Source organism: Klebsiella sp. PK01 (genome assembly GCF_057624675.1).
In genome coordinates this window covers 230,687-287,283 of the sequence record NZ_JBYEZM010000001.1, presented here as the reverse complement: position 1 = coordinate 287,283, position 56,597 = coordinate 230,687, and the positions used below count along the sequence as shown (strand labels likewise).

The 56,597-nt window shown below is 54.2% G+C and carries 55 protein-coding genes and 1 pseudogene (2 of these 56 running past the window's edge); 21 read left to right on the top strand and 35 right to left on the bottom strand.

Annotated elements, in window-relative coordinates:
* The 7 genes and pseudogenes from AC22LX_RS01345 to AC22LX_RS01315 form a co-directional block, all read right to left on the bottom strand.
* Positions 1–373, bottom strand: partial view of an amino acid ABC transporter ATP-binding protein gene (locus AC22LX_RS01345; protein ID WP_045394065.1) — the 5' portion only. It extends 404 nt beyond the left edge of the window; the window shows 373 of its 777 coding nt (coding positions 1–373); it begins with the start codon at positions 371–373; its stop codon lies beyond the left edge, outside the window.
* A complete protein-coding gene (locus AC22LX_RS01340; protein WP_045394062.1) occupies positions 357–1,277 on the bottom strand; it encodes an amino acid ABC transporter permease in 921 nt (306 codons plus the stop codon). The genes AC22LX_RS01345 and AC22LX_RS01340 overlap by 17 nt, the downstream gene beginning before the upstream one ends.
* Before the next feature lie 9 nt (positions 1,278–1,286).
* Complete coding sequence (locus AC22LX_RS01335; RefSeq protein ID WP_045394059.1) at positions 1,287–1,796, bottom strand: GNAT family N-acetyltransferase; 510 nt, start codon at positions 1,794–1,796, stop codon at positions 1,287–1,289.
* Between the two features lie 11 nt (positions 1,797–1,807).
* Positions 1,808–4,071 (bottom strand): annotated as a pseudogene (locus AC22LX_RS01330) (NtaA/DmoA family FMN-dependent monooxygenase).
* Between the two features lie 24 nt (positions 4,072–4,095).
* Positions 4,096–5,217, bottom strand: coding sequence for an amidohydrolase (locus tag AC22LX_RS01325; RefSeq protein ID WP_045394055.1), 1,122 nt, complete (start codon positions 5,215–5,217; stop codon positions 4,096–4,098).
* Entirely contained in the window at positions 5,214–6,215 is a 1,002-nt protein-coding gene (locus AC22LX_RS01320; protein ID WP_045394052.1) for an MsnO8 family LLM class oxidoreductase, read from the bottom strand. Before AC22LX_RS01320 ends, AC22LX_RS01325 begins: the two co-directional genes overlap by 4 nt.
* Before the next feature lie 91 nt (positions 6,216–6,306).
* Positions 6,307–6,867, bottom strand: a complete 561-nt coding sequence (locus AC22LX_RS01315) for a P-loop NTPase family protein (protein WP_015366428.1) — start codon at positions 6,865–6,867, stop codon at positions 6,307–6,309.
* 138 nt (positions 6,868–7,005) lie between these two features.
* Here AC22LX_RS01315 and AC22LX_RS01310 point away from each other — a divergent pair, with 138 nt between their 5' ends.
* Both AC22LX_RS01310 and ansP read left to right on the top strand, forming a co-directional pair.
* Positions 7,006–7,893 (top strand): LysR family transcriptional regulator, encoded by an 888-nt coding sequence (locus AC22LX_RS01310; protein WP_015366427.1) that lies wholly within the window; start codon positions 7,006–7,008, stop codon positions 7,891–7,893.
* Between the two features lie 187 nt (positions 7,894–8,080).
* A complete protein-coding gene (ansP, locus tag AC22LX_RS01305; RefSeq protein ID WP_045382500.1) occupies positions 8,081–9,538 on the top strand; it encodes an L-asparagine permease in 1,458 nt (485 codons plus the stop codon).
* A gap of 51 nt (positions 9,539–9,589) precedes the next feature.
* On the opposite strand, the gene AC22LX_RS01300 is transcribed toward ansP, so the two are convergent.
* Complete coding sequence (locus AC22LX_RS01300; protein WP_015366425.1) at positions 9,590–9,811, bottom strand: YgdI/YgdR family lipoprotein; 222 nt, start codon at positions 9,809–9,811, stop codon at positions 9,590–9,592.
* Positions 9,812–9,950: 139 nt separating this feature from the next.
* Entirely contained in the window at positions 9,951–11,012 is a 1,062-nt protein-coding gene (yncE, locus tag AC22LX_RS01295) for a 7-bladed beta-propeller protein YncE (protein ID WP_213292515.1), read from the bottom strand.
* Positions 11,013–11,275: 263 nt separating this feature from the next.
* On the opposite strand from yncE, the gene pqqU reads away from it, so the two are divergent.
* Complete coding sequence (gene pqqU / locus AC22LX_RS01290; protein ID WP_487333681.1) at positions 11,276–13,387, top strand: TonB-dependent receptor PqqU; 2,112 nt, start codon at positions 11,276–11,278, stop codon at positions 13,385–13,387.
* A gap of 72 nt (positions 13,388–13,459) precedes the next feature.
* Here pqqU and AC22LX_RS01285 read toward each other — a convergent pair whose 3' ends face one another.
* From AC22LX_RS01285 to AC22LX_RS01275, 3 genes are all read right to left on the bottom strand, one after another.
* Entirely contained in the window at positions 13,460–13,753 is a 294-nt protein-coding gene (locus tag AC22LX_RS01285) for a DUF406 domain-containing protein (RefSeq protein WP_015705548.1), read from the bottom strand.
* Between the two features lie 150 nt (positions 13,754–13,903).
* Positions 13,904–14,941, bottom strand: a complete 1,038-nt coding sequence (locus AC22LX_RS01280; RefSeq protein WP_045394047.1) for an NADP-dependent oxidoreductase — start codon at positions 14,939–14,941, stop codon at positions 13,904–13,906.
* 65 nt (positions 14,942–15,006) lie between these two features.
* Positions 15,007–15,582 (bottom strand): helix-turn-helix domain-containing protein, encoded by a 576-nt coding sequence (locus AC22LX_RS01275; protein ID WP_015366420.1) that lies wholly within the window; start codon positions 15,580–15,582, stop codon positions 15,007–15,009.
* A gap of 159 nt (positions 15,583–15,741) precedes the next feature.
* On the opposite strand from AC22LX_RS01275, the gene AC22LX_RS01270 reads away from it, so the two are divergent.
* Both AC22LX_RS01270 and AC22LX_RS01265 read left to right on the top strand, forming a co-directional pair.
* Entirely contained in the window at positions 15,742–16,260 is a 519-nt protein-coding gene (locus AC22LX_RS01270; RefSeq protein WP_063416018.1) for a GNAT family N-acetyltransferase, read from the top strand.
* Positions 16,257–16,706: a DMT family transporter gene (locus AC22LX_RS01265; protein WP_063416020.1), complete on the top strand. Its 450-nt coding sequence runs from the start codon at positions 16,257–16,259 to the stop codon at positions 16,704–16,706. Before AC22LX_RS01270 ends, AC22LX_RS01265 begins: the two co-directional genes overlap by 4 nt.
* 8 nt (positions 16,707–16,714) lie before the next feature.
* On the opposite strand, the gene AC22LX_RS01260 is transcribed toward AC22LX_RS01265, so the two are convergent.
* Together AC22LX_RS01260 and AC22LX_RS01255 are read right to left on the bottom strand one after the other, a co-directional pair.
* Positions 16,715–16,948 (bottom strand): YdcY family protein, encoded by a 234-nt coding sequence (locus AC22LX_RS01260; protein WP_047048747.1) that lies wholly within the window; start codon positions 16,946–16,948, stop codon positions 16,715–16,717.
* 17 nt (positions 16,949–16,965) lie between these two features.
* Positions 16,966–18,564 carry an ABC transporter substrate-binding protein gene (locus AC22LX_RS01255; protein ID WP_045394035.1) on the bottom strand — a complete coding sequence of 533 codons (1,599 nt, stop codon included), beginning with the start codon at positions 18,562–18,564 and terminating at the stop codon, positions 16,966–16,968.
* Between the two features lie 233 nt (positions 18,565–18,797).
* Here AC22LX_RS01255 and AC22LX_RS01250 point away from each other — a divergent pair, with 233 nt between their 5' ends.
* Together AC22LX_RS01250 and AC22LX_RS01245 are read left to right on the top strand one after the other, a co-directional pair.
* Positions 18,798–19,466, top strand: a complete 669-nt coding sequence (locus AC22LX_RS01250; protein ID WP_049060330.1) for a hypothetical protein — start codon at positions 18,798–18,800, stop codon at positions 19,464–19,466.
* 188 nt (positions 19,467–19,654) lie between these two features.
* A complete protein-coding gene (locus AC22LX_RS01245) occupies positions 19,655–21,088 on the top strand; it encodes an aldehyde dehydrogenase (RefSeq protein WP_045394030.1) in 1,434 nt (477 codons plus the stop codon).
* 15 nt (positions 21,089–21,103) lie between these two features.
* Here AC22LX_RS01245 and AC22LX_RS01240 read toward each other — a convergent pair whose 3' ends face one another.
* The gene (locus tag AC22LX_RS01240) at positions 21,104–21,853 is read right to left on the bottom strand and encodes an alpha/beta fold hydrolase (RefSeq protein ID WP_045394028.1); all 750 of its coding nucleotides are present in this window, start codon (positions 21,851–21,853) and stop codon (positions 21,104–21,106) included.
* A gap of 75 nt (positions 21,854–21,928) precedes the next feature.
* Complete coding sequence (locus AC22LX_RS01235) at positions 21,929–22,102, bottom strand: GhoT/OrtT family toxin (protein ID WP_015366412.1); 174 nt, start codon at positions 22,100–22,102, stop codon at positions 21,929–21,931.
* A 192-nt stretch (positions 22,103–22,294) separates the two neighbouring features.
* On the opposite strand from AC22LX_RS01235, the gene yncL reads away from it, so the two are divergent.
* Together yncL and AC22LX_RS01225 are read left to right on the top strand one after the other, a co-directional pair.
* A complete protein-coding gene (gene yncL, locus AC22LX_RS01230; protein ID WP_064571558.1) occupies positions 22,295–22,387 on the top strand; it encodes a stress response membrane protein YncL in 93 nt (30 codons plus the stop codon).
* Between the two features lie 789 nt (positions 22,388–23,176).
* Positions 23,177–23,299, top strand: a complete 123-nt coding sequence (locus AC22LX_RS01225) for a small membrane protein (protein ID WP_072251384.1) — start codon at positions 23,177–23,179, stop codon at positions 23,297–23,299.
* A gap of 235 nt (positions 23,300–23,534) precedes the next feature.
* Here AC22LX_RS01225 and patD read toward each other — a convergent pair whose 3' ends face one another.
* From patD to AC22LX_RS01195, 6 genes are all read right to left on the bottom strand, one after another.
* The gene (gene patD, locus AC22LX_RS01220; RefSeq protein ID WP_045394023.1) at positions 23,535–24,959 is read right to left on the bottom strand and encodes an aminobutyraldehyde dehydrogenase; all 1,425 of its coding nucleotides are present in this window, start codon (positions 24,957–24,959) and stop codon (positions 23,535–23,537) included.
* 21 nt (positions 24,960–24,980) lie between these two features.
* Positions 24,981–25,787 (bottom strand): ABC transporter permease, encoded by an 807-nt coding sequence (locus tag AC22LX_RS01215; protein WP_045394020.1) that lies wholly within the window; start codon positions 25,785–25,787, stop codon positions 24,981–24,983.
* Positions 25,777–26,706 (bottom strand): ABC transporter permease, encoded by a 930-nt coding sequence (locus AC22LX_RS01210; RefSeq protein ID WP_045394017.1) that lies wholly within the window; start codon positions 26,704–26,706, stop codon positions 25,777–25,779. The genes AC22LX_RS01215 and AC22LX_RS01210 overlap by 11 nt, the downstream gene beginning before the upstream one ends.
* Position 26,707: 1 nt before the next feature.
* Positions 26,708–27,721: an ABC transporter ATP-binding protein gene (locus AC22LX_RS01205; protein WP_045394015.1), complete on the bottom strand. Its 1,014-nt coding sequence runs from the start codon at positions 27,719–27,721 to the stop codon at positions 26,708–26,710.
* A gap of 17 nt (positions 27,722–27,738) precedes the next feature.
* On the bottom strand, positions 27,739–28,884 hold the full coding sequence (ydcS, locus tag AC22LX_RS01200; RefSeq protein ID WP_045394012.1) for a putative ABC transporter substrate-binding protein YdcS: 1,146 nt from the start codon (positions 28,882–28,884) through the stop codon (positions 27,739–27,741).
* Between the two features lie 318 nt (positions 28,885–29,202).
* Positions 29,203–30,615, bottom strand: a complete 1,413-nt coding sequence (locus tag AC22LX_RS01195) for an aminotransferase-like domain-containing protein (protein ID WP_045394010.1) — start codon at positions 30,613–30,615, stop codon at positions 29,203–29,205.
* A gap of 853 nt (positions 30,616–31,468) precedes the next feature.
* Between AC22LX_RS01195 and AC22LX_RS01190 the strand changes: the two genes are divergently transcribed.
* From AC22LX_RS01190 to AC22LX_RS01175, 4 genes are all read left to right on the top strand, one after another.
* Positions 31,469–32,866, top strand: coding sequence for a cytochrome ubiquinol oxidase subunit I (locus AC22LX_RS01190; protein ID WP_045394007.1), 1,398 nt, complete (start codon positions 31,469–31,471; stop codon positions 32,864–32,866).
* Complete coding sequence (gene cydB, locus AC22LX_RS01185) at positions 32,866–33,876, top strand: cytochrome d ubiquinol oxidase subunit II (RefSeq protein WP_047079084.1); 1,011 nt, start codon at positions 32,866–32,868, stop codon at positions 33,874–33,876. Before AC22LX_RS01190 ends, cydB begins: the two co-directional genes overlap by 1 nt.
* Positions 33,876–34,001, top strand: coding sequence for a DUF2474 domain-containing protein (locus AC22LX_RS01180; protein ID WP_064571560.1), 126 nt, complete (start codon positions 33,876–33,878; stop codon positions 33,999–34,001). Before cydB ends, AC22LX_RS01180 begins: the two co-directional genes overlap by 1 nt.
* 165 nt (positions 34,002–34,166) lie before the next feature.
* Positions 34,167–34,403, top strand: a complete 237-nt coding sequence (locus AC22LX_RS01175) for a DUF2554 family protein (protein WP_045394002.1) — start codon at positions 34,167–34,169, stop codon at positions 34,401–34,403.
* 9 nt (positions 34,404–34,412) lie between these two features.
* Here the strand turns inward: AC22LX_RS01175 and AC22LX_RS01170 are convergent, their stop codons facing one another.
* Positions 34,413–36,374, bottom strand: a complete 1,962-nt coding sequence (locus AC22LX_RS01170; RefSeq protein WP_032708173.1) for a peptidase U32 family protein — start codon at positions 36,372–36,374, stop codon at positions 34,413–34,415.
* A 32-nt stretch (positions 36,375–36,406) separates the two neighbouring features.
* On the opposite strand from AC22LX_RS01170, the gene AC22LX_RS01165 reads away from it, so the two are divergent.
* Positions 36,407–36,574 carry a hypothetical protein gene (locus AC22LX_RS01165; RefSeq protein ID WP_162838214.1) on the top strand — a complete coding sequence of 56 codons (168 nt, stop codon included), beginning with the start codon at positions 36,407–36,409 and terminating at the stop codon, positions 36,572–36,574.
* A gap of 33 nt (positions 36,575–36,607) precedes the next feature.
* Here the strand turns inward: AC22LX_RS01165 and AC22LX_RS01160 are convergent, their stop codons facing one another.
* Positions 36,608–37,153, bottom strand: a complete 546-nt coding sequence (locus AC22LX_RS01160; RefSeq protein ID WP_045394000.1) for a helix-turn-helix domain-containing protein — start codon at positions 37,151–37,153, stop codon at positions 36,608–36,610.
* Positions 37,154–37,240: 87 nt separating this feature from the next.
* Between AC22LX_RS01160 and AC22LX_RS01155 the strand changes: the two genes are divergently transcribed.
* Positions 37,241–38,413: a benzoate/H(+) symporter BenE family transporter gene (locus AC22LX_RS01155; protein ID WP_264673710.1), complete on the top strand. Its 1,173-nt coding sequence runs from the start codon at positions 37,241–37,243 to the stop codon at positions 38,411–38,413.
* Here the strand turns inward: AC22LX_RS01155 and AC22LX_RS01150 are convergent.
* The gene (locus tag AC22LX_RS01150) at positions 38,390–39,259 is read right to left on the bottom strand and encodes a helix-turn-helix domain-containing protein (protein ID WP_047038408.1); all 870 of its coding nucleotides are present in this window, start codon (positions 39,257–39,259) and stop codon (positions 38,390–38,392) included. The genes AC22LX_RS01155 and AC22LX_RS01150 overlap by 24 nt on opposite strands.
* 184 nt (positions 39,260–39,443) lie before the next feature.
* Here AC22LX_RS01150 and AC22LX_RS01145 point away from each other — a divergent pair, with 184 nt between their 5' ends.
* Entirely contained in the window at positions 39,444–40,340 is an 897-nt protein-coding gene (locus AC22LX_RS01145; protein WP_047048775.1) for a DMT family transporter, read from the top strand.
* A 45-nt stretch (positions 40,341–40,385) separates the two neighbouring features.
* On the opposite strand, the gene AC22LX_RS01140 is transcribed toward AC22LX_RS01145, so the two are convergent.
* Both AC22LX_RS01140 and AC22LX_RS01135 read right to left on the bottom strand, forming a co-directional pair.
* Positions 40,386–41,054, bottom strand: coding sequence for a DUF3313 domain-containing protein (locus tag AC22LX_RS01140; RefSeq protein WP_045393989.1), 669 nt, complete (start codon positions 41,052–41,054; stop codon positions 40,386–40,388).
* 135 nt (positions 41,055–41,189) lie between these two features.
* Entirely contained in the window at positions 41,190–42,782 is a 1,593-nt protein-coding gene (locus AC22LX_RS01135) for an ABC transporter substrate-binding protein (protein WP_487333680.1), read from the bottom strand.
* A 112-nt stretch (positions 42,783–42,894) separates the two neighbouring features.
* On the opposite strand from AC22LX_RS01135, the gene pepT reads away from it, so the two are divergent.
* A complete protein-coding gene (pepT, locus tag AC22LX_RS01130) occupies positions 42,895–44,124 on the top strand; it encodes a peptidase T (protein WP_487333679.1) in 1,230 nt (409 codons plus the stop codon).
* On the opposite strand, the gene tehB is transcribed toward pepT, so the two are convergent.
* Together tehB and tehA are read right to left on the bottom strand one after the other, a co-directional pair.
* On the bottom strand, positions 44,121–44,717 hold the full coding sequence (gene tehB, locus AC22LX_RS01125; protein WP_045393980.1) for a tellurite resistance methyltransferase TehB: 597 nt from the start codon (positions 44,715–44,717) through the stop codon (positions 44,121–44,123). The two genes, pepT and tehB, sit on opposite strands and share 4 nt — an antisense overlap.
* A gap of 2 nt (positions 44,718–44,719) precedes the next feature.
* Positions 44,720–45,718, bottom strand: coding sequence for a dicarboxylate transporter/tellurite-resistance protein TehA (gene tehA, locus AC22LX_RS01120; protein ID WP_487333678.1), 999 nt, complete (start codon positions 45,716–45,718; stop codon positions 44,720–44,722).
* Positions 45,719–45,829: 111 nt separating this feature from the next.
* Between tehA and ydcK the strand changes: the two genes are divergently transcribed.
* The gene (gene ydcK, locus AC22LX_RS01115) at positions 45,830–46,810 is read left to right on the top strand and encodes a YdcK family protein (protein WP_487333677.1); all 981 of its coding nucleotides are present in this window, start codon (positions 45,830–45,832) and stop codon (positions 46,808–46,810) included.
* A 4-nt stretch (positions 46,811–46,814) separates the two neighbouring features.
* Here ydcK and rimL read toward each other — a convergent pair whose 3' ends face one another.
* The gene (gene rimL, locus AC22LX_RS01110; RefSeq protein ID WP_045393973.1) at positions 46,815–47,375 is read right to left on the bottom strand and encodes a 50S ribosomal protein L7/L12-serine acetyltransferase; all 561 of its coding nucleotides are present in this window, start codon (positions 47,373–47,375) and stop codon (positions 46,815–46,817) included.
* 68 nt (positions 47,376–47,443) lie between these two features.
* Positions 47,444–49,099 carry a glucan biosynthesis protein gene (locus AC22LX_RS01105; protein WP_487333676.1) on the bottom strand — a complete coding sequence of 552 codons (1,656 nt, stop codon included), beginning with the start codon at positions 49,097–49,099 and terminating at the stop codon, positions 47,444–47,446.
* Positions 49,100–49,421: 322 nt separating this feature from the next.
* Between AC22LX_RS01105 and AC22LX_RS01100 the strand changes: the two genes are divergently transcribed.
* Positions 49,422–50,510 (top strand): NAD(P)-dependent alcohol dehydrogenase, encoded by a 1,089-nt coding sequence (locus tag AC22LX_RS01100; protein WP_045393968.1) that lies wholly within the window; start codon positions 49,422–49,424, stop codon positions 50,508–50,510.
* Positions 50,511–50,551: 41 nt separating this feature from the next.
* Here AC22LX_RS01100 and AC22LX_RS01095 read toward each other — a convergent pair whose 3' ends face one another.
* Positions 50,552–51,325, bottom strand: coding sequence for an ABC transporter substrate-binding protein (locus AC22LX_RS01095; protein ID WP_015366384.1), 774 nt, complete (start codon positions 51,323–51,325; stop codon positions 50,552–50,554).
* Between the two features lie 11 nt (positions 51,326–51,336).
* Positions 51,337–52,506 (bottom strand): pyridoxal phosphate-dependent aminotransferase, encoded by a 1,170-nt coding sequence (locus AC22LX_RS01090; protein ID WP_045393965.1) that lies wholly within the window; start codon positions 52,504–52,506, stop codon positions 51,337–51,339.
* 286 nt (positions 52,507–52,792) lie between these two features.
* On the opposite strand from AC22LX_RS01090, the gene AC22LX_RS01085 reads away from it, so the two are divergent.
* Positions 52,793–54,139 (top strand): L-cystine transporter, encoded by a 1,347-nt coding sequence (locus AC22LX_RS01085; protein WP_045393963.1) that lies wholly within the window; start codon positions 52,793–52,795, stop codon positions 54,137–54,139.
* Positions 54,140–54,189: 50 nt separating this feature from the next.
* On the opposite strand, the gene ycaC is transcribed toward AC22LX_RS01085, so the two are convergent.
* On the bottom strand, positions 54,190–54,813 hold the full coding sequence (ycaC, locus tag AC22LX_RS01080; RefSeq protein ID WP_015366381.1) for an isochorismate family cysteine hydrolase YcaC: 624 nt from the start codon (positions 54,811–54,813) through the stop codon (positions 54,190–54,192).
* 172 nt (positions 54,814–54,985) lie between these two features.
* Between ycaC and AC22LX_RS01075 the strand changes: the two genes are divergently transcribed.
* Positions 54,986–55,882, top strand: coding sequence for a LysR family transcriptional regulator (locus AC22LX_RS01075; protein WP_049061249.1), 897 nt, complete (start codon positions 54,986–54,988; stop codon positions 55,880–55,882).
* Here the strand turns inward: AC22LX_RS01075 and AC22LX_RS01070 are convergent.
* Positions 55,821–56,597, bottom strand: the 3' portion of a protein-coding gene (locus tag AC22LX_RS01070; protein WP_487333675.1) for a carboxylesterase/lipase family protein. 732 nt of this gene lie beyond the right edge of the window; only the last 777 of its 1,509 coding nucleotides appear in the window; the start codon falls outside the window, past its right edge; the stop codon is at positions 55,821–55,823. The two genes, AC22LX_RS01075 and AC22LX_RS01070, sit on opposite strands and share 62 nt — an antisense overlap.

Sequence of the window (56,597 nt, the reverse complement as noted above, 5' to 3'; positions counted from 1 at the left end):
CCCGTTTGTGGGCAATCGGCGCTTCAATTAAATTCTCCAGCACCGTCAGATGCGGAAACAAATTGAAGTTCTGAAATACGTATCCCACGTTGACCCGCTGGCGAAGGATCTCTTTTTCTTTCAGTTCGTACAGCTTGTCGCCTTTACGGCGATAGCCGATATAGTCGCCATCAATCTGGATAAACCCTTCATCGACCCGTTCAAGATGGTTAATTGTGCGCAGCAGCGTCGATTTTCCCGAACCGGACGGCCCGAGGATCACCGTCACCGTTCCCGGCGCTATCTCCAGCGAAACATCATCCAGCGCTTTATGACGGCCAAAGTATTTACTGACCCCGGTTATCGAAATATGACCATTACGAGAGTTGAGCATGGACGGCCTCCTGCGGCTGACGAACCGGTTGGGTCACGCGATTATTACGCACGCTGTTCACCGCCGAGCGGCGTTCGCTGCGCGCCAGCGCGCGTTCGACAAGGTACTGAATTGCGGAGAGCACGCTGGTAATCACCAGGTACCACGCGGCGCCCACCATCAGCAGCGGGATCACTTCCTGGGTGCGGTTATAAATCATCTGAATGGTGTAGAACAATTCCGGCATCGCCAGTACGTAAACCATCGCCGTCCCTTTTGCCAGGCTGATGATTTCATTGAACCCTGCCGGCAGAATGGTGCGCAGCGCTTGCGGCAAGATGATCCGCAGCGTGCGTCGCCAGGCGGGGAGTCCCAGCGCGGCGGCGGCCTCATACTGCCCGTGATCCACGCCCAAAAAGCCTCCGCGGATAATTTCAGCGGTATAGGCGCTCTGCACCAGCGTCAGGCCAACTACTGCCGTGGAGAACTGCCCCAGTACATTGATAGTCTGATAGCTCGCCCAGGTTACGCCGGTGAAAGGGATCCCCAGCGATAAGCTGTCGTACAGATAAGAGAAGTTATACAGAATGATCAACACCACAATAAGCGGCAGCGAACGGAACAGCCAGATATAACCCCATGCCAGGCTGCTGAGCAGCCATGACGACGACAGGCGGGCCAGCGCCAACAGGCCGCCGAAGATAACGCTTAAAAAGGTACCAAGTAGCGTGAGCAGCAGCGTTTGCCCCAACCCCTCGAGGATCACCGGGTCGAAGAACCAGTGGGCGAATACCCCCCACTCCCAGCGCGGGTTGAACGCGACCGACTGCACGACGACCGCCAGCACCAGCAGCGCCAATACCGCCCCGGCGACGCGCAGCGGGTAGCGCGCCGGAACCACTTTGATCGTTTCAGATGATTGCATAATGCCTCCTTAAGCGCTGTGGCTGAGGGCGCTAACCGCCAGCGCTTTACTGAACCGCAACCGGCCATCATAGGGCGGCCGGCTGTACTCTTCCGGGTCGCGAGCGAGGTCAAACTGCGCCTCATACCCCTGGCTTAAATAGAGCTTTACCGCTTCCGGCTGACGAAAACCGGTGGTGAGAAAAATATGGCTATAACCTGCCAGCACCGCCCGACGCTCCAGTTCTTGTACAACCCTGGCGGCCAGCCCCTGTTGACGCAGCCGACGATGCGTCCAGATCCGCTTAATTTCCGCGGTGTGCGTGTCTTTCGGCTTGTAGGCGCCGGTGGCGATGATTTCGCCGTCACGCTCCAGCACAATAAACAGCCCCTGCGGCGGCAGATACCATTCGGTTAACTCTACTTCCGCATCACGAGAAAAATAGTCGCCGTAACGAGCGGCGTACTCGGCAAACAGGCCGCTAATAATCGGCTGTAATTCCGGCGCGTCCGGAGAAATATCACGAAATGCTTCGCTCATAGCGCCCCCTGTTAATCGCCCAGCCCGGCGGGGTTGATTTCCGATTGTGGGATACTCTCCACTCCCTCGCCCCAGCGGTTGAGCACTTTGGCATAGTCACCGCTGGCGATAGCGCCGTTGAGCGCCGCCTGTACGGCATTAACCAGCCCGCTGCCTTTCTTCAGCGTCACCGCGATATGCGCCGCCTTCGGCCACCCGCCGTCCACGCTGCCCACCAGCTTGGTTTTGCCAGTAAGGGCCGCTTTCCAGGCGCCTATGACGTTAGGGCCGAAGAATGCGTCGGCGCGGCCCGTTTGCAAAGCCAGCGTCTGCGCGGCGTCGTCTTTGGTATAGACCGGTATAAACGGTTTAAGCCCGCGCTTAACGTTTTCCGCATTCCATGCGAGTAAGATAGCCTCCTGATTGGTGCCGGAGCCGACGATAATCTTCAGCCCGGCAATATCTTCCGCTTTGTCGATCTTGTTCAGTGGGCTGGTGCTTTTAACGTAAAAACCCAGCGAATCTTTACGATAAGTGGCGAAATCGAACTTCTCTTTGCGCTCTTTGGTGACGGTAATATTGCTGATCGCGGCATCATATTTGCCGGAGGCGACGCCGAGCGGCCAGTCTTCCCACGAGGTCGGAACAACGTTGACTTCGAGGCCGAGACTGTCAGCCACCAGACGCGCAATATCCGCCTCGCTGCCGAGCAACGTTTTGTTATCATCAGAAAACACCGTCAGCGGCGGCGAGTTCAGCGCCGCAACCGCGACGGTAAATTTCCCCGGTACCGCCAGGTGCAGATCTTTCGGCAACAGCGCAATTGCCTGCGGATTTTTTGCCGTATGAATCGGGGTTTTATTGGCTTCCAGGCTAACCCCGGTGCCATTGATATTGACGTCCTGCGCCCACGACGGGGCGCTAATTGCCAACGCGAAGGCCAGCAATAGCGTTGATTTCTGCATAGTGCGGTTCTCTTTTATTATTTTTCGAATTGGTTAATGGGCAAATCCAGCCCCAGGCTTTCCCGCAGCGTGGTGCCTGGATAGTCGCGGCGGAACAATCCGCGCGCCTGCAGCAATGGCACCACTTCATCAACAAAACGCGGGAAGGTTTCCGGCGTGCCGCCCTGAATAATGAAGCCATCGGCGGCGCGTTGTTCAAACCACAGCTGCAGGCCGTCGGCGACATCGCTGGCCGTGCCGGAGAAGCGTGGGCGCGGGCTGGCGGCCTCCAGCGCCACCTGGCGCAGGGTTAATCCCCGTTCACGGGCATTGCGTTTAATCTCATCAGTGGTGCTGCGGAAGCTGTTTTGCCCAAGATCGCCAATATCCGGGAAGGGTTCATCCAGCGGATATTGCGCAAAGTCGTGATGCTCGAAATAGCGCCCCAGGTAATTCAACGCGTCGTCGATCGAGACCAGCGCCGCCGTGGTCTGGTATTGACGCTCCGCATCCTCCGCGTCGTCACCGACGATTACGCTGACGCCCTGGAAAATATGCAGTTGATCCGTACTGCGCTGATAGGCAGCCAGTTGGCTTTTGACATCCTGATAAAACGCCTGCGCCTCGGCTAATGATTCCTGGTGGGTAAAAATGGCATCAGCGTGGCGAGCGGCTAATTTTTTGCCGTCATCTGAGGCGCCTGCCTGGAATATAATGGGCCGTCCCTGTGGCGTGCGGGCAATATTCAAAGGACCAGCGACTTTAAAGAAATCGCCATGATGATTAAGCGTATGCAGTTTATTTTTATCAAAAAACTGGCCGCTCTCTTTATTACGCACAAAAGCGCCGTCTTCCCAGGAATCCCACAATCCTTTAACCACCTGAAGATATTCGTCGGCGATACGATAGCGCAGCGCATGATCGGGATGCTGGGCGCGGGAGAAGTTTTTCGCCGAGCCTTCCAGCGGCGACGTCACCACGTTCCAGCCGGCGCGCCCGTGGCTTAAATGATCAAGACTGGCGAACTGTCGAGCGGTCGTGAACGGTTCGCTATAGGAGGTGGAGAGCGTACCGACCAGCCCCAGACGATCGGTCACCGCCGCCAGCGTTGATAATACCGTTAACGGCTCAAAACGATTTAAAAAGTGCGGGATGGATTTTTCGTTAATATATAACCCGTCGGCGACAAAAATAAAATCGAGTTTCCCCTGCTCGGCTTTTTGCGCCGTTTCTTTCACAAATTCAAAATTAATACTGGCATCCGCCAACGCCGCCGGATGACGCCAGGCGGACATATTTCCTGAGGCGCCATGTAAAATCGTCCCCAGACGTAATTGCCGTTTTTCAGACATAGTGACCCCTTACCCTGTCAAAAATTAAATATGATGTAATGCCTGTTCCGCCAGATCCGCGAAATAGCGCGCGGCTGGGGCAATGACGTTTTCATCCGGATTAAAAGCCGGGTGATGCAGGCCAAATTCGCTGGCGCTACCTATGCTGACGAAAGCGCCCGGAATATGCTGCAGATAGACGGCAAAGTCTTCGCCGCCCAGATGTAAATCGGCGTGATGCGTGCGATAACCGAAGCGGTCGGCCGCCGCGCTGGCGAACGCCGCCCAGCGCTCATCGTTAACCAGCGCCGTTGGCCCGGCATACCAGAAGACATCGATTTGCGCGCCAAAGGCGCTGGCGAAACCGGCGGCGATTTCGCTGACTCTCGCCTTAACCCGCTGCTGCACCTCGCTACTGTGGGTGCGCAGCGTCCCTTCGAGCTCCACGCTTTCCGGCAAGACGTTCCAGGTATTTCCCCCCTGGATCCGCGTCACGCTGAGCACCACCGAATCCAGGGTATTCACTTCGCGGCTGGCGACGCTCTGTAGCAGCGTCACCAGTTGGCTCGCTAGCAGGATGGCATCTTTGCCTTCATGCGGCCGGGCGGCATGCGCCCCCTTGCCGGTTACTTTGAATACGAAGCGATCGACGTTGGCATAAAACGGGCCGCCGCGGGTGGCAAACTCGCCAACGGGTAAATTGGGCTCATTGTGCATGCCGAAGATTGCCGATACGCCGTCAAGCGCCCCGGCGCGGATCAACGTTTTTGCGCCGCCGAAACTCTCTTCCGCTGGCTGGAACAGGATCCGCACCCGCCCCGGCAGTTGCGCTTCTCGTTCCTTTAACAGCAACGCCGCGCCAAGCATCACGCTGGTATGTATATCGTGACCGCAGGCATGCATGACGCCGGGATTTTGCGAGCGGTACGGCAGTCCGGTGGCCTCTTCTATCGGTAACGCGTCAATATCGGCGCGCAGGGCGATGATTTTATCGCCGCTGCCCACTTCCGTCACCGCGCCGGTGGTTAACTCGTAAGGCAGTAACGGCAGGCCGCCGCTTTGCAACCAGTCGCGGATACGCGCGGTGGTTGCCACTTCCTGTAATGAGAGTTCCGGGTTCTGATGCAGTTCGCGCCGCCAGCTAATCAACTGTTGTTCGAAATTCATGGCGTCACCTCCACGCCAGAATGCGCCTGCGCCAACAGCCCCAGCGACTCCAGCCGCGCCCCGCCCTCAGCAATAGGGGTATCAATAATAAACTCATCAATGCCCCATTGCGCCTGAAGGGCATCGAGTTGTGCTTTAACCTCTTCTGCGGTACCGAACAACAGCGAGGACTCGCGGCGCTCAATCCGCGTGGGCGGGCTACCGGCCTGACGGGCGAAGGCTGCCGCCTGAGCTTCACTACCCACCGTTACCCGCTGGCCGTTTGCCAGTTCAACGCCCCAGACCTCCACCTGCTTCGCCAGTTCAGCGGCGCTGGCGGCGTCTTGCGCAACGATAACTTGTACGGCCACGATGACCTCCCGGCGGCTCAATTCGCGCCAGTTGGTTAACACTTCCCGCAACAGGTTTTTATCGCCGTTGAGATGCGCGGCAAAAACAAAGTTCCAGTCCAGACGGGCCGCCAGGCGGGCGCTGTCGACGCTGGCGCCAAGCAGGAAACCGTCCGCGCGGCGCGGCGGGATAGGGGTCGCGCGCAGGCTCTCCTCGCCCTGGCTTTCGGTCAACGTTAGCCAGTTATCAAGCTGGGCAAGCTGTTCGGCAAAACTGCCCTTCTCATGCTGATGGACGCCCTGTTGTAGCGCGCGAGTGGCAAGCGGCAGACCGCCTGGCGCCTTGCCAACGCCGAGATCGACGCGTCCTGGTGCAATACTGGCGAGCAAATTAAAGTTTTCGGCGACTTTGTAAGGGCTATAGTGCTGCAGCATCACGCCGCCGGAGCCGACGCGGATCTGCCGGGTTTGCCCGAGGATCCAGGCAATCAATAGCTCCGGCGACGGGCTCGCCAGCTGTTCCGCGTTGTGATGCTCGGCAATCCAGAAACGATGATATCCCCAGCGTTCTGCCTGTTGCGCAAGCGTTAACGTACGCGCCAGCGCCTGAGCAGCAGTTTCGCCAGGAGCAAGAGGACTTTTATCCAGGATACTGATTCGATAAGACATTTCGCAGGCTCGTTTTAATTAACATGCCTGCATTATTAGAATCTGCAGCGCGTACTGAGAAACAATTTATTCACATGTACTCTGCCGGAAATTAGATATGCACCCTGCCAGCCATTGCCTGCTGATGGACAATTTCAGCAATAAAGCGCTCTGTTTGTCGCTGATTACGTAAACGGACGAAACGGATATGACCATACTGCGCAGAATGCATATCCGCTAAATAGCGCTGACGATTAGAGCGCCACGTTTTCATGGTCCACAAAATTATCGAATCACGATTGCAGAAGGTGCGACGAAAGGTTTCGCGATTACCGGTACCCGGCCATAGCTCCTGCTGGTGCCAGGCGCGACTCAGCGCACGGCGAATGGCCTGATATAGTGTGCGAACAAAGCTATAATCTACCCATACCACCAGATCAATATCACGCCATTTGACTGCGCGACTGCGATTATAGTTGCCATCAAGAACCCAGCCAGCAGAGGCCGTGGCCTGCGCGATGCTGGCGAAAAACTCTTCATCCGGCGCCCCCTCCCACTCTGGCCGCCAGTAGAGCCTATCCAGTTCGATGTAGGGCAAAGAAAGCGCTGCCGCCAGGCGTTGCGCAAGTGTCGACTTCCCTACGCCGCTAGTGCCTACCACATTGATTTTCATGATGATTTCAAGCCCCTTTTTCTCCCGATAGTCAGCATATACTCTCTTCAGCTGCGTAGATCCTTGTGGCGAAAGCCGTCTACCGCGTTTAGACTCAATTTCCTGCCATGAATTCGCTAAATTAAATACGGTAACAGCATGTTAAAGGATAACTTCAACGATCTCCTGTCGTTTATGGTAGTCGCCCGCGAACGCAGTTTCACCCGCGCCGCTGCCCAACTTGGGGTATCGCAATCTGCGCTGAGCCATGCGATGCGCAACCTCGAAGCCCGGCTTGATGTTCGTCTGCTGACCCGTACCACCCGCAGCGTCGCCCCCACCGAAGCGGGTGAAAAATTGTTCCAGAATTTACGTCCGCATCTCACGGAAATTGAACGCGAGCTCGGCGCCTTGAGGGATAGCCGCGCCCTTCCGGCGGGTAATATTCGCCTTAACGCCGGTGAACACGCCGTCAGCGCGGTGTTGTGGCCGGCATTAAAGCCATTTATGTTGCGTTATCCGGATATCAATATCGAAATTACCGTCGATAACGGCCTGGCCGATATCGTCGATGGCCGTTTTGACGCCGGCGTTCGTCTCGGCGATCAGGTGGCAAAGGATATGATTGCGGTACGCATCGCCCCGGACATGCGCATGGTCGTCGTGGGCTCGCCCGACTATCTACAACGCTACGGCACCCCGCAGACGCCTTATCAACTGGATCAGCACCGCTGTATTAATATGCGGCTACCAACCCGCGGCGGGATTTACGCCTGGGAATTCACCGACGATGGTAAAGGCTTTCAGGTTTATGTAGAGGGTCAACTGACGCTGAATAGCTTACCGCAACGCATTGATGCCGCTGAATCTGGTCTCGGCCTGGCCTATGTGCCGGATGATTGCGTCGAGGAGGCGCTGGTTGCCGGTCGTTTAGTACGGGTACTCGATGCCTGGACACCCACCTTCCCTGGTTATCATCTGTATTATCCCAGCCGTCGTCAGCATACCGCTGCGTTTGCGCTACTCGTCGACGCGTTGCGTCATTGAACTCATTGATATTTAAGTAAGTGCTGTTGTGAAATGTTTTACGTGCGTCACTATCACGTTACGTGTAGGATGCAGCGCCGTGCATGATTTATCTCTACGACAGAATAGTGAGAAAGCCAGCACGATGTATCGCCGCTGCGCGATACGACAACCACTCATGGACATTGACAGGAAAATGGGTACATCAATGAATAACAAACACACTGACGCGGCGGAACATCATGCCGCGAAACGCCACTGGCTCAACTCGCACGAATCGGGTTACCACAAAGCAATGGGCAACCGTCAGGTACAGATGATCGCCATTGGCGGCGCCATCGGGACCGGTCTGTTTCTCGGCGCCGGGGCGCGTTTACAAATGGCAGGCCCGGCGCTGGCGCTGGTTTATCTGGTTTGCGGTATCTTCTCCTTCTTCATCCTTCGCGCCCTCGGCGAACTGGTTCTCCATCGCCCCTCCAGCGGTAGTTTCGTCTCTTACGCTCGCGAATTTCTCGGTGAAAAAGCCGCCTACGTTGCCGGCTGGATGTATTTCGTCAACTGGGCAATGACCGGTATCGTCGATATCACCGCCGTCGCCTTGTATATGCACTATTGGGGCGCTTTCGGCGATGTTCCGCAGTGGGTCTTCGCCCTTGGCGCGCTGGCGATCGTCGGCACCATGAATATGATCGGCGTGAAATGGTTCGCTGAGATGGAGTTCTGGTTCGCGTTGGTGAAAGTACTGGCTATCGTCGCGTTCCTGGTTGTCGGCACGATTTTCCTCGGTACCGGCAAACCGCTGGATGGCAATGCCACCGGCTTCCATCTGATTACCGACAACGGCGGTTTCTTCCCGCACGGTCTGTTACCGGCTCTGGTACTGGTTCAGGGCGTCGTCTTCGCCTTCGCTTCCATCGAGTTGGTGGGTACCGCGGCAGGCGAATGTAAAGACCCGGAAACCATGGTACCGAAAGCGATTAACAGCGTGATCTGGCGTATCGGCTTGTTCTACGTCGGTTCCGTGGTGCTGTTGGTGCTGCTGCTGCCGTGGAACGCCTATCAGGCAGGGCAAAGCCCGTTCGTCACCTTCTTCTCGAAGCTCGGCGTACCATACATCGGTAGCGTGATGAACATCGTGGTATTAACGGCCGCCCTCTCCAGCCTGAACTCAGGCCTGTACTGCACCGGGCGAATTCTGCGTTCGATGTCGATGGGAGGTTCAGCGCCGAAGTTTATGTCGAAGATGAGCCGCCATCACGTCCCTTACGCCGGGATCCTCGCGACGCTGGCAGTCTACGTGGTGGGGGTTTTCCTCAACTATCTGGTGCCGTCGCAGGTATTTGAGATCGTGCTTAACGTCGCATCCCTGGGGATTATCGCTTCATGGGGCTTTATCGTGATCTGCCAGATGCGTCTGCGTAAGGCTATCAAGGAAGGCAAAGCGGCGGATGTGAGCTTCAAAATGCCGGGCGCGCCATTTACTTCATGGCTAACGCTGCTGTTCTTGCTGAGCGTACTGGTGTTGATGGCATTTGACTACCCGAACGGCACCTATACCATCGGGTCCATTCCGCTGCTGGCGGTGCTGCTGGTCGCAGGCTGGTTCGGCGTACGTAAACGCGTGGCTGATGTTCACAGCACGGCGCCGGGCGTTGAAAAACGCTAAGCGCTTTTCCATAACGGTTTGCCCCTCAGCGGGCAAACCGTCACCGAAAAATTAATTATCTTCCACCAGTTGAGCAACGTCGCTGCTGTTGATTTCGCGTTTGTTGCCAGACTCATCAATATAGCTGGTCATGCCGGTCTCTTTATCCAACTGCGGTTTGCCGTGGGTCACAATAGTTTGCCCACTTTTTGTCGTCATGACGTAATTAGAGCTGCAGCCAGCCAGAAGCGCCAGCATTGCCGCCGCGCAGATCACCATATATGGCTTTTTCATAATTTCTCCAGAATGATTACCACTCTCCCGCCGCGCGCGGGAAAAAGTAAGTGTATAACCTTTATAGTAATCAGGCTAATAGCGGTTTGTAACAGAGGATGAGACCCGGAGTAAGGAGGGGGCGCCCCCTCCCAGGGGATTACAGGGCAATGCGGATTACGTCGTCCGGCGCGGTGGCCTCTTTTTGACGAGTTGACTCCTGCTTCACGCTAACAAACAGCGTTTTTCCATCGGCGGACAGCGCCAGGCTATTCGGGAAGGTCGGCGTTTTGAAGGTTTTGACAACCTTATAGGTCTTAGCATCAATGACGCTGACTTCACCCGCTTTGCGATGGGTGACGTAGACTTCGTTGCGTGCTGGGTTAAACAGTACCGCCAGGGATTCCGGCGCGGCGATTTTTTGCAGCACTTTTCCGTCACGAATATCCACCACCAGCACTTCCGGCTGCTTACTGTCGGTAATGAAAGCACGGTGACCGGCTGTATCCAGGCTCAGATTCAGGTAGAAATGCTCCTTACCATCATCCTGCAGCTTCTTGCGCGAGAGGATCTTATTGCTATCGGTATCGATAGTCAGTAGTTCGCCATCGGCATTGGTGGTGTAAAGACGTTTAGCGTCAGCATCGAGCGCCAGCCCGGTGGCCATCGCGCCGGTATTGGCAATGGTATCTTTCAGCGTCAGCTTGTCGCCATCCACCACCCAAATCACGCTCTCTTTACCCAGCCCGGAGATATACACGGTATTGGTTTTCTCATTCACCACCAGCTCACGCGGCTGCAGCGGGCGCACGGTATCACTACGTTTACGGTCATCGAGCACCAGTCTCCCTTTCACCGCGCTGGTTTTGGCATCTATTGCGGTCACGCTGCTATCAACGGTGTTGCCAAACCACAACGTCTGGGTGGTGTGATTGATGGTGGCGCCGAACGGTTTCAGGTCGTTATGAATAACCTGGGTGATGTCGAGCGTGGTCGGATCCAGACGATAGACGATGCCGCCCTTATCAAGGGAGCGGCTTTGCGAGGTGGCAACCCACAGCGCATTTTCCTGCTGGCTATACGCCATTTCGTACGCGCCTTTACCGACCGCTTTGCGCAGGAGCTCCTCGGCGGCGTGGGCGCTGAAGCTGCCTGCCAACAGTAACGACGTTAATAACAGAGAACGACGCAGACGCGGCGCGGATAACTGACGTAATGACATAACGATTCCCTTTATAGAACAATTAATTACTGGTTAGAGATGGCTTCCACAGCGTGAAGGTTAACTTCACTCTTTTGTAAATGAGAATAGTAATCATTATTTATCGTAATGTGGAGCGTTAATTGCCTTTTTTGGTTAAAAGAATCACCTTTACTTGCCATTACTTAACGACCGGTTAGTTAATTCTTTTCAAAGAATTTACAAACGGTGTAACATATATACATATGTTCCATTTGGTACGTTTCTCTTTGCGAGTCGCTCTGATGAAGATTATTGCCATGCGCACGGTCGCGCTCCCCGCTTTATTACTCCCTCTCGTCGCCAACGTGCACGCCAGCACGAACGACGAACAAACCATGGTCGTCACGGCGACGCCTACCGCGGTTTCCGAACTGGATACCCCTGCCGCCGTCAGCGTAGTGAATGGCGATGATATGCGTCAGGCCGCCCCGCGAATTAACCTCTCGGAATCGCTCGGCGCGGTACCCGGTTTGCAGGTACAAAACCGGCAAAACTATGCTCAGGATTTGCAGTTGTCGATTCGTGGTTTCGGTTCCCGCTCCACCTACGGCGTGCGTGGCCTGCGGCTATATGTTGACGGTATCCCTGCCACCATGCCCGATGGCCAGGGGCAGACATCGAATATCGATATCGGCAGTATCGATAGCCTGGAAGTGTTACGCGGACCTTTTTCCGCGCTCTATGGCAACTCTTCCGGCGGCGTAATTAACGTCAATACCCAAACCGGCAGCCAGCCGCCGACCATCGAGGCCAGCAGCTACTACGGCAGCTTCGGTACCTGGCATTACGGACTGAAAGCAACCGGCGCCGTCGGCGACGGTAGCCAGGCAGGCGATGTCGACTACACGGTGTCGACCAACCGTTTCACCACTCATGGTTCTCGCGATCACAGCGGCGCGCGTAAAAATCTCGCCAACGCCAAATTAGGCGTGCGGATTAACGACGTCAGTAAATTAACATTGCTATTCAATAGTGTGGATATCAAAGCTAATGACCCGGGCGGATTGAGCTACGAGGAGTGGCAGAATAATCCGCGCCAATCGCCGCGCGGCGATCAATACAACACGCGTAAAACGGTGAAACAGACCCAGGCCGGGTTACGCTACGAACGCCAGCTTAGCCAGCAGGACGATCTGAGCGTGATGATGTACGCCGGCGAGCGCGAAACCACTCAGTACCAATCAATCCCGATGGCGCCGCAGCTGAAGCCCTCGCATTCCGGGGGCGTCATCGATTTAACTCGCCATTATCAGGGGATCGACACCCGCTGGACCCACCGCGGTGAATTACTGGTGCCGGTGACCTTTACCACCGGTCTTGATTACGAAAACATGAGCGAACGACGTAAGGGCTATGAAAACTACGTTCTGGTGAACGGCGCGCCGCAATACGGCGAACAGGGCGACCTGCGCCGTAATGAACGCAATCTGATGTGGAACCTGGATCCGTACCTGCAAACCCAGTGGCAGTTGACGCAGAAGCTTACCCTAGATGCTGGCGTCCGCTACAGTTCGGTGTGGTTTGACTCTAACGACTATTACGTCACTCCGGGTAACGGCGACGATAGCGGCGATGCCAGCTATCACAAATGGCTGCCAGCCGGTTCATTGAAATATGCCGTCACGGATGCCTGGAATATCTATCTTTCCGCCGGGCGCGGTTTTGAAACGCCGACAATCAATGAACTCTCGTATCGTTCCGGCAATCAGAGCGGATTAAACTTCGATCTCAAACCCTCCACAAATGAGACCGTGGAAATTGGCAGCAAAACGCGGATAGGCAACGGACTGTTCACCGCCGCGCTGTTCCAGACCGATACCGACAATGAGATTGTGGTCGACTCCAGCAGCGGCGGCCGCACCAGCTATAAAAACGCCGGTAAAACCCGTCGTCAGGGAATGGAACTTGGCCTCGACCAGCAGTTTGGCGATAGCTGGAAATTAAAAGCGGCATGGACCTGGCTCGATGCCACCTATCGCACGAACGTTTGCGGTTCGTCAGACTGCAACGGCAACCGCATTCCGGGCATCGCCCGCAATATGGGCTATGCCTCTTTCGGCTACCAGCCGGAACAGGGTTGGTACGCGGGGAGCGATATCCGTTATATGGGCGACATTATGGCCAACGACGCCAACACCGCCAAAGCGCCATCGCGGACCGTGGTTGGCCTGACCACCGGCTATAAGTGGAGCTACGGGAAAATGGATATGGATCTGTTCGGCCGGGTCGATAACCTGTTTGACCGTAATTACGCGGGCTCAGTGATTGTCAACGAATCCAATGGTCGTTATTACGAACCGGCGCCGGGCCGTAACTTCGGCATCGGTATGAATCTCGCCTGGCGTTTCGAGTAACTACGCCCGCCGATGGGTGATGATAAAAAAGGGATCCCAATTGGGATCCCTTTTTGATTCCGCCGCAGTCTGTTAGAACGCGCTTCTCAAGGACAATTCGAAAATAATTTTTTCCGCCTGGCAGGAGAAATTCACCGCCGCGTCCAGTTTCGCCTCATTACCTACCGGCTCAATCGTGTAATCTACGGACGGCGTTTCGCTGGCGGCGGCAACGGCGCGTTCGCGAATGGCCGCTACCGCGGACTCCGCCTCTTCACGGGTAGGGAAAAGTTTCTCGACCCGGTAAACGCAGTCTTCGTTATCGATAATGGTGCCAACATCAATGGCGCAGCCTTTGGTACTGCATTTATCAACTACATCTTTCATCGCATTAACCTCTTAAGTTTCCTTAAGGATAAAAAGCCGCTCACGGAAAAGCAAACCATTAATAAAAGTATGGATTAGTCATTTTGTTGGTTAAAGGCGGCGAAAGCGCCCCCGCACGCGTCTTCGGGGGCGTTAGAGAAGGCGGTGACGTTACTCGTCCGCTGCGACGTTAATCACCACTTTGCCGAAGTTTTCTCCCTTCAGCAGACCAATCAGCGCCTGCGGCGCCTGCGCCAGGCCATCAATCTGCTGCTCGCGATATTTGATTTTACCTTCCTGTACCCAGCGCCCCATTTGCTGCTGGAACTCGGCAATGCGATGGCCGTAATCCTGGCCGATGATAAAGCCCTGCATACGAATGCGTTTTTTAAGGATAGTCGCCATCAGCAGCGGCAGCCGATCCGGTCCATCCGGCAGCGAGGTGGCGTTGTAGCCGCTAACCAATCCGCACACGGGAACCCGCGCCGCGGTATTCAGCAACGGCAGAACCGCATCAAAGACTTTACCGCCGACGTTCTCATAATAGACATCGATTCCCTGCGGACACGCCTGCGCCAGCTGCTGGCTGAAATCCGCAGCGCGGTGATCAAGACAAACATCGAAGCCTAAAGTCTCTACCGCATAACGACATTTCTCGGCGCCGCCGGCAATGCCGACGGTGCGGCAGCCTTTAAGTTTGCCAATCTGCCCGACGGTGGCCCCCACCGGCCCGGTTGCCGCCGCCACCACCAGCGTTTCGCCCGCTTTCGGCTGGCCGATGTCCAGCAGCCCCATATAAGCGGTAAATCCCGGCATACCTAACACCCCCAGCGCCCAGGAAGGGTGTTCAGGATTGTCGCCGAGCTTAACCAAATCGCTACCATCGGAAAGCGCATAATCCTGCCAGCCACTATAGCCAAGCACCCACTCACCGGGTTTAAAATCAGGGTGATTAGAGCTCACCACACGGCTTACCGTCCCCCCGACCATCACCGCGCCAATCTCCACCGGTGGCGAATAAGAAGGCGCATCGCTCATCCGTCCGCGCATATAAGGGTCGAGTGACAAATAAATAGTCCGCAGCAGGATCTGGTTCGCTCCCGGCGTCGGCAGATCGCCCTCTTCCAGTCTGAAATTTTCGGCGGTAGGTTCACCGTGCGGGCGTGAAGCCAATATCCAGCGGTGATGGCGTTGTGGATTAGCGGTCATAGCAAACTCCTCTTGTTAACGGCCTGTACTGAGGCTAGCCGTTTTATGCTTAACGCGCTTTAACATTATGAGCCGGATTGATTCAGGCGTACCACCAGATAGACGCAAGTCTCGCTGGACTCATTGATAAATCGGCAATCGTTGGGCGGCCCCAGTTCCAGACAATCCCCCGCCTGCATCTGATGGCGAGTATTCCCTTCAACAAAAACTAACTCACCCTGCTGTAGCCAGATGAGCTGTCGCGCCAGCGCGTACGAAGAAGCGGGCATCGGTACATCGCTGCCGGCCGGCAACTCTATTTGCACTAGGTCGATCGGCAGATCGCTACGCGGCGAGACGTGCCGGCGCAAATAGTGGCTTTGCGGATCGCGCCACACCGGCTGGTTGGCAAAGCGCAAAAGCTTGCCCTCCTGCATCTCTGCGCGCGCAATTAACGTCGACATACTGATGCCAAACGCGCCGGAGAGACGGCCCAGCATCGCCGCGGTGGGGCTACTCTCGCCACGTTCAATTTTATGCACCATTGCCCGCGAGGCCCCGGCGCGTTCAGCCAAATCGCTCAACGACCAGCCGCGGGACTCGCGTTCGATACGAATGCGTGCGCTAATGCGCTGGTTGAGGTTGTCTTCTATAGTATTCATGGCGTAACAATATAGTGCGCACCACCGTATTACACAACTGTCCGCTATCCCCGACACTGCGCGTTCTGTGTAAAATTTATTGCTAAAACTGATGACAGCCTGCCGTTCATTATTGTAATAATACCGTACTACTATAGTGTACAGACTTTGAGGCTTTCTATGTCCATCCGCCATGCCAGTAAAGACGATTGCGCGGCGATCGCCGAAATCTATAATCACGCCGTACTGCATACCGCTGCCATCTGGAATGACAAAACCGTCGATACCGATAACCGTATTGCCTGGTTTGAAGCCCGGCAGATTGCCGGTTATCCGGTGCTGGTGAGTGAAGAAAACGGCGTGATTACCGGGTACTCCTCGTTCGGCGACTGGCGCGCATTTGACGGTTTCCGCCATACCGTTGAACATTCGGTGTATGTCCATCCCGATCATCAAGGTAAGGGAATCGGCCGCAAGTTGTTAGTCGCGCTTATCGCTGAAGCGCGGCGTCTGCACAAACATGTGATGGTGGCCGGAATTGAATCCCGCAATCACGCTTCGTTGCATCTTCATGAAACCCTGGGATTTATCACCAGCGGGCAGATGCCGCAGGTGGGGACTAAATTCGGCCGCTGGCTGGATCTGACCTTTATGCAGCTGCAGCTCGACGATCGCCTGGTTCCGGACGGCGAGGCATGAATCAGTCGCTCACCCTTGCCTGCCTGATAGCGGCGGGTGTCGGTCTGGTGTTGCAAAACACCCTGATGGTCCGCATTACCCAATCCGCCTCGACGATTCTTATCGCCATGTTGCTCAATTCGCTGGTGGGAATTGTTATTTTTGTGACTATTTTGCTATTGCGCCACGGCGCGGCAGGTTTTCAGGAACTGGCGCTGAATATCAAATGGTGGACCCTCATCCCCGGCCTGCTGGGTTCGTTTTTCGTCTTCGCCAGCATCAGCGGTTATCAAAACGTAGGGGCGGCGACGACCATTGCGGTACTGGTGGCCAGTCAGCTGGTAGGCGGATTGATTATTGATTTGATTCGCGCCCACGGCGTGCCGATTAGGGCGTTAATCGGGCCAGTATGCGGGGCGGCGATGCTGGTGGTCGGCGCCTGGCTGGTCGCCAGACGCCAGTTTTGACGTCACCCTTAAAGGATCTCGCCGCCTTTGGTTAACTGTTCGCGGCGCGCTTCTTGATCTTCATGATGTTGACGCCCGTGATGGGCTATCGCGGTGCGCAGGCGCTGCTGCTGGGTATAGCGTTCTTCACGGCCCAGTTCAGCATCATCGCTTAACGCAATCAGTAGCTCGTTCATATGGCTAATCACGCCCCCGGCAATGGTCTCATCGACCCTGGCAATGACATCGTCCAGATGGGCCATCCTGCTCTCCTTTTTGATCAATTCAGCTTCGCTTTGGAAAAATCGCTTCCCATCAGACTCACGCTGTAGCCGCTGACGTTGCTGCGGGTGGCGTAGAAAGTTTTACCCGTCGCCAGCGTGATCCACGGCGCCTGCTGATAGAAAATTTCCTGAGCCTGTTGGTAAAGTTTGGCGCGCGCCTGCGGATCGCTTAGCAGAAGCGCTTTTTTCACCAGCGCATCATAGGACTTATCGCACCAGCGCGCCACGTTAGAGCCAGTTTTGATATTATCACAACTCAGCAGCGTGCCGGCGAAGTTATCCGGATCGCCATTATCGGACATCCAGCCAAACAGCGCGCTATCATGCTCGCCCTTGCGCATCCCGGAAAGGTATTCGCCCCATTCATAGCTAACGATTTTCGCTTTAATGCCGACCTTACTCCAGTCGTTCTGAATCATTTCAGCGACCCGCTTCGAGTTCGGGTTATACGGGCGCTGTACTGGCATCGACCACAGGGTCACTTCTGCGCCCTGCTCCAATCCCGCCTGCTTAAGCAGCTCTTTCGCCTTCTGCGGATTGTAGTCGTAATCCGGTAAATCCTTCTTGTAACCGAGCATATTGGCCGGGATCGGCGATTTCGCCACGTTGCCGGAATCAAGGAAGACCGCTTTCACAATCGCCTGTTTGTCGGTGGCGTAGTTCAGCGCCTGACGTACCAGCACGTTATCAAACGGTTTCTTTTCAGTATTAAATGCCAGATACCCCACGTTCAACGCTTCCACCGCGTGTAGCGCCAGATCTTTATTCCCTTTAATCACCGGGAACTGTACCGGCGATGGTGCGGGAATAATCTGGCATTCATTGGTCTGCAGCTTAGCCAGACGAGTCTCAACGTTCGGCGTAATCGAGAAGATCAGATGCTTAGTCGGCACCTCGCCTTCCCAATAGTGCGGGTTGGCAATATAGCGGATTTGTGAATCCACTTTATACTGCTGGAGCGCGTATGGGCCGGTGCCAATCGGCCAGCTATCGACGTATTCCGGCGTTCCTTTTTTCAACATCGCATCGGCATATTCCGCAGAAAGAATCGAAGCGAAGTCCATCCCCCAGTCGGCGAGAAACGCCGCGTTGGGCTCGCTCAGCACAAACTGAACGTGATAATCATCGATCTTCTTCACTTCTTTAATCAGCTTATCAAGACCGACGTCGTGGAAATATTCATAATTGCCCTGCGACACGTTGTGATAAGGATGCTGCGGATCCTGCTGGCGCAGCACCGAGAACAGCACATCATCCGCATTGAAATCGCGGGTCGGCTTAAAGTATTTATTGCTGTTGAACTGCACGCCTTTACGCAGCGTAAAGGTCCAGGTTTTACCATCCGGAGACACTTTCCATTCGGTCGCCAGCGACGGAATCGGCGTGTTTTTAAGCGGGTCGAAGGTAATCAGGCGATTATAGAGCACCTGTGAGCTGGCAACGAATGAAGGGCCAGAGCTGGCGATTTGCGGGTTAAAGGATTCCGGCGAGGCTTCCGAGCAGTAGACCAGCGTGTCGTTGGATGCCGCCCACGCGGCGCCGGCCGGTAACAGCGCGCTTAAAGCCAGCGCAAGTAGTGATTTCCCTGTAGACATGGTTATAAACCTTATAAATTTGTTATATGCCTACTAATAACAGCACAGCGGAATACAACCAGCAAATAATGAATCGCTATTAGATTCACACTTTAACTCATAAGGTTAGCGCTGTTTGCTTTGCTTAACGTCACTATCATCAGCGACTCCCGCACCGGTACGACAAAATGATTATTTACGACTAAGATCCAATCGCGTGCCGCATTGTCCCATTTCAGTCAAAGGAGCGTTACATGACGAATTCGATTTATCAGCCTATCACCCTCAACGATCCGCGGTTGTTGCAATTTGCCGAAGAGTTGAATCCTGGCGCCAGTCCAATCTATCTCCCGGTTATTGATAAACCGGGGCCCGAGGGAAACGCCTACTGGAACGTCAGCGCGGCGATCGAACAGGTCGGTGGAAAAATGCTGCTGGGCTGGGAGATAAACTACTGGCCGGGCTGTTTTCTGGTCGCAACGCATCACGCCGCCTTACAGGCCGACGATGGAGGGATTTATGATGTAACCCGACGTTCGCCAGCGGCGGCAATACCCACCGTTAATCTATTCGTTCCCGACGACTCAATTGCTATTGATCTTGATAAAACGCCGGCCGTGAAATCACGATTTTATATATTACATTCCGCCGCGCAAATTACGGACTATCTCAGGGCTTATGACAATCTCAACGCTTTTGAGAAAAAGCTAAGCGATAGGCTTTATGAGATCGGCTATCGCTGTGAAACAAATAAAGCGTTGGCGAGCGGCGTCGTCGGCACAACGCCTGCCTTCGTGGAAGGCAGTTCGGTCGATATTGACGAAATAAAAATGCATATTTCCGAGTTAAGCTGGATTTTAAAAGATAAAATTAAAAGGCTAAAACAATATTCTGACGCGCTACAGGAACAGCCATTACATTAACTATCCTCTGTGGGCTGTGGCGAATAGATTGTGTTTGCTGCGGCCCATGTTCGCCGTTCTCATTATTGTACTAAGTTGTGACCCGCTGAGAAATCTGCAAAAAAATTGTGCGATAACCGCCCTTTCGCCGCTACGCAATGAGGTAAGGCGGTAGACTCGACGCTCCGCAGACCAATGAGGTTACGCTAATGACAATAACCTGCAGCTTATATAGCGGCGGCCGCTGGCACGATGCCGAAGGTCACGCCACTTTCACTCGACGTTATCCGCAACATAGCGAGATAGCCTCTACCGCCGCAGCGGCGAGCATCAATGACGCTCGTCGCTGCGCAGAAGCAGCCGCCGCCGCATTCCCCTCATGGCGCGACACCATCCCCTCCGAACGTCGCCGGCTGTTGTTGGAAGCCGCCGAGCAAATGCAGCGTAGAGAGGCGAAATTTATCGCTACTATGGCGGCGGAGACCGGCGCGACAGCGCACTGGGCCGGATTCAACGTACACCTGGCGGCAGATATTTTGCGTGAAGCCGCGGCCTTAACCACGCAAATCGAAGGTCAAATTATTCCCTCCAACGTGGCCGGCAATCTGGCGATGGGCGTACGTCAGGGGGCCGGCGTGGTGCTGGCTATGGCGCCGTGGAATGCGCCGCTCATTCTGGCGACCCGTGCCATCGCCACGCCGCTGGCCTGTGGCAATACGGTTATCCTTAAGGGCTCGGAACTCTCACCGGCGACGCAAAGCTTAATCGTCGATGCCCTCGCGGCGGCGGGATTTCCCGATGGAGTAGTGAATTATCTTACCTGCTCGCCAGCCGATGCGCCTGCGCTGGTGGAGACGCTGATTGCTCACCCAGCCATACGACGGGTCAATTTTACCGGTTCAACGCCAGTGGGGCGCATTATTGCCCGCACCTGCGGAGAGCATCTGAAACCTGCGATACTTGAACTGGGTGGCAAAGCGCCGCTGTTAGTCCTGGATGACGCAGATTTACAACAAGCCGCGGCTGGCGCGATTTTCGGCGCTTTTGCCAACGCCGGACAGATTTGTATGTCGACCGAACGCATTATTGTCGATGAGAGCATCGCGGATGAGTTCGTCGCATTAATCAGCCAACGCGCTTCCGCACTACCTTCTACGCTTCTCGGCCCGGTGGTCGATTTGAAAACGGTACAACGCTGCAACGCGTTGATTGATGATGCGCTAAGTAAAGGCGCACATTTACTCTGCGGTGGAAAAGCGGATTCGACGCAAATGCGCGCCACCCTGCTGGATGGCGTGACGCGTGAAATGCGCATATGGCATGAGGAATCTTTTGGCCCGGTCAAATCGGTGATCCGGGTTAACGACGAGGAAGAGGCTCTGGCCGTCGCGAACGATAGCGAATACGGCCTGGCGGCAGCGGTTTATAGCCGCGATAGCGCTCGCGCCTGGAATGTAGCGCAAAATCTGCAAACCGGTATTTGCCATATTAACGGCCCTACCGTACATGATGAAGCGCAGATGCCGTTCGGCGGCTGTAAATCGTCCGGCTATGGCCGCTTTGGAGGGCGCGCCGGGATCGCTGAATTCACCGAGCTTCGCTGGATAACCATGCAAACTCGGCCACGCGAATTACCATTCTGATTTCCCGCGATGCTTTCAGACCAGCCCGGCAATCGCGCGCGCCAGCGCGGCCGGGTTTTCCCATGCCATCGAATGCCCCGCCTGTGGTATGACAGCCAATGCGATACCCGCAGTTTCGACGTCTTCCGCTTCCTGTGAGGGTAGCGATAAACTACCGTAGATAAGCGTTTTACGGCATTGCAGGTGAATAAAACGCTCAAACCACGAGGGAGAAGCGCCTACTACCAGGCTGGTAGCTCCCCGCCATAACGCCCACGGTGCGCTATTTTGTAGGCAACCTTTCCATGGGGACGTTTCTGCCGCCAGCATCGACTGATAGCCGTTGGCGATAAAATCATCTTCCGTCTGTCCGGCGATTTTACAGCTATAGAATCCCCCACCGGCATAGAGATTGGGCTCGGCGACAATTAAGGCCTCAACGCGTTTGCCCAGCCGCTGCGCTGCCTCAATAGCCACACTGCCCCCCATACTATGGCCGTAGAGAATGCAGCGGCTGACCTGCAATTTGTTCAGCCACTCCACAACGACCGCAGCCTGGTCAGCAATTCGGTAGCCAAACTGAAGCGGTTTATCGCTGTAACCATAGCCTGGAAGATCAATTAGTAAGGCCCGGCGCCCATTCAATATAGGGTTAGAAACCACTGGCGGGTAATCGTATGAAGAGGCGCAACCTAACCCATGAATGAACACAATAGGGTCCCCCTGGCCTTGGAAATCAAACCAACGGACCGTTGCGCCGGCTAAATGCGAATAGAAGCTGTTCATCAGATGGCAACCTTATTATTTTTAACTGTATTTATATACAGCCATCAAGACAATTAGGCCAGCCATTTCTGTTGTTCAGAATAGAGAAACCAGCAACGCCATAGGAAAGCTGAACGGCCATGTCGCACCAATCAACAGCGCTGCCAGCAGCCGAATGCAACGGCTTTCCTTAGTTAAAAACCAGCTTATCAACGCACAAATACAGCCCATTACGGCATAAAAAACCAGCATCTTCTGGTATAAAGTCATTTTTTCCTTCCCTGTCAGACATCGCGCAACACGCGTTATCCTGTCCCGCACCACTTAGTACGTCAGAGATCAATACTTCACAAAACAAGCAACTGCAAAGACCATGGAAAAACGGTTGATTCAGTGTTGTCCGATAGCGCAACTCTACGCCACCGACTATAAATGTAGGGGCTTACTCATAAAGGTGGCGTTATGGATGTTTCCAGCAAAACCGTAATTCTGATTAATGTCGGCGCAGCGCTTGCGCTTATTAGCCTGTTATCCGTTCGTTTTGGTTGGTTTTAGTAATTTTTCAGCAACTAAACCTAAAAAAGCAGCCTCAGCGGCTGCTTTTTTTATGATTTAATTGTCGCGCGTTTCCCGTCGGCTTTCTGTTGAAGCACTACAATAGTCTTAAGACTTTCCGGGTTATATGACGGCAAGAAATTCAGCTTTTCGGTATCCCACTCGACCGCTGTACAAACCCCCTCAGTTGCCCCCAGGCTTTCACAACCGCGAATTCGCTGGGCAGGGAGATTGTCGTAAAGCATTGCGCTTACGCCGATGAGTAACAGGATAAATGCTAGCTTTTTCAAAACCGATTCAACGTCAGAATAACAAATTATGTAAAATTTTCTCATGAGCGAGGCGAAAAAGTCAAATCGCCTACACGATAACAACTGTCCCGCGGCGATTTCATTCAGAATTTAACATTATGGCTACAATCATTCCCTTCCTGGAGAGCATTTCTGAGGAGTGCGATCCGTTATGTCCCCCTTCTGCTAGCGAGAGGATATTTATTTCATTGGAAATAACAAAATGATCTGGCAATCCGCATACCGGATTATGGATAGCTAACTATACTTGGCTTTTATGAGGTGAGAATTTTCTTAAATTAGCGACTGCCGATAATCAGCAATCGACTGCTCAACCTTATGGTTAATGCGGACTGTAGATTTCCAGGTGTTATTTTGTGCTCTATATTCAGGTAAGTGAAAGAAATTATTATTTGCAAACTCACGAACTTCCGCATAGGTTCATTACTATTAGTTATAACGTTTTTGCTTTTCCTGTTACTTATTTTTGAGGTCGCTTATGTCAGGAATACTTGCCCTGCTAATGGCTTTAGTCTTATTGGTGATCGCAATCTACAGTCTTATCTCTTATATTCGTGAGCGCCGCCACTCGGGCCTGCCATCAAAAAAAGACAAACATTGATTATTAAATCGGCATAAAAAGTCGATACGCAAAAAAAATCCCCGCATCATCCTGCAGGGATCAACAATTAATAGCATGCTTAGTTGTTTACACCCCATCCGGCGCTTATCTCCGGCACTCACAATGGCTTAGCTCTTGAAGGGGTATAAGAATACTCTCATATTACCCCTTATCTTTTTTAACATTTATTGCTATTGCAACTATTAGCGTGGTAATGCTGCCGGCACGTTAATATTCAATGTTTCACCATTACATGACGAACCACCGTGTAGTCCTCCAGGCCATACATCGACATGTCCTTGCCGTAACCAGATAGCTTCTGTCCGCCGTGCGGCATTTCGCTAACCAGCATGAAATGGGTATTCACCCAGGTGCAACCGTACTGCAAACGCGCGCTCAGGCGATGGGCGCGGCCCACGTCCTGCGTCCACACCGAGGAGGCAAGCCCATATTGCGAATCATTAGCCCAGGTTAATACTTGTTCCTCATCGCTAAACGGCGTCACGCTAACTACCGGGCCAAAAACTTCGCGTTGTACGATAGCGTCATCCTGCTGTGCGCCAGCCAACAGCGTGGGCTGGAAATAGTAACCACTTCCCGCCGCGCGGCTGCCGCCGGTTACCACTTTAATATGCGGTAAGGCGCGCGCAGCGTTGACAGCCGCTGTCACCCGTTCGAGATGCGCAAGCGAACTGACCGGCCCCAGTTCCGTGGATGGATCGTCCGGTTGCCCCATTTTCAGGCTGGCCACGGCCGCGCCTAGTTTTTCAACCAGCCGATCGTAGACGCCTTGTTGCGCGTAAATACGGCAAGCGGCAGTACAGTCCTGACCGGCGTTATAAAAACCGAAAGTACGAATGCCCTCGACGACGGCATCGATATCGGCATCATCGAAAACAATGACCGGCGCTTTACCGCCCAGCTCCATATGGGTGCGTTTAATCGAATTCGCCGTGTGACCAATAATATGGGCGCCGGTGGCAATCGAACCAGTCAACGAAACCATACGCACTTTACTATGGCCGGTGAGCGGGTCGCCAACAGTTGGGCCCCGGCCGAAAAGCACGTTGATAACGCCGGCCGGGAAAATGTCTTTTGCAAGTTCCGCCAGCTTCAAGGCCGTCAGTGGGGTGATTTCTGAAGGTTTAATCACCACGCAGTTACCGGCCGCCAGTGCGGGCGCCAGCTTCCACGCCGCCATCATTAGCGGATAGTTCCACGGCGCAATCGAGGCCACTACGCCGACCGGGTCGCGGCGGATCATTGAGGTGTGCCCCTCAAGGTACTCCCCAGCAGCCATTCCCGGCAGGCAACGCGCGGCGCCGGCGAAGAAGCGAAATACATCGGCAATCGCCGGCATTTCATCATTGATAACGCAATGTAGCGGTTTACCGCAGTTTAAAGACTCCAGTTTGGCGAGCGTTTCTGCATGTTCAGTAATCACATCCGCCATTTTCAGCAAACATTCGGCGCGGGTTTTCGGCGTTGTCTGGCTCCAGCTGACAAACGCACGATCTGCAGCATTGACGGCGGCATCAACCTGCGCCTCGGTCGCCTCCGCAATCTCAATAATCGTTTCGCCATTGGCAGGATTGAATACCGGCAGCACCTCGCCTTCCCCCGCCACTAATTGACCGTTTATCAAAAGGTTATGTTGCATAGCATGATCCTGTAAAGTGTATTATTTTCCGCTTTCGGCGTTATTCTCACCGTCACGGGTTAGCCACCAGGCCCCCAGGATGGGTACAGTCGTCACTAACATCACCAACAGCGCGACCACGTTGGTGACCGGTACATCGCGCGGGCGCCCCAGTTGATTTAACAACCACAACGGTAACGTCCGCTCATGTCCGGCGGTAAAGGTAGTGACGATAATTTCATCAAAGGACAGAGCGAATGCCAGCATCCCGCCCGCCAGCAGTGCCGAACCCAAATTGGGCAGCACCACGTAACGGAAGGTTTGCCAGCCTGTAGCGCCAAGATCCATCGATGCTTCCACCAGACTCCATGATGTCCGGCGAAATCGGGCAATGACGTTGTTAAACACCACCACCACGCAGAAGGTCGCGTGACCCACCACGATGGTTAGCAAGCCAGGCTCAAGATTGACGGCTTTAAATGCCGTCAGCAGCGCCAGGCCGGTAATGATGCCAGGAAGTGCAATAGGTAATAGCAACAGCAGCGACACGGCATTCTTACCAAAAAACGAACTCCGCCACAGCGCGCCGGCAGCGAGAGTGCCCAACACCAGCGCAATCCCCGTGGATAAAGCGGCGATTTTAAGTGACAACGTCACTGATTCAATGATATCTGCGCGAGCGGCAGCCTCGCTGAACCAGCGGAGCGTCAGCCCTTTCGGCGGGAAGCTGAAAGCGGCATCCTCTGTATTAAAGGCGTACAAGGCGATAATCAGCAGTGGAAAATGGAGAAATACCACTCCGCCCCAGGTGGCGATTTTGAGAAACAACGGTGCGCGTTCAGAGTGCATCAAACGCTCCCAGGCGCTTAACAAACGCCAGATACAGTGCAATAAGAACAATCGGCACCAACGTGAACGCCGCCGCCATCGGCATATTGCCAATCGCGCCTTGCTGCGAATAAACCATGTTGCCGATAAAGAAACCGGGCGGTCCCACCAGTTGCGGCACAATAAAATCGCCAAGGGTGAGGGAAAAGGTAAAGATAGAACCTGCCGCGATACCCGGTATGGCTAAAGGCAGTACCACGTAGCGGAAGGTTTGTTGCGGTCGAGCGCCTAAATCGGCGGAGGCCTGCAGCAGCGACGGCGGCAGGCGTTCCAGCGCCGCCTGTACCGGCAGGATCATGAACGGCAGCCAGATATAGACGAACACCATGAATCGCCCGAGCCCGGAGGTCGATAAGGTATTGCCGCCGACCGCCGGGATGGTCAACACCATATTTAACACGCTCTCCAGACCAAGGTGGCCGAGAAACCATTGCGCCACGCCATCTTTCGCCAGCAATAGCGTCCAGGCGTACGCCTTAACGATATAGCTGGCCCACATCGGCAACATCACCGCGATATAAAAGAAGGCTTTCATCTTGCCGCGGGTATAACGCGCCATATACCACGCCATCGGCAACGCCAGGATTGCGCTGGCAATAGTCACGCAGATGGCCATCACCAGGGTACGGACAATGATGTCGTAGTTGGCGGGATTAAACAGCGCCTTCAGGTTAGCGAGCGTCAAATCCGTGGTGACCGACATCGTAAAGTCATCAAAGGTATAGAAGCTTTGCCACAACAGCGTCAGGAGCGATCCCAGATAGACAATCCCAAACCACATCAACGGGCCCAGCAGCAGTAAAAACAGGCCCAATGACGGTTTTCGCCAGAACAGCCCTGACATCCTCCCGGTCGTTGGTTGTACAAGCGCCATCGTCATCTCAGCCTCCGCTTTCCAGGGAGACCATCGCCGAACGCGACCAGCCGGCCAATACCTGTTGCCCCAACCGCGGCGCGCTCAACGCCGCCCCGCCATCAACGTTGGCCTGGCTGACTAGCAGCTTTTCGCCCGCTGCAAGTTTCAGTTCAATACGCGTTGATGCCCCCTGAAACTGCACCGCCTGCACGGTCCCCTGAACCTGAATATCACCGCCGCCATTCAGTCGAATATGTTCAGGACGGAGTGACCACGCGCCAGACACCCCGCATAGGCGCTGCGAAACTTCTGGGGTAAAAACGTTCGCGGTGCCGACAAATCCGGCGACAAAGGCGGTTTTAGGCTGTAAATAGAGCGAGTGCGGCGAATCGACCTGCTCAATACGGCCATTGTTAAACACCGCCACGCGATCGGACATCGACAGCGCCTCACCCTGATCGTGAGTAACAAAAATGAAAGTAATACCCAGCGACTGCTGAAGTTTTTTTAGCTCTACCTGCATCTGTTCGCGCAGTTTTAAATCCAGCGCGCCAAGCGGTTCATCTAATAACAGCACACGAGGTTGGTTGACCAGCGCGCGGGCAATGGCGACCCGTTGCCGTTGACCGCCGGATAGCTGCGAAGGCTTGCGAGCGTGCGCAAACCCAAGCGCCACTTTTTCTAAGGCTTCCTGGGCGCGAAGCTGACGTTCTTTTTTGCCCACGCCTTTCACCATCAGCCCATAGGCGACGTTGTCGATAATCGACATATGCGGAAATAGCGCGTAATCCTGAAAAACCGTATTGACGTCACGCTGCCAGGGCGGTAATTCGCTGGCCTGCTGACCAAAAATACGAATAGAACCGCCGGATAGCTGTTCGAAGCCCGCGATTAAGCGCAGGCAGGTGGTTTTGCCGGAGCCTGACGGCCCCAGCATGGAAAAAAACTCGCCATCGCGAATGGCGATACTCACGCCATCCACCGCGCGTACGTCACCATACAAACGCGAAACGTCATCAAACTCTACCGCGTACGTCATGTTCAGTCTCCAGGCGCTTAGCGGCCACCCATAATCGCGATATAGTCCTGGGTCCAACGGCTATAAGGAACATACTTTCCGCCTTCGGCAATCGGCGTTTTCCAGAACGCAATCTTGTCGAATTGGTTGTAACCGTTGGTTTCACAGCCTTTGTCTCCCAGTAGCGTACTGGCTTTACAGCCCTGCGGCACCACGGGCAGCGACCCAAACCAGGCGGCGACATCGCCCTGTACTTTCGGCGTCAGCGACCAGTTCATCCACTTATAAGCGCATACCGGATGCTTTGCCTCACTATGCAACATCGTCGTATCGGACCAGCCGGTCACGCCTTCTTTTGGGAAGACGGTAGCGATAGGCTGACCTTCACCTTTCAGACCATTGGCCTGATACGGCCAGGAGCCCGAGGCAACCACGCCTTCGTTTTTAAAGTCGCTCATCTGCACGGTTGCATCGTGCCAGTAACGGTGAACCAGCGGATGCTGATCCTGCAGAACCTTCAACACCGCCTGATACTGCGCTTCGGTGAGTTCATAGGGATCGTTAATTCCTAACTGCGGCTGCGTTGCTTTGACAAATAGCGCCGCATCAGCGATATAAATCGGACCATCATAGGCCTGAACTCGCCCCTGATTGCTTTTTCCGTCCGGTAGATCCTGTTTGACGAAAACCACTTTCCAGCTATCAGGCGGCGTCGGGAAGGTTTTGGTGTTGTACATCAGCAGGTTCGGCCCCCATTGATAGGGCGTGCCGTACACTTTATCGCCGACGTTAAACCACGCGCCTTTGGCAACTCGCGGGTCAAGCGTTTTCCAGTTTGGGATCAGCGCGGTATTAATCGCCTGTACACGCTTGCCCATGATAAGGCGCAACGAGGCGTCGCCGGAGGCGGTCACCAGGTCGTAACCGCCCTTCGCCATCAGGCTGACCATTTCGTCTGAAGTGGCGGCAGTCTTCACATTAACCTGGCAGCCGCTCTCTTTTTCGAATTGGCTTACCCAGTCATAATTCTTATCCGTCTGACCGCGTTCGATATAACCCGGCCAGGCAATAATATCGAGCCGCCCTTCTCCTTTATCCAGCGAAGACGGCGGTTCAGCGGCTTGCGCTGTCAGCACAACCATACTCAGCGCGCACAGGCTACCACGGGCAAATTTTTTGCTCATTTGAACTTACTCCTGTCAGAATAAAAGTAGCGGCAGCCGTGCCGTAAAAATATCTCCCTTAATAAGGGTAGACGGCGGCCTGCGGGGCTCTGGGGAAATTTCCTCAGGTTGTGACCAGGTGCGCATTCCGCAAAAATCGCCACCACGATTCGATAATATGGATTATAGACAAGGAGTTATGGCAGGGGGATGAGTATGCATATTCCCTATGACGACCCGGTGCTGGTGGATATTTTAAACTGATTAATGAATACAAGAATGAAGTGGATAAATTGCCGGAAAAATAAAAACCGGCAATTAAAAAAAGCGATGAATAAGCTAAGACAAAAGTTGACGTATAAGTTCGCCGAGCCGTTTGACTCCCTGCTCTTCTTTTTCTCCCCAGCCCCAGGCGGTATTAAACCGGAAAAATGAGGTCCAGTTAGCGGTGGTAGAAAACATTTTACCCGGCGCAATACTGATGTTATCCCGTAACGCCAGAGCGCTGAGTTCGCCAGCATCGACGCCAGCGGGCAGCTCCAGCCACAGGAAATAACCGCTGTCGCTATGATGAATTTTGACCTCGGCGGGTAAAAAACGCAGTAGCGCTTGCCAGGCCAGCTGTTTCCGCTCGGCAAGCTGTCGCCGCAACCGGCGTAAATGCGCGTCGTAACGTTTGGTCGAGAGATAATCGACCAGCGCCAACTGCATCGGCGAACTGGTAGAAAGCGTACTCATCAGCTGTAACTGCTGAATACGGCGGGCATGCCTGCCAGCGGCAACCCAGCCGATACGAAACCCCGGGACAAGGCATTTTGAAAATGAGCTACAGTGCAGCGTCATCTCATCACGATCCCAGTACTTTGCGGGTAGCGGTTTTTCCCGACCAAAGTACAACTCACTGTAAACGTCATCTTCAATCAACATGACGTTGTAGCGTGTCAATAGCGCCACCAGTTGCGCTTTTTTGTCTGCCGTCAGCGTAAATCCGAGCGGGTTCTGGCTATTGGTCATCAGCCAGCAGGCTTTGACCGGGTAGCTCTGCAATGCCTGTTCCAGCGCCGCTAAATCGATCCCCTCTTTCACATCGCTGGCCACCGATAGCGCCTTAAGTCGCAACCGTTCGAGCGCCTGCAGCGCGCCGTAAAAGCATGGATTTTCGACGACGACCCAATCGCCGGGCTCAGTTACCGCCTGCAGGCTGAGGTTCAACGCCTCCAGCGCACCGGCGGTAATGACTATCTCATCCGGCGATACGTTCATTCCCTGCAACGCATAACGCCGGGCAATCGCATGACGAAGCTCATCATTGCCAGGCGGCAGGTTCTCGATCACGCTCATGGCGGTGGCGGTTTTACTCACTTGAGCCAGCGAACGATTTAGCTGCTGCAAGGGAAACAGACGCGGGTCGGGAAAAGCGGAAGCAAAAGGCAGCATCGACGCCTGGCGGCTCGCCTGCAGGACGTCGAAAATATAGGTGTTGATATCAACCGACTCATTGCGCGTCACTTGCGCGGGAGGCTCAGGCTGGCGCTGCTTCACCGGCTGCGGCGCCACATAATAACCGGATTGTGGACGAGCGATAATCCGTCCCTGGCTTTCCAGTAACTGGTAGGCATGGCTGACGGTCATAAAACTCATTCCGCTGCTGACAACCTGTTCGCGTAAGGAGGGTAGCCGATCGCCGGGTTGCCAAACGCCAAGCGCGATTTGTTCAGTTAACTGTCGCGCAAGCTGCTGATACTTTTTCATTACCGCATCCATTTCATCAACGGGATGCCATATCTTATAACAGATGGTCAAAAATGGCAGGTTTTAAAAACTGATATACCTGACAGATGCCACTGAGCGAGTATCTCATAGCACGGCAAGTGGTGATCTTGCCGCTGAAAGAACATGAAATTGTATTATCAATGATGAATTATTCGCATTTGAGGATAGCAATAAAGTATCAGGCAAGTCCGCAAGTTAGAAAAAATATGAATGATGCGCACGACGTATCGATGCCAACTCTAATCGTTTGAACATAGATACGCTTTATTTCTCATGTTGTGAATCAGCGATTAAATCAGCCCGACCGATAAATTCATCACACATCTAAAAATGAAGTGATTTCATGCCGGGATAATAGTAGCTCAAATAAGCAGATAGACTCCGCCGCCCACGGCAAGCCAAAAAATGCTCATGATCAACAATGAGATAAGTAAACTTCGCAGGCCTTTCTTTGACAAACCCTCTCCCTTTCTTTATCAATTAATATATTAAAAAATAATGGATATAAAATTCACATAATGAATACGGATATTTAAGAGGTAAACTTGACGGCAAAACATAACGCCAGCACAGGCTAGCAGAATAATTAACAAAAAACAGCGCAAGTCATAAGGAAAATCGTAAATAAAAGTGTGAAGTATAACTGATATAAATTCACAATACGAAATTGATTATTTATGATGACATGAAAATTAACTTCACAAATATGAAACATCAAGAGAAAGAATAACAATCCGCAACTGTTATCATAAAAAAGCGCTTTTCTGCGTCTGCTATCACGCCTCTCCCCCCTCTAAAATTGCGCAGAATCAATTTTGTTGTGGAGCCTTGCATGTTCGGTCTTGATGCATTTCATCTGGCGCGGATCCAATTCGCCTTTACCGTCTCATTTCATATCATCTTTCCAGCGATCACCATCGGTCTTGCCAGTTACCTGGCGGTACTTGAGGGATTGTGGTTAAAAACAAAAAATCCTGTCTGGCGCTCTCTGTATCATTTCTGGTCGAAAATCTTTGCCGTCAACTTTGGTATGGGAGTGGTCTCAGGGCTGGTTATGGCCTACCAGTTCGGCACAAACTGGAGCGGTTTTTCTCAGTTCGCCGGCAGCATTACCGGCCCATTGCTAACGTATGAAGTCCTTACCGCGTTCTTCCTGGAGGCCGGTTTCCTTGGCGTGATGTTATTTGGCTGGAACCGTGTCGGCCCCGGCCTGCATTTTTTCGCCACCTGTATGGTGGCGCTGGGCACCATCATTTCCACGTTCTGGATCCTGGCCTCAAATAGCTGGATGCAAACACCGCAAGGTTTTGAAATCGTTAACGGCCAGGTCGTACCCGTAGACTGGTTCGCCGTTATCTTTAACCCTTCTTTCCCTTACCGCTTATTCCATATGTCCGTTGCTGCGTTTCTTAGCAGCGCGTTATTCGTGGGCGCATCCGCCGCATGGCATTTGCTGCGCGGCAACCAAACCCATGCCATCCGCGCCATGTTCTCAATGGCGCTATGGATGACGCTGATTGTCGCCCCCATCCAGGCATTAATCGGCGATATGCATGGGCTTAATACCCTGAAACACCAACCGGCGAAGATTGCCGCCATCGAAGGCCACTGGGAAAATCCGCCCGGCGAACCGACGCCGCTGCTGCTGTTCGGCTGGCCGGACATGCAACAAGAGCGCACCCGCTACGGGTTGGAGATCCCCGCCCTCGGCAGTCTGATTCTTACCCATAGCCTCGATAAGCAGGTACCGGCGCTGAAGGAATTCGCCCCGCAAGATCGCCCTAACTCAACCATTGTCTTCTGGTCATTTCGTCTGATGGCCGGTCTGGGAATGCTGATGATATTGCTTGGCGCCATTGCGCTGTGGCTGCGCTATCGCCAGCGTCTGTATACCTCAAAACCTTTCCTGCGCTTCGCGTTATGGATGGGGCCTTCCGGACTGATTGCGATTCTTGCTGGGTGGGTGACCACCGAAGTTGGCCGCCAGCCATGGGTCGTCTACGGCGTACAGCGCACCTCCGAGGCCGTATCAGCTCACGGCGATCTGCATATGACCATTAGCCTGCTGGCCTTTATTGCCGTCTACAGTTCGGTGTTCGGCGTCGGTTATAGCTACATGCTGCGCCTGATCCGCAAAGGACCGCAGGAGCAGACACCGGCGCCAACAGGTACGCCCGCGCGTCCGCTTTCTGCCGTTATGGATGGTTTTCAGCATAAGGAGTCCCGCTAATGGGTATTGATTTATCGGTTATTTGGTTTGTTATCATCGTGTTCGCCACGCTGATGTACATCGTCATGGACGGTTTCGACTTAGGGATTGGGATTCTGTTTGTTACCGTACGCGGCGATGAAGAGCGCGACGTGATGGTCAACAGCGTCGCCCCGGTATGGGATGGCAATGAAACCTGGCTGGTGCTTGGCGGCGCAGGTCTTTTCGGTGCCTTCCCGTTGGCCTATGCGGTGATTATCGACGCGCTGTCGGTACCCTTAACCCTGATGCTGATCGGCCTTATTTTTCGCGGCGTGGCCTTCGAGTTTCGCTTCAAAGCTACCCCTACGCACCGTCCTTTCTGGGATAAAGCTTTTCTTGGCGGATCGCTACTGGCGACATTCACCCAGGGCATGGTCGTTGGCGCGGTCATTCATGGTTTTCCGGTCAGCGGTCGCAGCTTTAGCGGCGGAATGTGGGATTGGTTCACGCCATTTACCCTTTTCTGCGGCCTCGGCCTCACCGTTGCTTACGCGTTGTTGGGCGCCAGTTGGTTGGTGATGAAAAGCGAGAATCCGTTGCAGAATACCATGCGCAGAATTTCACGCTTTCTTCTGCTGGCCTTACTGGTGGCGATAGCCGCGATTAGTCTGTGGACGCCGCTCTCTCTGCCGGCGATCGCCGAGCGCTGGTTTAGCCTGCCGAATCTGTTTTACCTGCTGCCGGTGCCGCTCCTGGTTATCGCCATCAGCGCCTGGTTATGGCGCACGCTTGGGAAACGCGACGCTCACGTCCTGCCGTTCATATTGACGCTGGGATTAGTCTTTCTTGGCTTTAGCGGGCTTGGGATCAGCATTTGGCCGAATATTATCCCGCCGGGGATCACGTTGTGGCAGGCCGCGGCGCCGCCGCAAAGCCAGGGCTTTATGCTGGTTGGCGCGCTACTGATTATTCCCGTCATTCTTGGTTATACCTTCTGGAGCTACTACGTATTCCGCGGCAAAGTTCAACCTGGCGAGGGATATCACTGATGGAGAGATCATGGATAAAACGTTTGCTATGGCTGGTGGCCATATGGGGGGCTAGCGTGCTGGCGCTGGGCGCCGTCAGCATGATTTTCCGCCTGCTGATGAACGCCGCCGGGCTTCGCGCCTGATAAAAGAAACTATTTCTTAGCCCGGCGCTTGACGCGTCAGGCTTTTTTTTCATCATTCTTCAGCCGCGCCTGACAAAGCCTTGCGCTTCTTTGATAACCATGCAAAAAAGCCGATATTAAATCAACCATATTACTCATGCGTTATCTATTGATATGGAAAATGATATGTGGCGAAAATTTTTGACAGCGGTTGTGTTGATGTGCGGGTTATTGTCCGGCCATGTGTTAGCCCAGCGTCAGGGGCATGAATATTTCCCGGTGCAAAGCCTCGAACAGCAGTTACTGCACGAGGCTGATTGCGATGAGCTACGCAGCCAGGCTGAGGAGACCGCCAGCTCGCTGCGCGAGCATCATCACCGGCAGTATGCGCGCAAAGCAAAGGCGCATAACGGCCCGCTGTGAGAACGGCCCTTACGCGCCTTTACGCTTGGGCAACGTTTTCATCAGCTCGTCCGGGCTAACGGAGGCGACGATGCTGCCCGGATGCGGCATCTTGAGGATATGATTTTTGATTTTACCCACCACGTGCATTTCGCACGGGCGACAATCAAATTTCAGCGTCAGGACTTCATCACCGTGGATTAGCTGCATCGGCGTCGCCTTCCAGCTTTTAATCGAGCCTTTAGCCTGCTTCGGACATAGGTTGAAGGCAAAACGCAGGCAGTGCTTGGTGATCATCACCGGTACGTCGCCCTTCTCTTCATGAGCTTCATACGCCGCATCAATCAGCTGTACGCCGTAACGCTGATAAAAAGCGCGCGCTTTGTGGTTATAAACGTTCGCCAGGAACGACAAATGCGTTTCCGGATACACAGGCGGAGGTACGGAGACCGGTTTACGCGTACCGCGCTGCCAGGCATCGAGGCGCGCCTGATCGAGCATCTCTGCCGTTTCGCGGCGAAGTTGGTTGAGCATACTGTTCGGTACAAACAGCGCCGGCAGATTAATCTGCACATCACGCGGGTAGTAAATAGTCTGCCCGAGCTTCGCCACGCCATCACGCAGATTAGCCAGCGCTTTTTCCGCCTGTGTCGCTTCGGCAAATTCGCCATCCAGCGTATGCGTGACGCTGACGCCGTCTTCACAGGTCATGGTCAGCACCAATTGTTCCTGCCAGCCGCTCAGCGCGATATCAACCGCAATGCGACGCTCGCTGGAAGTTTTCAGTAGCGCCTGCTGCCAGTTATGGTCGAGGTTACGATTAAGCGCCTCATGCGGACGTACTTTATGCAGGTCTGCTGGCATCTCGTTTGGCCAGACGCGATAACGATTTTCCCCCGTTTTCTGCACCGTATTGGCGCGGAAGCCGACAACTTCACGTTTGATCATGACATTCAGACCGTCGCCGTTAGTCAACGCGTCGGTCACTTCGACATCGAGATAATCTTTTCCGACTTTTAATACTTCGCCTACCGGCAGACCGATAAATTTCGGCGAATCAAAGGCGCCGATATCGCCCTTACGCGCGTTAACAAAATAGTCGGTGCTGCCGCGATGGAACGTTTTATCGGTAGACGGTACGAAAAAGTGCTCGGTGCGCCCGGCGGAAGAACGCGCGAGATCGCCGCGGTCTTCAATAATACGATCCAGCATCTGACGATAGTGAGCGGTGATATTTTTCACATAACTCATATCTTTATAGCGCCCTTCAATCTTAAAGGAGCGCACGCCGGCGTCGATCAATGCCGCCAGGTTGGCAGTTTGATCGTTATCTTTCATCGACAATAAATGTTTTTCGTAAGCCACGACGCGCCCCTGATCGTCTTTCAGGGTGTAAGGCAGGCGGCAAGCCTGAGAGCAGTCGCCCCGGTTGGCGCTACGTCCGGTTTGCGCGTGAGAAATATAGCACTGGCCGGAATAGGCAACGCACAGGGCGCCGTGAATAAAGAACTCGATAGTCGCGTCGGTATTGTCGTAGATCGCTTTAATTTGATCGAGGTTGAGTTCGCGAGCCAGAACAATCTGGCTGAAGCCTGCATCAGAGAGAAACTTCGCCTTCTCGACGCTGCGAATATCGCACTGGGTGCTCGCATGCAGCTCGATTGGCGGCAGATCCAGCTCCATTATCCCCATATCCTGCACGATCAGCGCATCGACGCCGGTCTCGTACAGATCGGTAATCAGACGTTGCGCGGGTTCCAGTTCATCATCATGAAGAATGGTATTCAGCGTCACAAACACCTTAGCGCCAAAGCGATGCGCAAACGGCACCAGGTTGGCGATATCGCTCAGGCTATTACTGGCATTATGCCGCGCGCCGAAGCCCGGCCCGCCGATATAGACCGCATCGGCGCCGTGTAAAATCGCTTCACGGGCGATCCCGGCATCGCGGGCGGGACTAAGAAGTTCAAGATGATGGTTTTGCAGGCGCATACGCTCGTCGTTATCCGTTATAGGGGGTCGAAATGGCGGCTATTGTAGTCAGAACTGAGCGCAGACGAAAACATTTTCCGCCGCGCCCGCACAGCGAATTTGCAGAAATCGGCAAAGCATTGAAGAAAAAGCTATTTCTCATGAAAACCCGGCAAGGTTACAGTGGCTGCGTATTCCGGATTTTCCTCGTCACGTTGTGAATTTTAGTCTCAGTCATCTTGATTGGCCGCGGATTAGTCCGCGGCTTTTTCTTTTGGATAATGAATCAGCGAATGAAAGTGCACCGTCTGCGCGCCGCTATTGCGGTAAGCGTGCGTCAGGTCGCCGGCAAAGCGCCGCCCTTCTCCCGCCTGCAATGAATGCCACTGCCCCTGCAGACATAAATCCAGCGTACCGCTAATGACCACCACATGTTCAATGACGCCGGTCTCATGCGGCGTCGATTCGCTCAGCGCGCCGGGGGCGAGGGTAATCGAAAAATGGTCAAAACGCAGTTCGGGATCCCATGGGAAGATGGGCGTCACCACCATCGCCTGCTGCTGCGGGTCGAAGGCGGCGGGCGCTGCGGACTCATCAGCGACAATAAAAGTCGAAAACGCCACATTGAGGCCGGTGGCTATCTTCCACAATGTCGCAACCGTTGGGCTCGATTCATTACGTTCGATTTGCCCGAGCATCGCCTTTGATACTCCGGTTTCTTCCGCCAGCCGCGACAAACTCCAGCCGCGCTGCTGACGCAGGCTTTTCAGCGTCAATGCCAGATGTTGGGCAATATTCATTGGTGCTCCTCGTCATTTTCTTGATATTACCAGTTGTACGCTATAACGCACAATGCTACCTTCGTCGTATGTTATAACGCACAAGAGGTGTTCATGCGCTCCTTTACCCTTCCCATCCCCACGCTGCTCGCGGGATTTGTCGCCGTGCTGGTAGGCTACGCCAGCTCCGCCGCCATCATTTGGCAAGCGGCCGCCGCCGCTGGCGCCGACGCCGGGCAAATAGCCGGTTGGATGACCGCCCTTGGCCTGGCGATGGGCGTCAGCACGCTGGTATTAACGTTATGGCGGAAAGTTCCCATCCTCACCGCATGGTCAACCCCAGGCGCGGCTTTACTGGTCAGTGGATTACAGGGAGCGACGCTGGCACAGGCGGTGGGAATATTTGTTTTCGCCAACGCGCTAATCCTGCTATGTGGCGTGACGGGACTGTTTGCCCGCCTCATGAAAATCATTCCGCATTCGCTGGCGGCGGCAATGCTGGCGGGGATCCTGCTACGCTTTGGTCTGCAGGCATTTGGCAGTTTGCAGGATAATCTCCTGCTATGCGGCGGGATGTTCGCCGCCTGGCTGTTATGCAAAGCGCTTTATCCACGTTTTGCGGTGGTCGCGGCATTAGCGGCAGGTGGGGTCATCGCCCTGCTAACCGGCGCGCTGTCACCAGTGGCAAACGATATGGTTTTTGTTGCTCCGCAGTGGATTACCCCGCAGTTCACTCCTTCGCTGTTACTCAGCGTCGGTGTACCGTTTTTTCTTGTCACCATGGCTTCGCAGAATGCGCCGGGGCTGGCGACTATTCAGGCATCAGGCTATCGGGTTCCGGTCTCGCCGCTAATCGTATTTACCGGCGCGCTGGCGCTGCTATTTTCACCATTTGGCGTCTATTCCGTATGCATCGCCGCCATTACCGCCGCGATCTGTCAAAGTCCGGATGCGCATCCGGATGCGGATAAGCGCTGGCTCGCCGCAGCGGCGGCCGGTTTTTTTTATCTGTTAGCGGGTCTATTTGGCGGTTCGATAACCGCGCTAATGGCGGCGCTGCCGCCGGTGTGGATCCAGATGCTGGCGGGGCTGGCATTGTTGGGAACCATTAGCGGCAGTCTCTATCAGGCGCTGGGGCATGAGAGCGAACGCGATGCCGCAGTCGTAACATTTTTGGTCACCGCCAGCGGCGTTACCCTTGCAGGAGTCGGCTCGGCCTTTTGGGGGCTGGTCCTCGGCGGTATCAGCTATGCGCTGTTAACCGCGCTGCGCCGCGCGTAGCTGGCTTGGCGTAAGCCCCGTGGCGCTTTTTACCCGATGACTAAAATGGCTGGCGGAGCTAAAGCCACAGGCTAACGCTATCTCGGTCAACGGCTGCTGAGTATGGCAAATCAGATGTTGCGCCTTGAGCATCCGCCGCTGCATCACATACTGGTGCGGCGCCATATTCATTGACTGGCGGAACATCCGTGCAAAATGGTATTCGCTAAGCGACGCCTGGGCGGCCAGATCGGCGAGCGTTAGCGGCTGCTCGAGATGCTCCTCAATCCACGCCAACAGATTACGCAACAGATGCGGCGCCAGGCCGCCGGTAACGGTCGGCAACCGCCACTGGACGTTCGAATAGTTTTGAATCAGATGCGTCAACAGCAGCGTACTGGCCGAGCTTAACAGCAGTTGATTAGCCTGCTGGCGCCAGTCGTTGTCGAGCAGAAACTGACGATAGACCGCGGTAATTTTGTCATCGCTGGCAAAGGTCTTTTCCTGCAAGGTGAAAGAAGCAGGACTGCGATCCCAAATTTGCTCGCCGACACGGCGCAGGTGTTCATCGGTGCAATAGAGATGAACGAACGAAAGATCGCCGCGAATATCCCAGGTGCTTTCATCGCCCTTTGGCATCAGACAAAAACGATCCGGCCCGCCGCCGTTCTTCCAGCCGTAGGGCGTTTTTTGGTAGCTTTCGTAACCATCGGCGACATACAGGCTCAACGTGTGGTGGTCGCTGCGCACCGTGATTCGATCGAGGTCGTTGTACCACGCGGCAAGCTGGATCCCGGAATTGAGTTCTACGGTCCCCCGCAGCACCGCATTTTGTTGTTGTAATGTTTCGAACGTCCCGTATGCCATAGCCTTCACATCGTTTTTAATCCGCAGACCTCTAGTCTATAAATTGTCCTCTCCGCTTACCAGCATTGACCATGAGCTTGTGAAAAATAAGCGCAAGATTTTGCAAGTCGGCAACAAAAAGGTGACAGCGCTTTGCCCGGAAAAACCGCACACTCACGCCAGGCATATTAACAGGAGAGACATTTTGAACGCATTACTCTACGGGCTGGTGGTGGTTATCTGGGGTACCACATGGATTGCTATCTTTTTACAACAGGGGCCCGTTGCCGCGCCGGTGTCAATTTTCTGGCGTTTTGCCGTCGCCAGCGTCACCATGCTGACAATTTTGCTGATTACCCGGCGTCTGCGCCCGCTGGCAATGCGCGATCATCTGTTTTGCATGCTGCAAGGCTGCTGCGTCTTTTGCTTTAACTTCTGGTGTTTTTATACCGCCGCGGCGCATATCAATACCGGCCTTGAGTCGGTGATCTTTTCGATGGCGGTATTATTTAACGCGATCAACAGCTTTATTTTCTTCCGCCAGCAGCCGCCGGGGCGCTTTTGGCTGGCGGCGGCGCTGGGGCTCGCCGGAATCGTCACCCTCTTCTGGGACGATCTCCTCGCCAATGGTCTGAACGCGTCGCTACTGTGGGGAATCGGCCTGAGCGCCCTGGGAACGTACGGTTTTTCATTGGGCAATATGCTGAGTATTCGCCACCAGCGCCGCGGGCTTGAGACATTGACCACCAATAGCTGGGCCATGTTTTACGGCACGCTGGTGATGGGCGCGATCGCGCTGCTGCGCGGCGATAACTTTATGCCACAGTGGACCTGGAGTTATATGGGCGCCCTGCTGTATCTGGCGTTGTTCGGTTCGGTGATCGCGTTCGGCGCTTATTTCACCCTGGTAGGACGTATCGGCGCCAGTAAAGCGGCCTATAGCACGCTGCTTTTCCCGTTGGTGGCATTAACTATCTCCACCTTCTATGAAGGTTACATCTGGCATAGCAACGCGGTGATAGGTCTTGCGTTAATACTGGTAGGAAATCTGGTGATGTTCGCCCGCCCCGAGCAGCTATTTATGCGCCGCCGGCTGGCCTGATAATAAGCCCGTCAGGCATCGCGCCAGACGGGCTTAACGCATCAATTACTTCTGCGACGGGTCGAATTTCACCGCGTCGATCGCCATGTCATCAATCACCTGCTTCAACGTATCAGCGGTTAGCGGCGTGCTCTCATTAGACAGCGTTTTACCTTCGCCCTTACGCACAACCTTAATAACCGGCTTATTAGTCTTCGCGTCGATCAGTTCGCCTTCGAAGTAGAGATTCGTGTCCATCGTGCGATGGCCGGTTGCCGCCTGGGTACCCGCGACAATCATCGCTACCGGGATCACTTCATAGAACTGCAGCCCTTCTTTACTGGTATCAACACCGGTGATGGCGCCGCGGAAAATCAGGCTGCGAGGGCCAGCCGTGGTCGCCAACGGTTTACGTTCGCTGATGGCCTGTTTCATCTGCTTGTTGGTGTAATTGAGGATGTCCTGCAGCGCTTTCTCCCCTACCTGAGTCGTTGGTTTCGGCACCGGGTAGTAGGTGATTGGACGATAAACAACATTGTCATAGTTGTTCGGATTGTAGTCCGGGGAGATCCAGCGCAGCTCTGGTTTGCCGGAAGCCGAGGTAGTCTCTTTTAACTTAGAGTAATCTTTTAAGAACCCGGAATACTGATCCGGTTGCGCCAGTTTAGATGCACAACCGGTTAATGCCAGTAGCCCGGCCAGAGCGGCTACTTTAAATAACATTTTTGTACGCATGGATGATCCCTGTAAATGCAGTTTGTCGGCAAGATTTATAACAAATTCCCACGCTAAGTTTTGTGACAAAAAAGGTGGTCCGTCAACTCCTTGCAAAAAATAAATCCGCCAACGCGGCGGATTTATTTACGATGTTTATTTTACGTCCACTTGATAAAAAATATGTTTACCAAAAGGGTCGATTTCATACCCGATCACCGATTTATTAACCGGCTCAAAAATAGTTGAGTGCGCAATCATCACGGCCGGCATTTGATCGTGCATCATCTGCTGCGCCTGTTTATACAAGGCTTCTCGTTGCGGCCTGTCGGTGATGGTTTTGGCTTCGGCGATAATTTTATCAAACGGCGCGTAGCACCATTTCGCCGAATTAGAACCGCCGTTGGCCGACTGACAGGTAAATAATGGGCCAAAGAAGTTATCCGGGTCGCCGGTCGCGGTAGTCCAGCCCATCAACGCCGCCTGATGCTCGCCGTCTTTCACCCGCTTAAGGTATTCGCCCCATTCATAGGTGGTGATTTTGGTCTGCACGCCGATTTTAGCCCAATCGGCCTGGATCATTTCCGCCATTCGTTTCGCATTTGGGTTATAAGGACGCTGAACCGGCATCGCCCACAGGTCGATGGTAATGGGGCTCTTCACGCCGGATTCACGCAGCAGCGCTTTGGCTTTTTCCAGGTCCCAGCTGTAGTCCTGCAGGTCGGCATCGGCACTCCAGACGCCAGGCGGCAGCAGGTTTTTCGCTACTGTCCCGGTACCGTGGAACACCGCGTCGATAATTGCCGGTTTATTGATCGCCATGGCCAACGCCTGGCGCACCTTAACGTTATCCAGCGGCGCTTTCTGGGTGTTGAAGGCGAGGAAACCGGTATTAAGCCCGGCTTTGCTCATCAGATTGATCTGCGGATTATCTTTCATCCGCGGTAAATCGGCGGGATTAGGGAAAGGCATGACCTGACACTCATTTTTCTCGAGCTTAGCGTAACGCACTGAGGCATCAGGCGTGATACTGAATATTAAACGATCGATTTTCGCTTTTCCCTGCCAGTAATCAGGAAATGCGGTAAACAAAATCCGCGAATCTTTTTGATATTGCGCCAGCTTAAACGGCCCGGTGCCGATGGGATCCATATCAACACGCTGCGGGGTACCGGCTTTCAGCATCGCATCAGCATATTCCGCAGAGAGGATTGAAGCAAAATACCAACCGAGGTCAGCGACAAAAGGCGCCTCGGGGTGCGCGAGGGTAAAACGCACCGTATATTCATCTGGTTTATCAATTGCGGTAATTAACGAACCAAACTCGAGGCTTTCGAAATTGGAGTAGTTGCCATTAGAGACATTATGATAAGGGTTATTCGGATCCTTTTGCCGCATAAAGGAAAAAATAACGTCATCGGCATTAAAATCACGGGTCGGTTTAAAATACTTATTACTTTGGAATTTAACGCCCTTGCGTAAGTGGAAAGTATAAACTTTGCCATCGTCGCTCACCTCCCAGCTTTCCGCCAGGCTGGGCTGCAATTCCGTGGTGCCAACTTTAAAGTCCACCAGCCGGTTATATATCGGTACCGCGCTGGCATCGACGCTGGTCCCGGAAGTATAAAGCTGCGGATTAAAGTTTTCCGGCGAGCCTTCAGAGCAATAAACCAGTGTTTTCGCATTCACAGCGGAACTCACCGCTAATGCCGCTATCGTCAGAGCTATTGAAGTAGATGTGCGTTGCATGCGTTTCCCTTTTCATTTTTTGACTAATGAATAGCTTTTTGTTTTATTGCCCATAGATAACACTAAAGCCAGATTGCAAACACCCGAAATAATAAATTAAGAAGGAATCACTATGGCCTCGCCCTTAACCAGACAATTAACCCAGCGCTTCTTTCGCTATCTGGCTATCACCAGCCAAAGCGATCCACGAGCAACCACGTTACCCACGACGCCCGGACAACATCAGATGGCGCAGGCGTTAGCCGACGAGCTACGTCAGTTTGGCCTTGACGATATCGTTGTCGACGAGCATGCGACCGTCACGGCGGTAAAAAAAGGCACCGTCCCCGGGGCGCCGCGGATCGGCTTTATCACGCACATTGATACCGTTGATGTCGGGCTGTCGCCGGATATTCATCCGCAAATTCTGCGATTTACTGGTGAAGATCTCTGTCTTAATTCGGAACAGCAAATCTGGCTGCGGGTTGACGAGCATCCGGAAATCCTGGCCTATCGTGATGAAGAGATTATTTTCAGCGACGGCACCAGCGTACTGGGCGCCGATAACAAAGCGGCGGTGACCGTTGTCATGACGCTGCTGGAAAACCTGACCGCCGAACATAAGCATGGCGGTATCGTCGTGGCGTTCGTCCCGGACGAAGAAGTGGGTCTTCGCGGGGCAAAAGCGCTGGATCTCTCGCGTTTCGCCGTCGATTTTGCCTGGACCATCGACTGCTGCGAACTGGGCGAGCTCGTTTATGAAAACTTCAACGCCGCCTCTGCGGAGATACGGTTTACCGGCGTCACGGCGCACCCGATGTCCGCCAAAGGCGTATTAGTTAACCCGGTGTTAATGGCAACCGACTTTATGAGCCATTTCGACCGCCAGCAGACGCCGGAACATACCGCCGGGCGCGAAGGCTACGTGTGGTTTAACGGTATTCATGGCGACCAGAACAGCACACGGTTGCAGGCCAACATTCGCGATTTCGATCTGGACAGCTTTAACCGCCGCAAACAACAGATTGGCGAAGTGGCGGAGAAAATCGCCGCCCAGTACCCCACTGCCAGAGTTGAATTCACGATAAGCGATACTTACAGCAATATCAGCAACGCCATTGGAGAAGACCGCCGGGCTATTGACCTGATGTTCACCGCGATGGAAAGCCTCGGTATAACGCCAAAACCCACGCCGATGCGCGGCGGTACCGACGGCGCAGCGCTATCGGCAAAGGGTCTGCTGACGCCGAACTTCTTCACCGGCGCGCATAATTTCCATTCGAAATTCGAATTTTTGCCGCTGCGCGCCTTTGAGGCCTCCTATCTAACCGCCCTGCAGCTGTGCCTTCTGGCGGCGGTTTAAGCCGGTTTACGCGCCAGCATCGTGGCGAAGCGTAGCTTGATGCGGTTGCCGCTGGCGTCGGTGCGGTGCAGTTCGCCGACGTCTTCGTTGTACTTGAGGAACTGCCAGCCAGCATAATAGTCACGCAGTTCTTCAGGTTTGAAGGCGAACGGGAAGCCCACGGTACAGGGGTAATCTTCGGTATCCATGGCGGCAACAATCAGGTTATAGCCGCCAGACTTAGTGCAGCGCTGCATGTTGGCGATAAGACCAGGGATGGTTTTGGCTTCCAGGAACATCATCACCACGGTAGAAAGAATAAAATCATACTCGCCATCAAAGCTCAGCGTATTCAGGTTCTTAATCGCCGTCTGCAGGTTCTCCAGCCCTTCAGCCTGACGAATGTTCTCCAGATTATCGATACTCATGGGATTTTTATCCCACGCCGTGACGTTGTAACCTTTCGCTGCCAGATACAGGCTGTTTCGTCCATTGCCACAACCAAGGTCGAGCGTCTGTCCCGGCTGCATCAGCGAGGCGGCATACACTACTTCTGAGTGGGTGCGCGTCAGGCCATATTTTTCAGTAAAGTAGTTTTCGTCACGAGTCGTCATGATTAATCCTTGTTTGGCAATAAAGTGGCACGGTCTACGCGAATGAACAGTTTACCTCGCACCAGCAGCAGAAAGGTACGCAGCAGCAGCAGGCCGATAATCAGGTTGCTAAAAATAAATAAGGGGATCGCCAGCGTATGGAAAAAACCTTGCTGCTCACCGTGCCCCAAATGCAGGCCGGTGGTCGCCAGTGCGGAAATCCCGAACGAGAAGCTCCAGAATGAAGCATTAAACGGCTGCTGCAGATACCACGGCATCAGGCGCAGCATAAACAGCAATTGCAGCAGACCGTAACCAAACAGCATTTTGGCAAACGTATCGGCTTCACCGCCGTTGACGCTGAGCCACGCGCTACAGGCCACCAGCGCCGGCGCCAGTTGGATGCCCAACGATGTCCGCAACGCCGCCGGTAGCTCGCCGTTGCTGCGCAGCCGCTGCAGGATAACCGGCTCCAGGCTGAGCCAGGAAAAGACGCCAGCGCCGAGAAACGCCAGTCCGGCATCATTAAACCCCAGCGCACCGCAGGCCATGGCGCTGATAAAATTGTTGGCGACGGTCGGCAGATATAAACCGGGCGTCGTTGCCTCTTGCGGATGTTTACCCCGCCACAGCCCCGCGCTCTGCCAGGCCGCATAGCAAAGCTGCAGCGTAACGCCCGCAGCAAATAACGCCAGCGATAACGGTCGGTACCAGGGGACAAATCCGATTGCCACCAACAGCGTTGTCGCCGGGAGCAAACTGACAAAACTGCTGGCCACCGGATGACGCATCTCCTGCAGCACGCTCCACGGGAAACGAATCGCCCGTGCAATAAACGCTAACATCAATAGCGCCCAGATCCCCGTCGCCAGCACCACCAGCGCATCGCCAATAAGCATGCTCACCGGCCAGAGAGTGCTGGCATAGCGCCAGGCGAACCCCATGCCGATAATTCCCAGCACCATACCAAAATAGCCAGCCGGTAGATTCAGCACCTGGCCGCTCGCTGCGTTTTTATTCATTTTAATTAAACTTTCAATTTAATTTGAAGTTGCATTTTAAAGGAACCTTATAAAACGCGCTACGGAGATTTTTGCTATGTTTGTGTTAACCAACGGTAAAGAGAAATACTGATGAAGAAATATCGTCTGAGCGACCACGTCCGCCTGTATCAGTTTGAAGAAGACGGGATTAAACATAGCGTAACTCTGCGGCAAATCGTGGCGCTGATTGATTTCTCAGACGTTAAGGCGGGTAGCGAAGGCGGCTGGCTCGATGATGAAGCCGCGTTAAGCCAGGGCGGCGACTGCTGGATATATGATGCCAACAGCGTCGTCTTCGCTGGCGCGCGCGTTGACGACAACGCCCGCCTGACCGGCACCTGTGTAATAAGCCACGGGGCGACAATTAGCGATAACGCCTGGCTTGATAACGTTCAGGCAAGTCACGGCGCCAGAATAAGTGACAACGTCACAATAAGACATTCACAAATTCGCGGCGTCTGTCGAATCGCCGACCAGGCGCGTATTCTCCCCCACTGTCTGGTGATTGCCGCTCAGGGACTCACCTCTGATACCGATAAAGTGCTGCAAATTTATCAGCGCGCTACGGTTAGCGCCTCACGGATTGTTCACCAGGCGCAAATTTACGGCGATGCCGTGGTTGAGCACGCTTTTGTTGAACACCGTGCCGAAGTGTTCGATAACGCGCGTATTGAAGGTAATGAAGATAACGACGTATGGATATGTGACAACGCCCGGGTCTACGATTGCGCGCGGCTGGTCGCCGGGCGCGGCGAGGATCAGATCCCAACCCTGCGCTACAGTTCCCAGGTGGGCGAAAACGCCGTGGTCGAAGGCAACTGCTTGTTAAAACATCGTGTGATGGTCGGCGGGCACGCCCATCTTCTCGGCGGCCCCATTCTGCTGGATGACGAGGTCCTTATCGAAGGGCACGCGACGATTCGAGGCGATGTGATTATCGAACATCAGGTAGAAATCTGCGGTAACGCCTGTATCGAAGCGCTGGAGGGTGACAGAATTCATCTTCGCGGGCGCAAAATCGTCAGCGGCGACGAGCATATCACCCGCACACCGCTGCTGGGTTCGCTATAGCCGATTATTGCGGGTCGATAATCCGCGCGTAGATATTCTGATCGTCATACGCGCCATTTAAAAACTCGGCCTGCTTCAGACAACCTTCCAGTTCGAAACCATTACGCAGCGCCACCTGATTACTGCGCTGGTTGGCGACCCGGCATTTAATCACGAAACGGCGCACGACGCCCGTTTGCGCATAATGATGGATAAATGCCTGTAACGCCTGCGACAACAGTCCCTGCCCCTGATGGCTTTGATCGATCCAGTAACCGATATAGGCCGTCTTATTCAATGGTTCTATCTGGTTAAATGACAGAACGCCGATCATCTGCCCCTGTAAAAACAGCAGGAACATTTTTGCATAACCGCGCTGGTGCAGCATCACGTTTCCCTGCACGTGGCGCCGGGTTTCATCTTCACTCAGCACCTCCGCAGGCCAGCTTAACGTATGCTGCAGCCAATTACGGTTTTTGAGCACCAGTTGATGTAGCTCACTGACGTAACGTTCGTCAACCGCACGCAGCTCCAGCTGTTCGTTGACCGGGATAGTTTCGATGGTGGGGCTGTTTTCGCCAGTCATGACAATATCTCACTGATAAACAACAACGCCCGCAGTAGCGCACCGCGGGCGGGTAGCGACGGCCTGGGTTATTTCATAATCCGGTCATCAACGTAGTTACGCCGATCCGCCGCTGGCGGGAAGTACTGATACAGCCAGGTTTCGCTGATAGCGTCGCCGCGACAGCGCAGGAACATGCGCATCTCCACCGGATCGGTGGAATCTGAAGTCGGATACCAGTCAAAGAGTATACGATAGCCGTCAAACGGCTCGACGTAGAGGATCTCTACCTGCTTAGCCTCGCCGCTGGAGAGCGTAATCACCGGCTCAATACCTTTCGGCGCCGCAGCTTTCAGGTCGCCGCCGACAAAGTCGATGGCGAAACGACGCGCCCATTTGTCCGGATAGTGTTCACCCGGCGCCCATCCTTCCGGGAATCCGCCCATTCCGGTGCGTGTCGCCAGCACTCGCGCCACCGGCGAGCGCACCGGCGGCTGCGCGCTCCAGTACAAGCGGTAGCTAAAGTCCAGTTCATCACCCGCTTTTACCGGTTTTTCCGGCTGCCAGAAGCAGACGATATTATCCAACGTTTCACCGGTGGTCGGGATTTCCATCAGGCTAACGGCGCCTTTACCCCACTGATTACGTGGCTCCACCCACAGGCTCGGGCGCTTGTTATACCAGCCCATCACGTCCTGATAATGACTGAAATCGCGATCCAGCTGCAGCAGGCCAAAACCTTTCGGGTTTTTATCCTGGAACGCGTTGAACTGCAGTTTTTGCGGATTATTCAGCGGACGGCAAATCCACTCGCCGTTGCCGCGCCACATCGACAGGCGGTCAGAATCGTGGATTTGCGGGTGGATGGTATCGCACATCCGGCGCTCGTTATTACCGCAGCTGAACATGCTGGTCATTGGCGCAATACCCAACTGCTTAATGTCCTTGCGCGCATAGAGATGATTTTCGACATCCATGATCACCTGCGTTTCCTGGCAATTCACGGTGAACTTATAGGCACCGGTGACGCTCGGACTATCGAGCAGCGCGTAGACGGTGAACACCGTCGCGCCAGGTTTGACGGTTTCAAACCAGAATGACGTGAAATCCGGGAACTCTTCCGGCGTATCGGTAAAGGTGTCGACGGCAAGACCGCGCGCCGACAGGCCGTACTGATAAGTGCTGTCGACCGCGCGGAAGTAGCTGGCGCCCAGGAAAGCGACGATATCGCGGCGCGCCAGTTCAGGCGCCTTAAACACGCGAAAACCGGCGAAACCGAGATCGGTCTGCCCTTCCAGCTGTTTGGTATCAACGCCGGCGTCGTTGTACTGGAACAGCTCCGGACGGAAGTGTATCTCCCGCGCCTGCTGAGACTGGGAGTCCAGCGAGAACATACGCACCCGGCGGCGGAAACCCATACCAACATGGAAAAACTGGATATCCAGCTTGCGCTCTTCAACGTTATTCCACAGCGAATGCGCCGCATCATACTGGATGCTGTTATAGGCCTGAGGGGTCAGATTCGCCAGCGTCGGCGGCAGGTCGCGCGGCGCTCCGCCCCACGGCTGGCGGGCTAAGTCATGAGCCATCGCCTGCAGCACGGAAAAATCAAAGCGGCGCGTCTGACCATCGGCGATAGCGGAATCCGCGGCGAAAGCCGCTTTAGTGAATAACGAGGCGACTCCTGACGTTCCGCATACGGCGGCAACAGCCATGGATGATTTAAGAAAACGTCTGCGGTTCATGCCTGGAAAAGCGTCCTTTTTAAGAGTTCGACGGATACGCAACGTTGCAAACATCTGCGTCGTGAATTCCGCTCACTCTAGACAAAAATGATTGATAATCCAATTGTTGGCAGGCGAAAAGCATGAAAAAAAAGATGTCCACCGGAACAGACTGAATAACCGCCATACGATCGCTATCGCTGACCTGTTTTGGCGAACACACACTGATGCGATACCTACCCATTTTTACCCGCGTTTTGTTTATTTTCAGCACGAACAGGATAAATTTTCATCACACCAGGTGTAATCTCTATTCTCCAGGGAAAAATGTCAGGAGTATCTAATGAAAGTAAAAGCCGCCGTGACGTTGGGTTATCAACAGCCATTCAGCATTAAAAATATTCAGGTTAGCGCCCCTAAAAAAGACGAAGTGATGGTAAAAATTGTCGCTACCGGCGTCTGTCATACCGACGCGGTGATCCGCGATAACGCCGGGATCCTGCCGATGCCGGCCATTCTGGGCCACGAAGGCGCCGGTATCGTGGTTAACGTCGGTGATGCCGTTCGTGGGGTCGAAATTGGCGATCATGTAGTACTGAGCTACGCCGCCTGCCATCGCTGCGAAAACTGCCTCACCAACCATCCTTCCGCGTGCGAAAGTTTCAATGACTTAAACTTTGGTGGACGCTTAGACGATGGCTCCACCCCATATCGTCTTGATGATCAAGAATTATCCGTTTTCTTTGGCCAATCTTCGTTTAGTCAGTATGTGGTCACCAAAGCGACGAATGCTATTGTTGTCGACCGTGAAGTCGAACTTTCGCTTCTTGGTCCGCTGGGTTGCGGAATTCAAACCGGCAGCGGGACGGTGTTGAATCGACTTAAACCGGTTGCCGGGGAGTCGCTGGTGGTATTCGGCTGCGGCGCGGTTGGTTTAAGCGCCATTATGGCCGCAAAGCTTACCGGCTGTAGCCAAATCATCGCCGTCGATATTCATGCCAATCGCCTTGAGCTGGCACGTGAACTCGGCGCAACCCACGTGATCGATGGCAAACAGGAAGATAGCGTTGCGGTCATTCGCCAACTGACCGGCAAAGGGGCGCACTACGCCATCGAAACGACCGGCGTCGCCGCCATCGTCCTGCAGGCGATCCACGCGATTAAGCCGTTAGGCACGGTGGCGGTCGTCGGCTTTACCGGCGATATCACCTTTAATGTGCAAAACGATCTGATGGCGGAAGGTAAATCATTGATTGGAGTCATTGAAGGCGACGCTGTACCGCAGCTGTTTATTCCGCAGCTGGTACAGTTTTATAAACAAGGGAAATTCCCCATTGATAAGCTTATCGAGTTCTATCCGCTCGAAGAGATTAATCAGGCTTTCGCAGATTCAGCTTCCGGTAAAGTCATCAAACCGGTGGTACTGATGTAATGCGGGCGGCTCTTTGCTGCGCAAAGAGCCGCAAATAAAAATTATTTCACACTAACGTCGATACCGGGGAAGTACTTTGCCGCCAGACGGGTGATAGTGCCGTCGGCGCGCACTTTATCAATTGCCGCGTCGAGCTGTTTTTTAGTTGCCTCATCGCCCTTGCGCAAGCCGTAGCCAATACCACTACCCAGAATCGTATCATCAGCCACCGGCTTACCGATAAAGCCGAATCCCTTACCCTGCGGCTTACTGAGGAATCCGGCCTGGCCGGCGGCAGACATCACCAGCGAGGCGTCGATACGGCCGTTAAGCAGATCGGCCCACGCCATGTTCTGGTCTTTGTAGGAAACCACCGTGACGCCGTGTTTTTCCCAGTGCTCCTTGGCAAAGGTCTCCTGAATCGAGCCCTGTAGCACGCCGATGGTTTTGCCCTTCAGCCCTTCCGGCGTCGCCTGCATACCGCTGTCGGCCTTGCCCACCAGTTGTGAAGGAATACGGTAGATCGGCTGGGTGAAATCAATACTCTTGCGCCGCTGTTCGGTAATGTTCATCGCCGAATTAATCGCGTCGAATTTCTTCGCTACCAGCCCCGGAATGAGGGCATCAAAGGAAGTTTCGACCCAACTGCACTTCAACTGCGCGGCCTGACAAATCGCGTTGCCGAGGTCAATATCAAAACCCTGCAACTCCCCTGCCGGATTGCGGCTTTCGAACGGCGGATATTCCGCCTCCACGCCGTAGCGTAACTCGCTGGCGGCAAAGCTTGAAACGGTACACAGCATTCCCAAAGCAAGAGTTAGGGCTTTTATTTTCATCATCAGGCTCCTTAACGCGGCTTAACGCGGCACAGCGCCTGGGCGCCGGCCCGCAATGTGGCTTCATCTTTGGCAAAAGAGAGCCGAATCAGTTTGTTATCAGTGCCATCGGTATAAAATGCCGATAGCGGAATCGTGGCGACGCCGTATTCGGTAATCAGCCGCTTAACCATCTCACTGTCATGCTCATCGCTGAAATGGCGATAGTCCGCCAGCATGAAGAAAGAGCCGGCGCTCGGCAATAAACGGAACGGCGAGTCTTGCAGCAGTTGCTGGAGCAAATCACGCTTTTGCTGATAAAAAGCGGCCAGCGACAGCCATGAAGCCGGATTCTGCATATGCTCTGCGAAAGCGTACTGCATCGGCGTATCGGCAGAAAACATCAGAAACTGATGTACCTTGCAGATCTCATCCATCAGCGCCGCCGGCGCCACGCAGTAGCCAACGCGCCAGCCGGTCACGTGGTAAGTCTTACCGAAGGAAGAGATAATCACGCTGCGTTCCGCCAGCTGCGGATGGGTCGCCATGCCGTGATGCTTTTCGCCGTCGAAGACTACGTGCTCGTAGACTTCGTCGGACAAAACCACGATATCGGTATTGCGGATCAGCATCGCCAGTTGATTAAGGTCGTTGGCGGATAATACCTGGCCGCTTGGATTATGCGGCGTATTAATGATGATCATCCGCGTCCGCGGGGTAATCGCGGCACGCACCTCGTCCCAGTTAATCGCAAAATCCGGCACGGTGAGCTTAATCGCCACCGGCGTCGCGCCTTGCAGACGCACTATCGGGGCATAGCTATCAAACGAAGGCTCAAAGTAAATCACCTCGTCGCCAGCATGCACCAGCCCGGCAATGGCGGAATAGATCCCCTGGCTGGCGCTGGCGGTAACCAACACTTCGTTATCGACATCATATTGCGTGCCATATAACGTAGCGATTTTGTCAGCGATACGCTCTTTTAAAGCCCGCAGACCGGTCATTGGCGCGTATTGGTTATGTCCGGCGTTCATTGCCTGCGTCACGCCGGCCACCAGCTGTGGGTCGCAGGCAAAATTAGGCGCGCCCTGAGAGAGATTAATCGCATTATGCTGCGCTGAAAGCTGGCCGATAACGGTAAAAATCGTGGTGCCGACATCCGGCAATTTCGAGCGAGTGGTGACCGAAGCACTAAGAGCCATGATTAATCCTTTCTCGTTTTATTTGCATATCCATTCAAACCAAAGCGCCTTCAGGCGACAAGCGAATTGTTATCATAAGAGCTATGCATTCCGATCATGGCTCTCAGGACGCTTTAAAACATGACAGGGCTAACACTCAGGGTATAAACCACAATTTTAGTATGCCTTATGCTATTCAATTCTTTATAATCCCCAGCGGTTCTAAGGCTACTGACCGCCTTAGAGAAATTTAGAATATATCTCTTTCCGGCATTTCAGGTGCTGAATGGGGCAAGAGGCAAATCTTATGTTTATTACGTCAGCGTATATCGCGTTATTTTTAATCGCATCGTGGGGACTTTTTAAACTCGACCAAAAAAGCAACTCGTTATCAAAAAGCGTTTTTATCGCAATCTTTCTCGGCGCCCTTCTCGGATTATCACTCCATTTCATTGCCAACGAACAACGTAAAACGGTCATTGACTGGTACAGTATCGTCGGCAACGGCTATGTTAATTTGCTGAAACTTGTCGCCGTACCGCTGATTTTTATTTCAATTTTGTCAGCGATTAACAAACTCGAAAATAGCGCCGGTATTGGCCGAATGTCCCTAACCATTGTTGCCTGCATGCTGTGCCTGGTAATGATTGCGGGTTGGGTCGGCCTGTTTACCGCTAACCTGATCGGTCTCGACGCCAGCGCATTCAGCCATATGCAATCGACGCTGACCGCCGAAGACGTCAGCAAAACCGCAGCCGTTTCGCTACCCCAACTGGTCACTTCGCTGATCCCGACAAATATTTTTCTCGACCTGACCGGCGCGCGCAGCGTATCGGTTATCGGCATCGTCATCTTTACCTTGCTGGCCGGCGTGGCGTTATTAAAGGTGAAAAAAGAGGCGCCGGAGGAAGGTCAAAAATTAAGTAGCGGAATTAACGCGATTCAAATTTGGGTGATGAAGATGGTGCGTATCGTCATAGCGCTGACGCCATACGGTGTCCTCGCACTGATGGCAAAAGTCTTTTCAACCTATCAGCTAGCGCAATTCACCAGCCTGCTAGGCTTTATCGCCGCCTGTTATCTGGCAGTCGCCATGATGTTTATCGTGCATGCGATTCTGCTGACTATTAGCGGTCAAAATCCTCTGCGCTACTTTAAAACGGTGTGGCCGGTGCTTACCTTCGCCTTTGTTTCCCGCAGCAGCGCGGCTTCGATTCCATTAGCGATTACCGCACAGGAAAAATTCGGCGTGCCGAATACCATCGCCAACATTGCCGCCTCCTTTGGTTCCAGTATGGGGCAAAACGGCTGCGCCGGGATCTATCCGGCCATCATGGTGGCCATGATCGCGCCAACGCTGGGTATCGACCCACTGTCGTTCTCGTTTTTAGCAAGCTTACTTCCGGCTATCGCTCTGGGCTCAATTGGCGTCGCAGGCGTCGGTGGCGGCGGGACATTTGCGGCGTTGATTGTCCTGTCTACGCTCAACTTCCCGGTGGCGCTGGTCGGCATTTTTATCGCCATTGAGCCAATTGTCGATATGGCGCGTACCGCGCTGAATGTGAATGGGTCGATGATGTCGGGCGTACTGGCGACGCGGCTATTGAAAAATCAACGTGCAAAGTCGCGCCCTGTCGCCTCGATGAGTGAATAATCCCGTCTGATTGAAGCGGCGGCCAGGCCTGAAAACTGGCCGCCAGCTGCTTATTTCTTGCTCAGCAGGTTAAAGCTGGTCATCAGGTTACGGTAGTCCGGAATGTGGTTGGAGAACAGGGTTCCCAATCCTTCGATATCATTGCGCCAGTCGCGGTGCAGCTCACAGGCCACGCCAAACCACGACATTAACTGCACGCCCGCCTGCGACATACGATCCCACGCCGCATCACGGGTGATCGGGTTAAAAGTACCGGACGCATCGGTCACCACAAAGACGTCGAATCCCTCTTCAATCGCCGACAGCGCCGGGAAGGCCACGCAGACTTCAGTGACGACACCGGCAATAATCAGCTGTTTCTTACCGGTGGCTTTTACCGCGTTAACGAAATCTTCGTTATCCCAGGCGTTAATATTGCCGGGACGAGCGATATAAGGGGCGTCAGGGAACTGTTCTTTCAGTTCCGGCACCAGCGGACCATTAGGGCCATTCTCAAAACTGGTGGTCAGAATAGTCGGTAGTTTAAAGTATTTAGCCAGATCGCTGAGGGCCAGGACATTGTTCTTGAATTTATCCGGCTCGATATCACGAACCAGTGACAGCAGCCCGGTCTGGTGGTCAACCAGTAATACTGCCGCATCATTTTTATCCAGACGAACGTAAGGTTTAGACATGATGGCTCCTTTTATACACATCAACTAATCGGTGAGAGACGTTGTATCAACGAGACTAATAATAGTGTAAGCACAGGATGACGATTAGATGGCAAAAACGGAACGCATCGTCCCAATTTCGCAACGATGCGTGGCATACTGCCTATGATCAAAATGCATAGCTGGAGCCAACATGTCGCGTAGCGCCCTGCCTTTTCATACCGTAGAAACGTTTCTGATAACCGCGAGGCATCTCAACTTAACCCATGCCGCGCAGGAGCTGTGCCTGACGCAGGGGGCGGTCAGCCGGCAGATTGCCGCGCTGGAGAGCTGGTTTGGCTTCCCGCTATTTGTACGCCACGCCCGCGGGCTGCGGCTATCTCCGCAGGGCAGCGCGCTTTATCCGGAGCTGCAGTCGGCATTTGGCCGCCTGTTAACGGTAGCCGAGCAGGCGCGCCAGCAGCAAACTGTCGTGCGCCTGAAAGCGCCTACCTGCGCGATCCGCTGGCTGGTGCCGAAACTGCTGGAGATAGAACGACGTTATCCGGAACTGCAGGTGGCGTTGACCACCACCACCGAGCATAACGTTAACTTTAAGACTGAACCCTACGATGCGGCGATTATCTTTGGCACCCATCAGAGCGCCGGGGATCTGCTGTTTGAAGAAGCCCTCACGCCGGTGGCCAGTCCCGATACGCCGTGCGATCCGCAGCTCTCCGCCATCACATTTTTACACCCGACGCGGGATAAAACCGACTGGCTGCTGTGGCTGGCGCACTATCCGCATGAACCAACGTTAAAAATGCATAAAAACCAATATTTCGACACCATGGACCTCGCCATCACCGCCGCGATGCAGGGGCTCGGCGTCGCCATGGCGGACGAGACGCTAATCGCCGAGGATCTTCGTACCGGGCGACTATGCCGCCCCTTCTCGCTCAGCGTCAAAACCGGCGCCAGCTACCGGTTGGTCGTTCGCCGCTCGCAAAGCAAAGCCGACGGCCTGGCGCGCTTTCGCGCCGCGCTGGTTAATCCAGCGTCACATGATGCTTCATCACCCGGCGAAACAGCGCCAGCCGCGCGCGCATAAAGCGGTTCTCGACTTTAAAACCCGCCCGCTTGTTAAGACCGATACGCAGCAACCGATCTCGCCCGCCCAAACAGGCGGGCCAGCGCACCGGGCCGGTTAACTCACTACACTGATTGCCTGCCAGCCTGGCAAAATTGGCCCAGTAGTCGGCGACCTGCGCGGCGAAGGCTCGGTCCGCCTCACTGGCGTACTGACACACCGGTTCGGCGCGGGTCAGATTGTCGAAAACGTAAACCACTTCGTTGCCATGCCACGCGCCGTGGAGATAAGTTTCATGTTCCGCTTGCGCAACATAATCAAACCAGTAGCGCCAGCACGGTTGCCCAACACGCTGCTGCGCCTGCATCACCACGTAACCCAGGGTGGTGAACGCCATATCGCGGCACACTTCTCTGCCTAACGCTTCATCCCCTTTGACGCCAGGATACAGCAGTTTGATAAGCCCAAGGCCAAAACGGCGTTCGCGACGCAGTTTTTGAATTTGGCCGGCAATATCGACGCCAAATACCGCCATCACGCTGGCCTCATCGCTATTGGAGCCAATCATCACCGGCATCGCATGCTGACGGCCCTTAAAGAACGTGTCGAGCATAGGCTCCGGCAGCACCGCATCGCCGACAATCGGCGCCGGGCCGATATTCAGCGGCGCCGTCAGCGCCCAAAAGGCATCGGCGGGGATTGCCCGCAACTGTTCCGCGCTGGCATCGGCAAGAGA

Bases quoted from the DNA above. Each gene is read 5' to 3' on its own strand.
- pqqU (WP_487333681.1), top strand. From the start codon at position 11,276: ATGAAGATTATTGCCATGCGCACGGTCGCGCTCCCCGCTTTATTACTC.
- AC22LX_RS01105 (WP_487333676.1), bottom strand. From the start codon at position 49,099: ATGAACCGCAGACGTTTTCTTAAATCATCCATGGCTGTTGCCGCCGTA.
- AC22LX_RS01320 (WP_045394052.1), bottom strand. From the start codon at position 6,215: ATGTCTTATCGAATCAGTATCCTGGATAAAAGTCCTCTTGCTCCTGGC.
- AC22LX_RS01205 (WP_045394015.1), bottom strand. From the start codon at position 27,721: ATGACGTACGCGGTAGAGTTTGATGACGTTTCGCGTTTGTATGGTGAC.
- patD (WP_045394023.1), bottom strand. From the start codon at position 24,959: ATGCAACATAACCTTTTGATAAACGGTCAATTAGTGGCGGGGGAAGGC.
- AC22LX_RS01190 (WP_045394007.1), top strand. From the start codon at position 31,469: ATGTTCGGTCTTGATGCATTTCATCTGGCGCGGATCCAATTCGCCTTT.
- pepT (WP_487333679.1), top strand. From the start codon at position 42,895: ATGGCCTCGCCCTTAACCAGACAATTAACCCAGCGCTTCTTTCGCTAT.
- AC22LX_RS01160 (WP_045394000.1), bottom strand. From the start codon at position 37,153: ATGAATATTGCCCAACATCTGGCATTGACGCTGAAAAGCCTGCGTCAG.
- AC22LX_RS01260 (WP_047048747.1), bottom strand. From the start codon at position 16,948: ATGGCCCATCTGGACGATGTCATTGCCAGGGTCGATGAGACCATTGCC.
- AC22LX_RS01280 (WP_045394047.1), bottom strand. From the start codon at position 14,941: ATGACCGCTAATCCACAACGCCATCACCGCTGGATATTGGCTTCACGC.
- AC22LX_RS01315 (WP_015366428.1), bottom strand. From the start codon at position 6,867: ATGAAAATCAATGTGGTAGGCACTAGCGGCGTAGGGAAGTCGACACTT.
- AC22LX_RS01090 (WP_045393965.1), bottom strand. From the start codon at position 52,506: ATGGCTCTTAGTGCTTCGGTCACCACTCGCTCGAAATTGCCGGATGTC.
- ycaC (WP_015366381.1), bottom strand. From the start codon at position 54,813: ATGTCTAAACCTTACGTTCGTCTGGATAAAAATGATGCGGCAGTATTA.
- AC22LX_RS01095 (WP_015366384.1), bottom strand. From the start codon at position 51,325: ATGAAAATAAAAGCCCTAACTCTTGCTTTGGGAATGCTGTGTACCGTT.
- AC22LX_RS01335 (WP_045394059.1), bottom strand. From the start codon at position 1,796: ATGAGCGAAGCATTTCGTGATATTTCTCCGGACGCGCCGGAATTACAG.
- AC22LX_RS01300 (WP_015366425.1), bottom strand. From the start codon at position 9,811: ATGAAAAAGCCATATATGGTGATCTGCGCGGCGGCAATGCTGGCGCTT.
- AC22LX_RS01195 (WP_045394010.1), bottom strand. From the start codon at position 30,615: ATGAAAAAGTATCAGCAGCTTGCGCGACAGTTAACTGAACAAATCGCG.
- AC22LX_RS01270 (WP_063416018.1), top strand. From the start codon at position 15,742: ATGTCCATCCGCCATGCCAGTAAAGACGATTGCGCGGCGATCGCCGAA.
- AC22LX_RS01340 (WP_045394062.1), bottom strand. From the start codon at position 1,277: ATGCAATCATCTGAAACGATCAAAGTGGTTCCGGCGCGCTACCCGCTG.
- AC22LX_RS01285 (WP_015705548.1), bottom strand. From the start codon at position 13,753: ATGAAAGATGTAGTTGATAAATGCAGTACCAAAGGCTGCGCCATTGAT.
- AC22LX_RS01100 (WP_045393968.1), top strand. From the start codon at position 49,422: ATGAAAGTAAAAGCCGCCGTGACGTTGGGTTATCAACAGCCATTCAGC.
- AC22LX_RS01245 (WP_045394030.1), top strand. From the start codon at position 19,655: ATGACAATAACCTGCAGCTTATATAGCGGCGGCCGCTGGCACGATGCC.
- AC22LX_RS01165 (WP_162838214.1), top strand. From the start codon at position 36,407: ATGGCGGCTATTGTAGTCAGAACTGAGCGCAGACGAAAACATTTTCCG.
- AC22LX_RS01075 (WP_049061249.1), top strand. From the start codon at position 54,986: ATGTCGCGTAGCGCCCTGCCTTTTCATACCGTAGAAACGTTTCTGATA.
- AC22LX_RS01175 (WP_045394002.1), top strand. From the start codon at position 34,167: ATGTGGCGAAAATTTTTGACAGCGGTTGTGTTGATGTGCGGGTTATTG.
- AC22LX_RS01225 (WP_072251384.1), top strand. From the start codon at position 23,177: ATGTCAGGAATACTTGCCCTGCTAATGGCTTTAGTCTTATTGGTGATC.
- AC22LX_RS01240 (WP_045394028.1), bottom strand. From the start codon at position 21,853: ATGAACAGCTTCTATTCGCATTTAGCCGGCGCAACGGTCCGTTGGTTT.
- AC22LX_RS01085 (WP_045393963.1), top strand. From the start codon at position 52,793: ATGTTTATTACGTCAGCGTATATCGCGTTATTTTTAATCGCATCGTGG.
- AC22LX_RS01150 (WP_047038408.1), bottom strand. From the start codon at position 39,259: ATGGCATACGGGACGTTCGAAACATTACAACAACAAAATGCGGTGCTG.
- ansP (WP_045382500.1), top strand. From the start codon at position 8,081: ATGAATAACAAACACACTGACGCGGCGGAACATCATGCCGCGAAACGC.
- AC22LX_RS01170 (WP_032708173.1), bottom strand. From the start codon at position 36,374: ATGCGCCTGCAAAACCATCATCTTGAACTTCTTAGTCCCGCCCGCGAT.
- AC22LX_RS01135 (WP_487333680.1), bottom strand. From the start codon at position 42,782: ATGCAACGCACATCTACTTCAATAGCTCTGACGATAGCGGCATTAGCG.
- AC22LX_RS01210 (WP_045394017.1), bottom strand. From the start codon at position 26,706: ATGACGATGGCGCTTGTACAACCAACGACCGGGAGGATGTCAGGGCTG.
- rimL (WP_045393973.1), bottom strand. From the start codon at position 47,375: ATGACTGGCGAAAACAGCCCCACCATCGAAACTATCCCGGTCAACGAA.
- tehA (WP_487333678.1), bottom strand. From the start codon at position 45,718: ATGAATAAAAACGCAGCGAGCGGCCAGGTGCTGAATCTACCGGCTGGC.
- AC22LX_RS01140 (WP_045393989.1), bottom strand. From the start codon at position 41,054: ATGCGTACAAAAATGTTATTTAAAGTAGCCGCTCTGGCCGGGCTACTG.
- tehB (WP_045393980.1), bottom strand. From the start codon at position 44,717: ATGACGACTCGTGACGAAAACTACTTTACTGAAAAATATGGCCTGACG.
- yncE (WP_213292515.1), bottom strand. From the start codon at position 11,012: ATGTCATTACGTCAGTTATCCGCGCCGCGTCTGCGTCGTTCTCTGTTA.
- cydB (WP_047079084.1), top strand. From the start codon at position 32,866: ATGGGTATTGATTTATCGGTTATTTGGTTTGTTATCATCGTGTTCGCC.
- AC22LX_RS01265 (WP_063416020.1), top strand. From the start codon at position 16,257: ATGAATCAGTCGCTCACCCTTGCCTGCCTGATAGCGGCGGGTGTCGGT.
- AC22LX_RS01310 (WP_015366427.1), top strand. From the start codon at position 7,006: ATGTTAAAGGATAACTTCAACGATCTCCTGTCGTTTATGGTAGTCGCC.
- AC22LX_RS01325 (WP_045394055.1), bottom strand. From the start codon at position 5,217: ATGAATTTCGAACAACAGTTGATTAGCTGGCGGCGCGAACTGCATCAG.
- AC22LX_RS01250 (WP_049060330.1), top strand. From the start codon at position 18,798: ATGACGAATTCGATTTATCAGCCTATCACCCTCAACGATCCGCGGTTG.
- ydcS (WP_045394012.1), bottom strand. From the start codon at position 28,884: ATGAGCAAAAAATTTGCCCGTGGTAGCCTGTGCGCGCTGAGTATGGTT.
- AC22LX_RS01235 (WP_015366412.1), bottom strand. From the start codon at position 22,102: ATGACTTTATACCAGAAGATGCTGGTTTTTTATGCCGTAATGGGCTGT.
- AC22LX_RS01180 (WP_064571560.1), top strand. From the start codon at position 33,876: ATGGAGAGATCATGGATAAAACGTTTGCTATGGCTGGTGGCCATATGG.
- AC22LX_RS01215 (WP_045394020.1), bottom strand. From the start codon at position 25,787: ATGCACTCTGAACGCGCACCGTTGTTTCTCAAAATCGCCACCTGGGGC.
- AC22LX_RS01255 (WP_045394035.1), bottom strand. From the start codon at position 18,564: ATGTCTACAGGGAAATCACTACTTGCGCTGGCTTTAAGCGCGCTGTTA.
- yncL (WP_064571558.1), top strand. From the start codon at position 22,295: ATGGATGTTTCCAGCAAAACCGTAATTCTGATTAATGTCGGCGCAGCG.
- AC22LX_RS01275 (WP_015366420.1), bottom strand. From the start codon at position 15,582: ATGAATACTATAGAAGACAACCTCAACCAGCGCATTAGCGCACGCATT.
- ydcK (WP_487333677.1), top strand. From the start codon at position 45,830: ATGAAGAAATATCGTCTGAGCGACCACGTCCGCCTGTATCAGTTTGAA.